The sequence below is a fragment of the Candidatus Bathyarchaeota archaeon genome, assembly GCA_030739585.1.
In the GTDB taxonomy this organism is placed as follows: Archaea; Thermoproteota; Bathyarchaeia; order TCS64; family TCS64.
Window position 1 is genome coordinate 115344 of record JASLYX010000003.1, and the last position, 57671, is coordinate 173014.

Here is a 57671-nt window from a genome sequence, read left to right on the forward strand (position 1 = left end):
ATCCCGTCCCCCAAGATCTCGACGTTATCGATCTCCCCTAGACCCCTCTCGTGGGCCATCATAATGTGGTCGATTTCATGGGGGTTGATTCCCATCAACCTAGACGTTGTGGCGTCTACCGCAACGACGTCACTCCCAGCAACGATCGTCTCCATCTGGACGGGTGTTCCTCTTACAGGTCCCCGGCCCTCCATCGCCACGAACCCGTCGACCACAGTCAGATGAGGTTTGATAACGGTGTTAATGTCGGCCACGACTTTATGCATGTCCTTTATATGGTATTTTCCTTTGAACTTGTCGGGAAGAAGGCCAAAGAGATTCTTCATCCCTAAGGTTACCCCCGTATCGATATGGGTCTTCATCTTGGCGGCGCTCACGATCCCTGACTCAGCAACAATCCGTGGAACGACGATCTTCTTCAACGCCGCCCCATTCGGGATGGGGAGCGCCACCCGATCCTTTTCATGCCTTAAATTGATCCATTTGATCCCGTTCCTCTCGCACATCTTAGCCATTCCGGTGGCGTGGAAGGCCTTGGTGGCGTTGGTGGTCGTCGCGTCGGACTCAACAACAATGACTTCCAGGGGGAGGTCCTGGAGCCTCTGGAAGATTGCCTCGACTACCAGAGGGTCAGTAGTGGCACCGGTATCCCAAGTCTTCGTTGTGATAAAATTAACCTTTATGAGCACTCTGTCCCAGCCCTTCAGGGCGTCCTTATAGTCAATCAAATTCAGAGCCTTGTGGACGGGCGCGCGCGCTCTAGAGCCCTTTACGACCGAAACCCGTGAAAAGGTCATCCCAATCTCAGCATGAAAGATCTATCCTATAAGTTATTCCTGAAACGCTCTGACACGAGGACAATTTTTAAGTGAATATTCGAAACAATTTGTCTGAGAACTTCATTGAGTCCCATAAATTTTTCAGAGGACGAAGTCACTCGGATGCACGATGAGGCGGATAAGTACCTCGTCCAGAGATGGGAGCGCCGCCCTGGATATAAGCCCTTGATACTAACTCATGGAGATGGAGGGCACTTCTGGGACGCTAAAGGGAAGAAATATCTTGATTTTATGTCCCAGCTCTACAATGCCCACATCGGGCTCAACAACCGAGAGGTTATAGAGGCCGCTAAGAAGCAGCTCGATGAGATGGCCTACGCCTCCCCGAGCTATTCTAACGTCCCCCAGATCCAACTCGCCAAGAAGCTCGCTCAAATCACCCCCGGTGATCTCTGCAAAACATTCTTTGGAAACAGTGGCACCGAAGCCAACGAGGTAGCCATTAAGATTGCCCAACTCTATAGGGGTGCCTCGAAGGTAATCAGCTACTGGGACGCCTACCATGGCTCCACATACGCGATGGTGAGCGTCGGTGGCAGCAGCAGGAACCGCCAGTTCCCCGGCCTCAGCATCTTCGAGGAGTTCAAGCATGTCCCGTCGCCCTATTGTTACAGGTGCTTCTTCAAGAAGGAGTATCCTGAGTGCGACCTCCTCTGTGCCGAGTTCGTTAGGTACACCATCGAGAAAGAGGGGGAGAAATCTGTGGCCGCTTTTATGGCAGAGCCCATCTGCAGCTGGGCAGGCCAGGTGGTCCCCCCGGACGGCTACTGGAAGAAGATCCGCGAGATCTGCAACGAGACCGGAGTTCTCATGATCTTCGACGAGGTAATGACCGGCTTTGCCCGTACCGGCAAGATGTTCGCATGTGAGCACTGGAACATTGTTCCAGATATTGAAACCTACGCCAAGGGGATAACATCCGGCTACGTCCCCCTCGGGGCCACTATAGTGAATAAGAAGATCGGAGACCACTTTGATGAGAAGGGCTTCCCCCACGGCTACACCTACAGCGGCCACGCCCTTGCATGCGCCACCAGTCTTGCCGTCATCAATATCTACTATAAGGAGGACCTCACAAACCGGGCGGCAAAGATGGGAGAATATATGATGAACGAGCTCAGGGGGATGATGGACCGCCAACCTGTCATTGGGGACATAAGGGGTCTCGGCCTCTTCATGGGGGTCGAGCTGGTAGCGAACAGGGAGACCAAGGAAGAGTTCCAACCAAAGAACCTCACCCCTGAGCAGAAAAAAGACCCAGCCCACAATCCTATGGTCTACCTTAGCGACAGAGCAAAGGAAAAGGGCCTTATTATTGGCTCTGCCCCAGGCACTGGGATCATACGATTGATGCCCTACCTCCTCATCACCCAGGAGCAGGTGGACAAAGGGCTTAAGCTATTGGAGGAGACCATTGCGGAGACGACAAACAAGTTCGGCTACCCCAAAGCGCGCAAATAGAACTACTAACCTATGTAATTAGATGCTATGAAAAAAAATAACCTCATACTTCACGCGTGTGCACACTGATCAGGATAGTTTTTATTTTTTCGGAGTTAATCTCTGACTATATCGTCGCGCGCGATATTTTTGAGTGGCACAAGAGGTTATCTTATAGATTCTCTTCTCTGGGCGTATCACGCGCGCGTCTCATGCCACTCAGAGTTCTTTGATGGGAGTGAAGTGAAAAAAAAGATTAGAGCAAAGTTATTTTACAAGAACTAGTCGAAGGGGCATAGGCGTACGTGTTGCTAGAGGGTTATAGCCTAACCCATAAAGCTAATCATAATCTCTAGAAGATTGTTATTAGGTGTATTGTACTTGACGGTATTATGATTGAGTCCAGTACCACTCATCGGTCCAGGACTTTGACAGTGTGAAAAACAAATATTTCCCACTTCCTTTCATTTGACCATAATAGTGGTAGGTTGGAGTGATAAATTGCTGTACAAGCTCCATATCTCCAGCTCCAGTTGTATAGAAAGAACGAATTGTCACAAACTCGTTCGCAGGAACAGAAACGTCAAATTCTAAAGTTGAAATGTATTCATCTTCGATAAAGATATCTGCGTAATAGGATAATTCTACATCTATATTTGTAGGATTTCTCAGTCCAACAATATACGTGAACTTTCCGGATAGGGGATGAAGGGAGGTTATTTCTACAGAATAATCTAAATATTCTACAGAGTGGTAAACGTGATTTATTGCATCTGTGACTTGACCGTCCGCATAGAAATACAAAGCACCAATTCCAATAACTATGGAAATTAAAACAAGACTGATTTTTACGCTTTTATTCATATTAATACAAGATATAGATATTATTTTAGATTGCTTATGACTTTTTACGGTAAATAAGAGGTATGCAAACGAACCCTGCGTGCAGTTAAAATCAGGTGATTGTATCAGTATTTTACCAATATAACTGCTTCAATGCCCTCTTGTTACGCGCCCGCGTTACTTTTTTAAAGATTCAATAATGGTTATCCGATGCTTCGCGAAAACCCCTTTTTTGTACGTTATAGAAAAGGAATTGATCCAAACATCATCGCCTTCTACTAATCCACCTAATCCAGAGTGTGGATTACTTAATACGAAGAAAAAAGTGTCATCCTTTTTTACTTCATATTCAAAGATACCAGAATGAACGTCTTCCATCTTTCTATTAGGTGTAACTCCATGGAGCGAGAGTTGCGCGCGTTCAAAAACGAAATACTCGTTTGGAGTCATGATGTAAAGGTTAACAGTATTACTAGCTGATACTGACAACGTGACTTTCGTATCAACCTCAAAAGTGAAATTAAAAAAAGTATAGTTGTTTACCTCAAGGAGAAAACCTACGTCCAGTCCTATTTCCCTCTGCTCAATATCTGGGTAATACTCAGTGATAATAGGGACCGTGTAAACGAAAGCCAAGACACCACCTATAATTATTACAACTAACAAAATCACAAAAGTTCGATTTGAAATGCTCATTGGTTTCAATAGGAATTCAACTAAAAAACTATAAGTTTTATGCGCGCGCTTAGGATTGATCAGATCAATAGGGATATGAAGAAGCTGGCTCGCGCGCGCATCCATCTCTGCTATGAGACCATTAAAACGTTCAGGGTCATCTAACCTGCATCCGACTTCCAATATCTTTAGGGCTTTCCTCAAAAAGCTATCGTGTATTCTGAGTAGCCCTGCTTCTTCAGGTGCCATAAGACACCGAATACCCAGTTTTGGGGGATATCCGGTATAGGTTGGTCGGTGTGCCGGCCGTAACCCACCTTCTGTTCTAAGCGGCATTCAGCTATACGGGCTACCCGGGTCCTACCGCAGGAGGTCGTCGGACCCCTATTCGCCCTTTCACCCCGCTGGGTCAGCCGTCTCACCCAAACCCGTAGCGTCCTCGGCCTCCAAGGCGTCAAAGCATGCCACGGGAGGTATCGTTTCTGTCCGTTGCCAGGGGTCTCCCCCTACGCCTCACAGCGTCGCGGTCCTGCACGGTGGATGGAGTTTCCTCAGGCCATTGGCCCGGCAGCCGCTCACCGGCTCACCGACCAAGAAGGAAAAACCTGGACCCATCTAAATATGTTGCGCGACCCTGCAAAACCCCTAATAGCATCCTGAATAAGAATAACCCCATGAAAGAGCCCATAAAGATCTTCATCACATTTCGTCTCGCCCCTGAGCTCATCAAAAAAGTAAAGACGGCAGACCCTCGGGTGGAGATCATCTACGAGCCCGAGATCCTGGGCAAGCTCCGATATCCCAACGACCAGCACGGTGCTCACATAGAACGCACCCCCAAGCAGGAGCTGCGATGGTTGGAAAACCTATCCAACGCTGAGATTATATTTGGATATCTCAATCGCCAGTACGCTAGCATTATAAAGGAACTCGCCCCTAAGCTCAGATGGATCCAGTCCCCTAGCGCCGGGATTGGTCAATCAGCAAAGCGCACTGGGCTCACGGGGACAGACATCATCCTCACCACATCAAGTGGGATGCACGCAACCCCCCTTGCCGAGTTTTGCCTTATGGCAATGCTGATGCATATCAAGGACTATGCCTATATGGCCCGAGAAAAGGCGGCCCATCACTGGGCGCGCACTAGCACCACTGAGCTCCGCACCAAGACGCTAGCCGTGGTTGGACTGGGCAGGGTCGGGAGGGAAGTAGCCCGTCTAGGGCAGTGCTTAGGGATGAGAGTCATAGGGACTAAACGCCATATAGAAGGAGTCGCCCCTGCCTCCGTCAATGTTGAGAAGCTCCATCCCTGGACAAACCTCCACCCTATGTTAGGTGAGGCTGATTACGTAGTCCTTATCTGCCCTCACACAGAGGAGACACAGGGGCTCATCGGAGAAGCTGAGCTCATTGCAATGAAGGAGGGCTCCATGCTCATCAATATTGCTCGGGGCTCCGTCGTAGACGAGCCTGCCCTCATTCGAGCCCTCCAATCGGGCCACCTTGGGGGCCTCGCATCCGACGTCTTCTGGAAAGAGCCCCTTCCCCCCGAGAGTCCCTTCTGGGACATGCCCAACGTCATAATCAGCCCCCACTCCGCTAGCACCGCGGACACTGAGAACTCGAAGCTCACCGAGATCTTTGTGGATAATATCCACCGCTACATCGATGGAAAACCTATGCAAAACCTCCTTGACAAAGATGCCCTCTACTAATCGGGGGCAAAACTAATCCCATATACCTCCAACATATCGAAAACTCGCGAAGGCATTCCAAAATCGGCTTCATAAAAGAGCTGAGAATGAAGAACTGGTGCGACGTATGGCCTGCAAAGACCAGGTGAAAAGGCTTCGGGGAGCCTGTATTGGCCCCTAAGGCATATTTCCCATAGATTGCCTCGTCCTACTAAAAACTACAGAGACGCAAATCCCAAGGGGTTACAAGGAGGCGAGATGCTATTCCATCTTCCTCTGCATAAAGGCGTTGCCCTGATGACTCCACATCTGCCATATATTTAAGTCCCTTAAAGCCGAAATCAACCGGATGAAAGTCCTCCCCGCCACTGAAGAGCATATTAAGATAGCAACTGCTCTCGTCCGCACAGGGGGCATTGTCGTCTACCCCACTGAGACAGTTTACGGCCTAGGATGCGCCCCTCAGATCAATGACGCCGCAAGGCGGATCTGCGAGATCAAGGGGAGGGGAAAAAAGCCCCTCCCCCTCGCCTGCAGCAGCGTCACGGTGGCTAGAAAAGTAGTGGAGTTTAACCCCATAGCAGAGCGCCTCGCTGAGAGATTCTGGCCGGGGCCCCTTATGCTAGTCCTCCCTGCGGTCATGGAGTATGGCATGTACGTCACCCATGGGGCCAAGACCCTGGGAGTCAGGGTCCCCGATCACGAGGTCTCCAGGAGCCTCGCGAGGCAAAGCGGGGGGGTCATCGTGAGCACCAGCGCCAACAAGACCGGTATTGCTCCGCCTACCACCGTAGAGGGGGCTATCCAGCAGATAGGAGAGGAGGTTGATCTCGTCCTCGACGCAGGTCCCACCCCAGGAGCGATCCCCTCCACTGTCCTCAATTTAAGCGGGGAGCAAATCTGGGTGATCAGAAGAGGGCCCATTACGCAGTCCCAAATAAATACAGCACTTGACGCCTAGAGACTCCAACCCTGGGACACGAGCTTTGCGACATTCTCCCTGAGAGGGACCCCAACTGAGGTTGCCACAGGATCACATTTAGCCCTGAAAATGAATAGCGTTGGGCAGGGGGCCCTATACTCGGTTAAAGTCTCCCAGTTGGCCATTCCTTTGGCAAGGATCACGTCCGTTGAACCATAGACATCCAAGAACTCAGGAGAGACCTCAGAGAGATTGATCCCCACCGCATCGGTGCCTGTTGAGATAACTAGGTCTGCCTCGCCCACCATTCCCACAGCCTCGGCATCCTCCATCAGAGCATCATTGAGGCTGGGCCCCCCCTTTACAGCCACGGCTACCCAGCACCCCAGACGCCTAAGCTCCCGGACCACTAGTTTGTCGAAGACGATCTCACCTGCGTTGTCAGTGAGATAAAGCAAGTTGGTGCGGGGCCCCAAGAGCTCTCTGAATTGATCCAGATTGTCTATGGTGAAAGCCTCGTTGCAAATGTTCTTAAAGGCGGCGTTGACGTCAGAGCTGTGCCCCGGGACGTCGTACTCAATGATGTTTCCAAGGCAGGAGATGAGAGCAGCCTTCCTTAGTCTTTCCTCTTGTGGCTGGCTAGCCACGAGGGCCTCGAAGGAGGGGAGGGTCTCAAGAGCCGACTGGTTAGCCTGCCTCTTGAGCTCTGCGTAGGAATCGAGGCACCCGGTGACTTCGTGGACGCGCCTGTCTCTCGAGGCTCCAATAAGGGCGGGAACCGCATCGGATCCATACATGTCGGCTATGAGATGGAGGATGACCTCCATGGTCTTCCTGCGTACCTTTTCGTCGTCGGTGGATCTAAGTATCTGCTGGTATCCTCTGTGGAGGAGACAGTAGCCGCAACGCGCACCCACCTTCATCTTGAAACCTCAGACGCATGGAGGGGCATTGATATAAAAAAGGTAGGGTCATCTGTATAACCGCCTTGATCAATGACCCCGATCTCCTCGCCACATCAGATATATGGAGCATGAGCGCCGCGTGTAGCGAGCTCTGGATGCTCCTCAGGGCGGTGGGAGACAAGACCCCCAGGGTTTACAAGACCAGGGTGAAGGGGCTCATCGCTGCGGAGACCATCATCGGTCCCCTAGACGCCATCCGAGGGATAAGGGGGGAGATCCGAGAGAGACCTGAGAGTTTCAAAAACCTCCTCAGGGTCATCCCAGTTGAGGCCACGGTTCCCACGGAGATAGGTGAGATCGTGGAGAAGGCTCGGGGGCTCGCGGAGAAAATCCCCAGGGACGAGTCCTTCAGGGTGACCTTGGAGAAGAGGAGAACGAAACTGCGGAGCAGGGAGGTCATTGACACCGTCGCTGAAAGGATCGACCGAAGAGTGGACCTAGGTGAGCCCGACTGGGTGGTTTTGGTGGAGATCGTGGGGAAGAGGACTGGTGTAGCGGTGATCCCCAGGGACGGGATACTCAGCGTTCAGAAAGAGCGGGCGGAACTAGCGTCTCAGGGGAAGTAGCGCACCTTTCTCGACCAGGAGGCTCGTGAGAGCACTATAGCGTTCACCGCCCACTGCCTTGAGCTCATTTTCTAAGACCCCAAAAACTTGGGTAATTTCACGGAACTTTTTTTCATCCAGAGCAAGGACGGAATCGTCGGCTTTTCCCAGGATATCAAATGCTTTCCTGAAAGCCGCTTCGCTGAGACTGTCTCCCACCACGATCAGGGCTAATTGCTTAGTATCCGGGCCTATCCCAACCAAGTCCAAGGCCTTAGAGATTTGGTCTTGGCATGACACATAGAGCAGTACCTCGATACTAAGCCCCCGGGAAATTGCCGATCCCGCCTCAATGGCGCCTACCGCGTTCACTGCAGCCATGTAAAGGTGCCTCCACCCTGCGATCCTAGCGGCATTGAATACCTGGAAGCCGGCCGGGCCGATGGCATCTTTGAGGTTTCTCAGAAGCTCGTCTACATCATTCACGGTAACACCATTGAATCCACCGATGGAAACTGCCTTAGTAGAACCCTTTATGGTGGCTATTTTGACCATCTCACTCTACTCTTAAAGTTTAGCTCAGTGCGCGGGTAACCTCTGCTTTGGTTTCCCGGTGAGCGTTGAAGGCGACTTGGAGGAGGCTCAGAGTGTTCCTTCCCTTCCAAGGGAAGGCATAGACTCCCAAGACTTTGGGTAACATCCCGATCAGATGAGAGGAACGATTGATGATAAAGGTCTTCCCAGTTAGGATATGGAGGATAAAACAGTCTCCTTAAAAAAAACCTAAAAAAAGGGGGTTTAGATGGGTCTGGCTAGTTCATGTTTTTCTTTAGCCTTTGGCTGACAACCCTTGCGAGTGATAATTTAAGTCATGGACTTTTTCTTTGGATAAAATTAGTGCGCGAATTGAAGGCACTGGAAATAAATTTCTTCTATTGAAAAAGTTAAAAGGGTTTGGATTACAATTCTCCTAGTAATGATGAAAGCTACTAAAACAATACTAGCGTTGGTAATTATCGTGTTTTCAGTGACATCAGGTTTTACAATTGTTTGGATCGCTAATGCTCAGCCTGCAGATGAGTCGAAGGAGGAAAGTTTTGAGGGTGAATCCCCATATACTTTCCGACTTGAGGGTTTAATAAGTGAAAGTGGAGAGGAGATATCCAACTGGGATGTAACAGTAGTTGCTCAAATTCAGTCAATTGGATCATTCGATCCCTTACTTCCTGGTGGTGTCGGGAAGAATGTTGCCGGAAAAAATGTTAGCATGCCGGGAGATATCATTGAAATCGTCTTGTATGATTTAACCGACGATAAAAAAGTAGAGTATATCATTGGACAAGGCGCAAAGGCAGTAGCCACTCTTGTAGAACTAGATTTAGAACTGGATCATGAATATGAGGTTCGAATAACTACAATTCCGGAAGGAAGACTCTTAGCGGGAACAATAAAAAATGAGTGGATTGAAACGAAAAAAAGTTCCGGTATTCCGGGATTTGGTACAGAGTCGATTATCCTTGGCTTACTTTCGGGTACAATAACGCTTTGGGTATTGAAGAAGAATCAATAGATGCTTGAAAAACTAAGAATAAATTTTATCCAGTAGTAAACTGAGAGCTTAGATTTTTGCATTAATGACTTTACCGGTTATTAAGAAAAAATAATTAATGAGCACGCAAAAAAAATATAATATAAAAAGAGGGGTAATTAGTAAAACTCTAATTCTTTAATTCCACCTTCCGGAGTTTGGTAACGTACGCTTTTCGGAAGGTCGTAAGTTACATAGACAGCTTGTGTTAATTTCTTGGTCCAGTTTGCTAGAGCAGCCTCTCTTCCATTTCGACTTAGATAGTCCGCGACTTCTCTTGTACCTAATCTCTGCCCGGTAATACCAGAACCATCTTGAAGAGCCAAGAAAACCCAAGCTTCCTGGAAAGCTTCAACCAAAGATTCATCGTCGGCGTATCTTTCTTGCATCTCATCGGGCATCGCTGAGGCTTCTGCGAGCGTCAGTTCAGTGGGTTTCAATCGTTTTCCGGGGGGAGAAGCCACGTTTAGAGAATTCACCGCAATGTTGTATTGCTTTAACTCCATTGCTAAACATTGAGTTAATCCTTCGATAGCATACTTAGTTGGGCAATAGCCTATTTCAGCAACAAATCCTACTTCGGCTGATCGTGACGTGATGTTTAAAATGCTGCCACCGCCTTGGTTCTTCATGGTTTCAAAAAATGCTTTTGATAAAATGAATTGCGATCTGATATTAACGTTGAAAGTGAGGTCCCAGTCTTTTACGGTCATCTGATCAAATGTTTTCCATAGGCTGGTTGCGGCATTGTTAACAAGGCAATCGAGTCTTCCATACTTATCTAGAATATCATCTCTCATTTCATAAATTTCTTTCTCGTTAGAGAGATCCATGGGATAAATTGTTACCTCGCCTCCATGAGAGCGGATGGTCTGCGCCATACTTTCCAACTCGGAACTTGTACGGGAGCAGCCTGCGACCTTAGCCCCAGCACGAGCATAAGCGACCGCCATTCCCCGACCAAACCCCCTTCCAGAGCCCGTGACTAAAACTACTTTATCTTTCATTTCATTCAATCTGAAACCCATTGCTATCAACAGTTAACTAATATAAATAATCTTTTTGTATATCAGAAAAGCTCTAACTTAGAATCAATTTAATCATTAGAAACAATATTTTAATTTTTTTATATTATTATTAATACATCTTGGTCATTATTTGCAGGAAAAAGGGAAAAGTTGATGTTAATTGCTTCTTCTCAGGATCTTTCCAGGCCTCTCTCCGGTTAGTTTTCCACCTTTTACTGCCGGAATGCCATTGGTGAAAACATATTCTATTCCTTGCGCATATGTTCTGGGCTCTAACTCCGTTCCGGTTATTCTGAGATTCTTCAAGTCCAATAGTACAATGTCGGCGTATGCACCCTCCCTAAGGATACCACGACCTTGAAGGTTGTGTACTCGGGCTGCGGTCCTAGAGATTCTCTGGACGGCTTCATCAAGTGTGAAAAGATTACCATCTCTAACGTATTTGATGAGGAATAAAGGAAATGCACTGTAGGAATTGATTCCTCGTCGTGTATACGGTGGATTCGGGGAGGAGTATTTACTATCTATTGCCCATGTGTCGAGTCCAACGCTTCCTAAGGGATGGATATAGAATAGGTTATGACTTTCTCGTTCCCAAGCCTTTCTTCCAGATGTATCGGGATACATCAAAGTCTCGTGATCCTCAGTGATTATATCGAAAAAGGTCTCAAGTTGATCGGCTTCTCTATCGGCGGCTATTTCAGCAATGGTCTTTCCATCTATTCCGGGGCTCCTACTTTTTATGATGTAAATGGTCTCTGCCCATTTAGGATTGAAATTTGGGCTACAGTATATCACCCAGCTCCAGGAGCCACTCATGATGACATCTTTAATCTCTGCCCTGAAATCCTTGGACTTTAGCCATTTGCTAAGGTTCTCTCTGCTCCCTAGAGTCCGGAGCCAAGGCTCGAGGAGGGAGGCAAGATAGGGGCCGATCCATGTAAAGCCTCCCCGTATCATAGTGGGTATTGTATCCCAAGTTATATCAAGCTCGTTCTCGGATTCTCGGGCAATTGTATCGAGGGTAACCTTAATGTTCGCTCTTTCTAATTCTTCTGGTGGCGTTGGAATAATGGTCCAACCTGATCTGAGATGAGCTAGATGGAGTCTAACCCCCGTTTCTTTATGAATTTCGATGCTTTCAAGTATCCCTCTAATAGGCTCTGAGGGTTTTCGTCCACTAGTAACGCCGGTCCTGAGACCTGTTTTCCTCCAGTGGGGGCAATAAATCCCATTATATGGTTTTAATGCAGAAACCCCATCAACCAGTTCCTCGGTTGTTGCATAGACATCTGGATCGTAATCTAAGCCTGCACTCATCCCGATGCATCCGTCCTCCATAGCACCCACAATAAGGTCTTTCATTTCCCCCATCTCCTTCTTTGTGGAGGCGCGCTTCGAGTCAAGTCCCATAACGTGTCGGCGTATTGTGGCGTGCCCGACGAGAGGTGCATAATTCATTGATATTCCGATCTCCTCTACTTTATTGAGAAAGCCTTTCATGGTACTCCAGGTTATTTTCCATCCAAAGACCTTGTCCATCCATTCATTCACTTGATCAATTGAATAGAAACGCTTGTTTGGATGGTATTTGTAGGGGTCAAGTTCGGAGAGATAGTCGCTGAGCATCACGGGCATCATTCCTTGGTCACTAACAGGGGCCATGGATTGCCCACATTGACCACCAATGAAGGTCGTAATTCCCTGCATAATGCCATTCTCACAATCAGGATACCATAGAACCGTTTGGTCAAAATGGCTGTGAGCGTCTATAAATCCGGGGAGTGCTGTCAATCCCCTGGCATCCACCACCGTTTTAGCGTCCCCAGTTACATCGCCTAGGGCAACCACTTTATCCCCATTTACGCCGATAGACCCCTTATAGGGGTCTTTCCCCATTCCCTCTACAATTAAGGCGTTATTGATGAGAAAATCAAATTCATCCAAAAAAATTCACTGACAGAAATATAGGTCAAACCTATAAAAAATATTTTAAGTTTTTTGTTGTGGAAATCAAAATCCGATTCATATTATCCAATAAAATGAGTGAAATGAACTATTGGGTAAGATACGGTTATTTAAGATGATTTTTTTTCACTTATTATGATTTCTACCACCCTAATGCAAAGAAACAATATTCGCGCGCATAAATAAGGATAAACGTAATAAGAGACAATTGGGGAGTTGTGGGAGTAATGATGAACCCAAGATCTTTATTTTTCGGTACAGCTCTTGGTATCATATTAATATTTATTGGGTTATCTGGTCCCTGGTTATCATATTCGGCTAAGTGGAGTTATTATGCAAATGAAACAGATAGATATCACGGCGAGACCTTAGCTGAAGCTTCACCATTTTTAATTAAATACACATTGAATGTAACTTCGAGCACTTCACGTCCTGGGCTCATCCGAGAAATAGTCCCACTTAAAATATATTTAGGCGCGAATAACAAATTTTTCTATGATCCCATGGCATCACTATTAGGGTTATTCTGTACAGTTGGTGCAGTCATAAGTTTATCTAGTCAATTTTGGAAAAAACAGGATATTTCGTTCTTCGGAGGGCTTTTAAGTCTCTTAGCTACTATCTCCTTTTTCATTACACTCCCTAGAAATATCAACGTTATTTATTTAACCACGATGCCTCATTGGGTCTACACTTCAATAGGAGCAATTGTCGTAATGGTGTCCGCGATATCTGATTCAATAGAATCCTTTATCCGGGCTATTTTGAACACGACTCTACTTGTTACATAAAACGTATTGAATTAAAGTTGTAGACATGATTAAAGCTTACCATTTGAGTAAAAACGAATATTTGTACATACCGCGTCAGGAGCTTTGTAGTTAATAGGTATACATTGACTTTGCGTATAATAGATAATCCAGAAAGAACTATAGTTTCAAGTACTTTCTTCTTGGATCTATTATATCCCTTAATGTCTCTCCTATTGTATTGAACGAGAAAGCCACCAGAAAAATAGCTAAGCCCGGGACTACGGCGGCCCATGGTGCGTAGACCAAATATGCTCTTGATTGTTGCATGAGGACTCCCCAGTCAGGAGTTGGAGGACTTGGACCAAGTCCCAGAAAGCTGAGACCGGCTACGCTCAAAAGAGTTCCAGGCATACTAAAGGTCATTTGTACAATGATTGGCGTTAGAATATTTGGGAAGATATGACGGACCATAATGCGGTTCCTACTTGAGCCTAAAGCCCTGGCGTATTCTATATATCCGGTCTCTTTAACCGAGAAGGTTAGACTTCTCGATAATCGCGTGTAACCGCTGATTCTCCCTATCGTCACTGACCACATAGCGTTCCAGAGTCCAGGACCTAATACATTGATAATAGCTAATGCAAGAAGCAACCCTGGAAAGCTCATTAGAATGTCTACTCCTCTCATAACTGCATCATCAACATAGCCCCCAACATATCCAGATATTATTCCAAGTGCTATGCCGATCGTTGCGGAAATGAGGGTTGGGATAACAGTCACCATTAAGGCAACTCTGCTCCCCCAGATGATTAGAGATAAAATATCTCGCCCAACAAAATCTGATCCAAGAAAATATTTCGGACCTGGGGGTACAAGTCTATTTGCTAGATCTACCCGCTCGTACCCTGTGGGAGCAAGAAATTGAGGAAATGCAGCAAAAAGGATTAACGTGAAAACGATACTTAACGCGAAAATGATAGTGGGTTCTCCTTTTGCAGCTTTGAATAGTTCACCTATAATGTTCCGCCTTTCCATTTATATTCCCCTCTCATAACGGATCCTAGGGTCTAAATATACATATAACACATCTACAACTAGGTTTGTTAAACTGTAAATAATGGCGATAAACAGGATACATCCCTGAACAACAGGGTAATCTCTCATTGATACGCTTTGGGTTGTTAGAAACCCAAGGCCAGGATAGGAAAAGATTGTTTCGACAATGAATGACCCGCTTAGGGCCCATCCAAAGGACATACCCAGGACGGTAACTATAGGTAATAGAGCATTTCGGAGAATATGTGAAATTAAAATTCTTCTGTTTTTTAGACCTTTTGCTCTTGCAGTTTTTACAAAGTCCTGACCTGCAACTTCCAGTAAACTACCTCGGGTAATTCGGCTGATATAACTTATACCACCTACTGAGGTAGCTAAAGCCGGTAAAACAAGGTGCCTTAATTCCCCCGCGCCAAATGCGGGAAACAATTTAATCTTCAATGCAAAAAGATAAATTAGAACTATTCCAACGAGGAAAGACGGAAGGGACCAACCGAAAATTACCATGAATCTTATGAATTTATCAATCCGTGAACCAGCTTTATAGGCTGAGATGACTCCGAGAAATAATCCACCTGCAGTTACCAAAGACATGGAAAAAATAGCTAGGTTTATCGTGTAGCGAAATCTATTGCGTAATAAATACGTTGTAGAAACGTTTGATATTAATGATTTGCCCCAATTCCCTGTTAGTAAATTTTTTAGCCATATAATATATTGAACGTAGATAGGCCGGTCTAAGCCCATTTGACGTCGTATAATAACGATAACATCTTCAGTAGCCCGTTGCCCAAGAATTATTTCTGCCGGGTCACCGGGGATTAATCTGACGAGGGTAAAAACGATTAGGCTAATTCCAAGAAGTGTCGGGATTAGGTATAGACCACGTTTTAGAATATATTTCCACATATAACCATTCAATAACGGTTTGTGATTCTTATAAGATTTTTGTCAGTTTAAATATAAAGTTTTTATCATAATTTCTATATTATGTAGGTTCTAAATTGTTCATCAAAATTCAAAATGTTAGTCAAATAGAGTATGATTATATTACTATCTAGAGAGTGAAAAGGAGTAAAAATACTTTAAAAATATTCATTTCTAATAGTATATAATTAATAACTTATAGAGGTCATAGGAGAGGTGTTTATTTAATGTCCCTACTTTCTCAATATTACTGCACTAGGTGGCATGCTGCAAGGTGTCCCTGTTTCTCTACTAATTCAGGTTCAACGGTTCTACAGATTTCAGGATTGCCTTGATCCTCTGTTAATACACATCTCGGATGGAATCTACATCCTGAAGGAGTGTCGATTTGATCAGATATTTCGCCTTTAATTTTGATTTCCTGAACTTTTATTTTTGGATTTGGCGAGCGCACAGCTGAAAATAATGCTTGAGCGTACGGATGCAACGGGGTATTAATTATTTCATCGGTTAATCCGGTTTCAACTATTTTTCCAAGATACATAACCGCTATGCGATCTGAAACATATCTTGCAACGGCCAAGTCGTGTGTGATAAAAAGCATAGAAAGATTGAGTTTATCACGAACTGAGAGTAGAAAATTTAGAATATTAGCTTGAATCGAAGCATCCAGCATTGATACAGGTTCATCGCAAATTAGGAGTTTTGGATTTAGAACCAAAGCTCTTGCAATTGAAACACGTTGCATTTGGCCCCCGCTCAGCTCGTTTGGATATTTAGTAATTATATCATCAACAGGAACCAAATTTACAGTTTCCATACTTTTGATGATGAGATTATTTTTTTCCTCTTTAGTTTTTGCGAGTTTGTGAACATGTATGGATTCACCAATAATATCATAGACTCGCATTCGAGGATCCAAGGATCCAAAAGGATCCTGTAAGATTATTTGAATCTCGCGTCTAAACTTTAGTTCATCCCGCTGGGAAGAGTCAAGATCAATGCCATTAACGAAAACCTTACCGCCGGTCTTGGGGGTCAAATTTAGGATTACTCGTCCTATCGTGGTCTTGCCGCATCCACTTTCGCCTACCAGGGCTAAAACTTCTCCTTCTTTAATAGTAAAATCTACGCCATCAACGGCTTTAACGTAAGTTTTTTTTCCTCTCAAAATGTCTAGGAATCCGCCTCTTAGAACGAACCATTTTTCAAGGTCTTTGACTTCCACAATATTTTTTGCCATAGGCATATCATTCCGCCAGGTGACAAGCAACTGGATGTTTTTGTTTCTCAGTCAAAACCGGGTCAATGGTCCTGCAGATTTCTGGGGTTCCTTTTGAGTTATACAATGAACATCTTGGGTGGAATCTACAGCCATTTGGAGGGTTCATCATATCGGGAGGATCCCCTGAAATACCATCTATTTTTTTTGTAGACCGGATGTCTGGAAAAGCATTGACCAACGCTTGAGTGTAAGGATGAATTGCGTCATTAAAAATTGTATTCACTTGACCCGTTTCAACTACTTTACCAGCATACATTATGGTACATCTATCTGCCATCTGAGCAATCACAGAGAGGTCATGACTAATCAATAAAACTGAAAGACTCATACGTTCTTGGATATTACGCATAACTTGTAACACATTTCTCTGGGCGATTAGGTCGAGTGCAGTTGTGGGCTCGTCAGCGATTAAAAATGAAGGGTCACAACCAAGTGCCATAGCTATCATGACTCTTTGCTTCATCCCTCCGCTTAATTCATGTGGAAAACTTTGGGAAAATCTCTCTGAAATTCCAACTTCTGAAAGTAAGTTAATAGATCTTCCGTTAGCTTCTTCTTTTCCAATTTCTTCATGTGCCCTAATAGCTTCTGATATTTGATCGGTTATAGTCATACAAGGATTGAGTGCGTTCATTGCCCCCTGGAAGATGATGGAGAGCTCTGTCCATCTAACTCTTCTAAATTCTTCGTCTGTTAAGTTAATGAGATTTTTTCCATTTAGCTGAATTTCCCCTTGTGTAACATGACCATTCGCAGGTAATAGTCGAAGTATAGAATATGCAAGCGTTGATTTACCGCAAGCTGATTCACCTGCTAGTCCCATGACCTCCCCTTCCTTAATTTGGAGGTCCACACCTTCAACTGCTTTTAATGATCTTTTCTCAACAGTATATTCTGTAACTAGGTCTTTAATAAAAATAGAAAAAGGAGAGGTGGCCATTTGCTTTCAGCCGAGCTAGTCTTCGAAGTAAGAATCGGCGAACCACACGTAAACGTTTGGTTCAGTATAGATGTTCTCAAGCTCTGGAACAGTTGTATAGATATAAGGTGCAGCATACAACATGACTCCGTAAGCATTTTCCATCCATATTACCTGTGCTTCTTCACTAGCCGTGACTCTTTCTGCGTATGGTGCTGTGGAAATGGCTAAGTCCAGTAGAGCATCAAGCTCTGGATTTTCGTTATACCATCGGTTATTGCTTTGTTCACTGTAGTACAGTGAGAACAGATCGTCTCCTGCCCAAAGCGTGTCAGCATGCCAACCTCTGAAGTTTAGATGGAACTGGAACTCTGGAGTCTTTCCTTCTAAGTAGTCGGCACGTGCTCCTCTAGTAAGGGCGTTCATGGCCGCTCTTTCCGCCAGTATAAGGTTTGCAGTGATTCCAACATCCGCTAGATAAGTTTTTATTGCGGTTGCAGCCTCAAGGTGCTTTTCTCTTCCTGATGTAACATAGAAGTCAACCTCTAACCCATCAGCATAGCCGGCATCTGCAAGCAGCGCCTTTGCTTTCGCAGGATCGTAGTCATACACCTTATGACTCTTGTATCCAGACGTACCCACAGGTGCAGGAGAGTCAATAACTGAAGCGTATTTACCCCAGATAACAGGCACCAGTTCCTCACGATTTATGGCGTGGGTAATGGCCTTCCTTACTCGGATATCATCAGTAGGAGGATAAGCACTGTTCATTTGTATTTGCTGCATGATTGGAGTCGGCTTTATCCATAGCTTGTAACCAGCATCCTCAAGTGATTCAACTGCCTCGATTGGTGTTGGGAAGATGAAGTCGAATGAACCGGCTTCGAAAGCCATCACACGGGCAGTATCATCTACGGCCGCGTAAATTTCGATCTCATCAATTCGGGGTTTGTTTCCTCTCCAGTGCGGGTTGAGATCCATTTTTGCATAAACCATTGGCTCTATATCATACCATTTCCAAGGACCGGTTCCAGGGGGAATTCCAACCATTGGATAATTGTTTATGTTATCGGTCTCAACAACCCAGTCATAGGAGACGATATTTGTCCACCCTTGACAAAGCCACGCAAAGAGGTTGTTCATGGGGACTTTAGTCACCATGCGTATTGTCCAGTCATCGATGATCTCGTAGGACTCAATTCTTGCGTCTAATGACCAGATCATGTTGCCTGGTCTTGGGTCGTCCCTTGAAAGGCTCCAGTAGACGTCCTGGATGTCTAGTTCCGTTCCGTCACTGAACTTGAGTCCTTCCCGGATTTTAAAGTCCCAGGTCAATTCATCTACCTGTTCATATGATTCAGCTATAATAGGCTTGAAGATAATCTCTCCACTAGGTCCCCACCACATCCTGAATAGAGGTTCATGGACCAACTGGTCTATACCATTCAGGAAGTCATTTCCATAGTGAGGGGGGTCAAAGTCTCGAGGAGCGGAATTGTACCCGATTCTCAATACCACTTTGTCCTCATCTGCGGTAGCAGGGCTAGGTGCAGGAGCTGGCGCAGGAGTTATGGAAGGTGTGGGAACTGGACGGTCACTGAGCTCTTCTATAGCAGCGCTTAAAGCGTCAATAGAGGAGGCTAAGGTTCCTACATCGCCACTTATTGAAGTACTCAGCGTCTCCAAGTCAGCGACTTGTTGCTTTATGCCTCCAATGGCATTATAGGAAACTAGAGATAGAAGTACGGCGACAACGATCAATGCAATTGATACTGTTTGAAGTGTTTTATCTTGATTCGACATTTTGATCAAGGTTGAGTACCTGCTTTCTTATTTAATACTTTCGAGAAATGGAAAAATTGAGTGATTTAATTAAATAAGGAGTTATTGTATGATATTTAAGGAAATATTTGTTAAAATTATTCAAAGGAAAAATAGTTGTAGATGTTTAAAGATAATTTATGTGAGATGGATAGTATAAATGTTTATTTTGAGAGTTTAAAATAATTATTAAATGCTAGTTTGAAATTAACTGGGTTATGAGAGATTTTTTTTATCAAAGAGTAAATAACTATACCTGAAGCAGGAATAAGTATGGGATAAATGAAGAATATATTATGATTTAAGTTCCAGAGAGAATGTGAGATAATTGTAGGTCCAATACCTACACTTAGATAAATTAGCCCATAAATAATACCTAGTTGTATAAGAGTTAATGTTTGTACTGGATTATAAACAGTATGAGAAAATGCAAATAAAATACTATTAATTAGTAATACTATCCAAAGAGATATGGGGGAATTAAAAGATAGGTATTTTTTACATATTCCCAACATACATAAACGAAAAAATCCTTCTTCTAATGTCGCTTGATAAATTATAGGAGATATGTTTCCACCAATAATTTTAGGAATAAAAAAAACTATAATAATTATAAAATATAAAGCACTAAACATACAAAAAATTATATTATCTATATTTACTATAGGTAAGTCATCAACATACAATATATAATAAATAAGTGGGATAATATAAATCACCAATAGGGGAAAGTGTATATTAAAATCAACGTTAAATCTCATTACCCAGAAAATCAAGTAAAAAACTAATGAAAGAATTTGTCTAAAATAAAGATTATCTTTCATGGTTTTACATAAAATCGATGACCTTTAAACCTTCTTACTTGCATTAGTCAATATAATTTGATCAAGTTTTTTTGGTGAAAAATTAACCTTACAAAAAAAAGATGAAATGAAACGACCAGAACAAATATGGGGATATCTCAAAAAGGACTTAATTAAATCTTAAAAATGAGGTCATGTACCATCATGGGAGCAAAAACAAAATCTCGATTTATTTTACTCACAAAAGAACCCATTAACCACATAAGATAAATAGTGAGAAATGCCTCACGCGTATCGATCCCCGGATCATCCCCTAGGAGTTAGAACGGAACAATGTACTTCTATGGTGAAGATTGCATATACAATTATAATCGCTAATTCTTCCGGTTTTTATCGCACGGTTTAATTAAGCTAAATGAAATGGAGTCTCAGTTCGAAACTAAGGATCGAGGGCTACGAGGGGTTCCAGTGGCGAATACCAGCATCTGTCTCATCAAAGGGGAACTGGGAAAACTTTTCTATAGGGGCTACGACATCCAAGACCTCGCCACAAGGTCAACCTTCGAAGAGGTCTCCTACCTTCTCTTGTTTGATAAGATGCCTTCTAACAAAGAGCTCGAGGAGTTCACTGCGATCCTTGCTAGTAAAAGGAAGCTCCCCAATACTGTCCTAGACCATATGAAGCGCTTACCTCAGCAGACATCATCCATGGATGTCTTAATATGTATAATAGCAATGCTCGCAGGTTATGACCCCGGACTTAGGGACGATTCAAAGGAGATAAACTCCCAAAGGGCAGCAGGTCTCGTCGCTAAAACAGCCACTATTGTTGCCACATGGGGAAGGATAAGGGAGGGCCTACCCATAATCGAGCCCAGAGTGGACCTTTCTCACGCAGCCAATTTCCTTTACATGTTAAGCGGGGAGGAGCCCGACCCAGCGACAGCAAGGGATTTTGATATTTGCCTCATACTCCACGCAGAACACAGCTTCAATGCCTCCACCTTCGCAGCAAGGGTTGTAGCCTCTTCTAGGGCTCACATCTATGCTGCAGTATCAGCCGCCCTTGGCTCACTTTCAGGAGAGCTCCACGGGGGCGCGAACACCAGAGTCATGGAGTCTTTACTTGAGATCATGGAGCCAAAGGAGGCTGAATCGTGGGTAAAGAAAAAGCTTGACCGTGGGGAACGAATTATGGGGATGGGGCATGCGGTTTATACGACCATGGATCCACGGGCAGAGATCCTGCGCCTAATGTCTGAGAGACTAGCCCAAAGAACCGAGGAGTCAAGGTGGTTCACGCTTACACAGGGGATCGAGAAGGCCTCAAGGAGAGAGTTCATTCAGAGAAAGGGCCGAGATCTAATCCCCAATGTTGATCTTTATAGCGCCTCTATTTACTACGTAATGGGGATCCCCCCCGATCTTTACACCTCGATCTTCGCGGTCTCGAGGATAATGGGGTGGTGTGCCCACGTCCTTGAGGAAAAGTTCCCCAATCCCCCGGTGAAGCCCATGCTCTACCGGCCCTCCTCGGATTATACCGGGAAGTTTTGTGGCCTCGTCGGGTGCAAGTACGTTCCTTTAGAGGAACGCCAAGAAGGCCTCAATGTGTATAGTTCGATTTTAAATGATGGAGCAAGAAGTTAGCACCGAGAGATAAACGGGGCATATCCCAAAGGCTGGTTGTATTTGATCAGAGTCTAAAGCTCCAAGTTTCTCTCTCACGTTCCGCACTTGATGAAGTAACTTTTTCGATCCACGTTAAAAATATCATTTGGTTTTATCTTCTGCGAAAATTAATGGCACTAGGGCTCCAAGTCTGGCAGGAGAATAGGATCAGAATGAGCACACACGTGACTCAGGCATCTTTAACAAAGAAGCTAGCATCATGGCTCATAACGGTAACTCAGATGAACCGTATCCGCTGGCTCTAGTGTTCATCAGAAAAGATGAGCGAAGCTGAACGCCCCAGCAGCCGTTCAGTTTGGTAAAGACCCAGAGGGTGTCAAACGCATTATATTCTGTATCATCCACGTGCCGCCTAGATTGACGTATTGCTAGATGGACCTTGTCATCCCCTTTTTGTACCGGATCGATCGAAATGGTGGCCGTGCGATACCATCCCTCCTCTTCAAGTCGCCGGGTGACCTCCTCCTGGGCCGCAGTGAAGTCATCAGAGGTATTCCACCATTGAAACCTGTTTCCCGCCAGTCGGAGATGTGGAAAATGCATCTCAGCCAGTTGGGCATCGGTGTCACGGGCGTTGAAGGCTGCGCTCCAACGGCGAAATGAGGCAACCGCTTCCTTGATTGAATCCGCCATGGGTGGATCCCTCAATAATGGGGCACCTCTTTTTTAATTATGACGGGTGCAACTATCACTACAGAGAGATTGACTGGAGGGTCGAAAGCAGAGCTCTGAGGTAGCCAAAAGAGAAGGCCCAGGCGACGGTTCTATGATGGGTTTTCCCATCGAGAACTGCATCGTGATCGGTGTTCGGGAAGCCGTTTTAGCCCAGGCGATCCCAAGCCTTCACGACAGCCTGCATGTCCGTGTCACCTTCTTCCAGTATCACCTAGTCGTAACCTCTGTCCCTTGGGCAGACCCCCGCAGGTTTCTGAAGTAGCGTGGAAGATCCAAGAATCAAACATCTCGATCTGTTTGAAGATTTCCACTCCTGACTCTCATACCTAATCCAAATGCAAAAGGGGATCATTAAATAGGCACTTGGACGACCTCAGGGAGTTCCATGATCTGCCCGGGGGTAATGAATGCTGGGAAGAGACCCTCGGAGTCGGGAACTAGCGGATCGTCGGTGTGGGTCTTAAGGCGAACCCAAGAGTCTTCGAGGATGGGAACTAACTTCTCGTAGATGTAGACTAGACGCTCTGGATAGACCTTGGGTGTAAGACTGGTTGAAGTGGTGGGTATATCTAGATTTCAGGTCCCTCTTTGCGAGCACCTCTCGCATTCGGCTGAGCCGGAAGGCATCCATCTTGTAGTCCCCAGAGCTGCGTTTTCTCGATCCGCCCGAGGGAGAGCCTTAAGATATTTTTAATCGAAGTTCTGGTAGCTGGGAACAAGGTTGGGATTGTGGACATCGACGCACTTGACGCTAATTTGCCTTGTGGATTTCAGCTCCTCATTGAAAAGGCGTACTGAGATTTTCATAGAGGATAGCTCCGCAACCTGAGTCTATGAGTCAATCCTCGACTGATCTCCTTTTTTCTTGGGAGAAGATGATAATTTTTTTGATTTAGGGTTCTGTAAGAAGGACGGAGCGGGGATTACGGATAATAATATTTTCTGCTAAAGGTGAAGTTCGATGACCGCCCAGAGGAAGAACGAAGGCGTGGATCTCTCTAGGAGAAGACGCAGGATCAGGCAATCCAATCAGCCTCTAAAATCTTCGCAGTGATGAGGAATGCGAGGAGGACACTCGAGGTGGTGACCCAGGACTGAGCAAGAGAGAGGGTCAAAAGTAGTCGCCAAGGACATAGGGAATGAGCTGCAGGATGTAGCGAATAGGATAAAGGGTCAAGGTAAGAAAGAGGGTTTCCAATGCCTCTCTAATAGCCCGAAAAAGGCCTAAAAGCAAAGTTCTGCTTTGAGTACGGAAAAGCGCCAGAATAAAGAAGACTCACCGACTGGTGGGGACGCCCGGATTTGAACCGGGGACCTCGCGGACCCGAGCCGCGAATCTTAGACCAAGCTAGACCACGACCCCATGGACAGATCGATCTCGACTATCGCTACCCTAAAAAAGATTCCCACTAGCTCACCAGATCACATCACGGATGGTCAGGTTCAGCACCACCTCAGCAATGTCAGCCCCGTACTCGGCGGTCCTCATCACGCTCTCTACAATCAATCTTAACGAAGGTACATCACCCGGTGATGCATTCTTGATGATCTTTTGAACCACCGCCGCCTCCTCTCCCCGGATCCTCTCCGCTCTCCCAATGACCGCCTCCGCAGAGGCGTAGCTCCAGTCGAAGAGTGATTCTATGGAGCCCTCAAAAACCCTCACAGCCTCATCACTTAGAGGCCCAAGACCCCCTATAAGATCGTCTTCCAACCCAGATAATTTCAGAGTCAGGCTGTTCTGGGCTATATTCACTGCATGATCCGCCATCCTCTCTACCGACTTGGTGATCAATCTGTACCCAAGCCCCTCTCGGGCCGACTTAAGCCCGATTTCCTGGATCGAGTAAGGATCCACTGCTGTCTCCTTCAGGAGCCTGATGATATATAGTCCAAACCTGTCCACCTCGTCGTCCATACCCATGATCTCCCTCGCAAGGCGGGTATCATCGGCCCCTAAGGCGCTCACCGCCTCCCGGTGCATAGACGCCGCTATGACACTCATTCTCCTCAGGGCATCAGTCACTGAAAGCTCAGACCGGCCCAGCAGCACTTGCAACGTCAACTCCCTGGGGAGATCTGAGACGATCTCTGTTCCGATGAGCTTTTTCCTCGTAAAATCCTTGACAGCTAGCTTATGGGCCAGATCGATCCGCTTAAGGGGGTTCCTAATATGGATAAAGTTGTATCCAATGAGATACGCTGAGACCACTCGCCTCACCACGTTCTCTGGAGTGATCTCATCGGAGACTACGATTACCGCCTTCCGGAGCTCCTCCTCAATCCCCGCCCCCTTGGGCATTAGGTTCAGGGTCATATCTTCCATCTGAGTAATACTCAAGTTGCTCCCCTTCCCCAGCCCCATCATCTTTACCCATCCCTTCGGCAGGGAAACAATATAGGTAGAACCCCCGGTAAGCTGCAGCTTACGGACCCACTCCTGTGCGCCCCTCCTGCTCATGATACAATCAACCCCGAGATGAATATAGGTCTAAATAAAAAAAGACAGCGCCTATATAGATGCCCTACACCAAGGAAGGAATTTAAGCACCAGGAAAACAGTTAATTCTCATAAGGTGAAGATCATGCACGACCTCGATAAATTGAGAGCCCACTCGAAACCAGTGGAAGAGTATCTAGAGGCCCCCAGCAACGCCACTGAGGCCTTCACCCAGCGCCTTCAAAAATACAAGCTGAACCCTCTGGTCACGGAGAAGCTTAAGACCTACGCAAAGATGGCTCATATATTTGTCTTCTCGGCGGAATGGTGTATTGACTGCAGAAGGAACGTTCCTGTCCTCAAGCTTATCCAGGACGCCACAGGAATCCCGGTCAGGGTCTTGGGACATATTATGAGAGATGCCAAGAACCCCCGCCCGAGCACGGCTGACGAGAAATGGAAGTTCCCCCCATCACCCCCCGAACTCAAGGAGTTTAACGTGTTTAACATCCCATACATCGCCGTCCTCAACTCCCGCGGAGACGAGGTGGGGGCAGTCATCGAAAACCCACCCAAAGGCAAGACACTTGAGGAGACTCTCCTGGATATTCTTGAGATCTTACACGCGAATGCCTACTGAACATATATTGAATTATACTCTTACTTGATTAGATTTATGCGTGGAAACAGAAAATTAGATGAAGTAATTCAGGAAATCAGTAACAAACAGGAAAAAATGTTAAACATTTTCTCAATCTTGGAAAAAATAGATAGTTCGCGCGTGGATAGGGTGACTCTTAAAAGGCATATCAAGAAGGCATGAGAGGGTATAATTTAGACTAGGTGAAGACCCTCCTTTGAAGGGGAACGAGAGGGAAAGCATTTAAAACCAGAAATACGGGCCTTTAGTAACTTTATGGCAAGAATTCTATACCTCTTCACCCATCAGACTAGCAGTTGGGACGCACTGGAAAAGGGTGAGAGTGAATGTCTGATAAAGAAGAGGAGATGGTGGTTACCCCCTGGAAAGTCGAGGGACGGGTCGACTATGAAAGGCTCATTGAGAAGTTCGGGACGAAACACGTGACCCAAAGGCTCCGGGCACGATTCAAGGAACATGCAGGTTATCTGCACACCCAGCTGAGACGGGAAATCTTCTTCTCCCATAGAGACCTAGACTGGTGGCTCGACGTCTACCAGCGGGGGGACCCAGTGGGGCTCTACACGGGTAGGGGACCCTCGGGACCCGTCCACTTAGGGCACCTGCTCCCTTGGTTCTTCACTCAGCATATGCAAGAGGTCTTCGGCGCCCATCTCTATTTCCAGATGACTGACGACGAAAAGTTCCTTCTCAACGACAACCTTGAGCTAGACACCACCATCGGATATACCTACAGCAACGCTCTGGACTTAATTGCGACAGGCCTAGATCCGAAGAAGACCCATATTTTTTCCGACACAAATGACATTAGCCATATCTATAGGCTCAGTCTCGAGGTAGCGAAGAGGATTACCTTCAGCACTATCCGGGGGCTATTCGGTCTCCAGGACAGCGACAACATCGGCATGATCTTCTTCCCCGCGATACAGGCGGTTCCATGCTTCATGCAGTCAGCCCGGGAGGATCGGAAGGTAGCGGTGATCATCCCCGCCGCGATAGACCAGGATCCCTACTGGAGAATGACAAGAGACATCGCCGAGAAAATAGGATACTACAAGCCGGCACAGATACACTCTAAGTTCCTACCAGGACTCGGGCCTGGGGGTAAAATGTCTGCCTCAATGCCAGAAACCGCTATTTTTACCATCGACCCTCCAGAGATCGCCACGAAAAAAATTATGGGGGCCTTTACGGGAGGGCAGCCCACGGTTAGGGAGCAGAAGGAGAAGGGGGGCAATCCCGGGATCTGTAGCATCTACTCCTACTATTTCCATCTCTTCGAAGAGGACGACTCCAAACTTATCACCCTAGAGAATAAATGTCGGTCTGGAGCTTTGACCTGTGGAGACTGCAAGGCGAGACTCGCCGAGGTAATCGGGCGCTTCCTCTTGGACTTCCAAGCGAAGCGAGAGAAAGCGAAGGACAACCTCCAGGACTTTTTCATTAAATAATCGGAATACAATCCACTCTATCGCGCGCAAATCATCTCCACGGTTAGTCGTTGAAATATAATGGAGCGAGAGCTGTGCTCCTCGCAAGGTCATTGATGAGGTTCTCGGCTACAGCCATAAGGTTCAGGGACCTGTAAGCTTCCGGGCTTCAATAGAATCCATGGCCACTAAAGTTATACCCCCTGCTGCTCCAAGAGCTTCTTGATGACCACCTCTACATGGTCGATCACCCTCACCCTCTTCCAGACGTGGGCGATACGCCCTTCGGGATCGATGATAAATGTGCTCCTGACAACGCCGTAGTATTCCCGGCCGTAACTTTTCTTGAGCTGCCAAACCCCATAAGCCTCTAGGACCCCATGCCCAGGATCGCTGAGCAGGGTAAGGGTAAGACCTTGCTTATTGCGAAATCCCTGGTGGCTCTTCACTGAGTCGGGGCTCACCCCGAGCACAGTGGTCCCCATTTCCTCTATCCGATCTTTGTTCAGGGTAAAGTCGAGGGCCTCGCGGGTGCAGCCCTTGGTGTTGTCCTTGGGATAAAAGTAGAGGATGATCCATCTCCCTCTGAGGCTCTTGAGGCAGACTTCCTCCCCGTCCTGGTTAGGGAGGCAGAACCCCGGAGCCGCGGTGCCGATCTCAATGATCTTCAATGGAAAATCAATCCAAGAGGGAAGAGGTAAGGACAAAATATAAACAGGAATAAACCTGGAGGCTCAGTGGTCATCTTAGGCCTCCACGTTACTCTCCCTCAGGGGGATATAGGAAGCCCTCTTGGCCTATAGCGGTAGATATCGTTTGTAGGGCCTTTTATTACCCTTGGATCTTGGAATAAGGCTAATAAGATACAATTAGAAGAGCCCGAGGTATTCACGCAATCTCTCCGGAATAGTGGTGGTCCAGAAATCCTCAACTGCTGCTCTGTAAAGCTAATACTAATTTTAGGATACAAAAGCCTATTCCAGCTTCTCTACGCCGTACTTGTCGTAGTAGTCCAGCCATAGCTCCCTTATGTCCTTGTCTAGACTGTCCTTGATGAGAGAGTAAATGGTCTTAATGTTCTGGATCGAGAACACATTGAGGCCCAGCACGTCCTCCAGGTACTGGACTGCACTCAACTCTTCAACGTTCTCGGTGTCCCCCATTCTCTCATGCCGGTCTACCGCGAGGATGATCCCTGCTACCTCATGGTCCCCTAGGAGCTTCAGTTTCTCGATACTCTCCACCTTTGTGGTCCCTGTGGTCATAGTGTCGTCCACCACTAGAATGCGTTGCCCCTGTTGGAAGTAGCTGGCGCCCACAATGACCTTGTCGGCGGAAATGTCCCCGTAGTCCTTCGCCTCTTTCCTGTCGTACATATACCTCTTGTCCATACCATAGAGCTCGTTCAGTCCCTCGCAGGTAAGGGCGGCAAGGCCGATGCCCTTGTAGCTGGGCCCGAAGACATAGTCGAAGTCTCCGAGTGACCCCTGCTCCATGAGGAGGACGATGTAGCTTGCGAAGGCCCACTTCACGGCTGCGAGACTCTCGCCGTCTGTGAGGGCCCCCAGGTTCACGAAATAGGGGGAGGGTCGCCCGCTCTTGAGGATAAAGGGCTCGTCGGGGCTTGGGAGGAGCCTCAAGGCTCCTTTTCTCACAAGGATATCAAGGAAAACCTGCTCAATCCTCTCTTTGGAGACAAGCCCCCCGCCCTCAAGGATAAAGTCTTGACCCTTGAGGTCCTCGAGGATGGAGCCGTAGTAGAGGATGGATCCACAATAGGAACAGTACAGCTTTATGGATTCCACATCACCGTTCCCCTCTACCTTGAACCTGGTGCGGGGTGGGGTGTACTGAGCATTGGTAAGGCATAACGGATTGGGGCACTTGAATATTCCCTCGATATGCTCTGGCCGATGGACTCGCCTCTTTTCCTTGACTGTCCAGTCCTCGATGATGTTTATCGACGCTTTGGGAGCAACGAACGCGATGAGATCCACCTCTCTGGAGGTTAGGTAGGATCCCTCGATCTTGATGAAATCCTTGGTCCCTTGGCTCCGGCTCTCCACGTTTTGTGCGATGAGGGCGCGAACACTCGGATCCACCTTGAGCAACTTTAAAACCAGAAAAGCTTTACCAGCTGGAATGTGGTCGATAACGATCCCATTCTCGATCTTGCTTACCAGGAGCTGTCTATCTGACACTCTCCAATCTCCCCATGACCTCTACTTTGGTTCTTGAAAAGGATTGTCACGATCAAAATGCTTAGGCGCTTGGATTTGCGAGGAACAGGCTATTTAGGGATTGAAGCATCATATAACCTGGACCGATTAAGATCCTTAGAGGAATCAAAGTGACAGGAAAGGACGTGCCCCCGGATCCCGAGGAAAAAGGGAGCATTGTAAAGAGCCTATTCGATATGGAGCAGGGGATCAAGAGGGCCTCCCCTAAGTTTAAGATTATACTTCGGGAGCTCTTGGATCAGATAATCGAAAAGAGACTAGAGTATTACATTCCCCTTGAGGATGAGGACATCGAAGACACTTTAAGGGAGGTCTCCTGAAGCGCAAATGGAAGATCTACTCTATTTTCATATTCGATCGATAAAGAAGGCATTCATTCTGGGAACTGTTTAAGTCCCGGCGATACTTAGGAACTGCAGAATCCAGATGAAAAGAATAGGCAACTCATATAACAGTCATAGGAGCTTCGGAGACTCTTCCGAGATCTCGGGTATCCTCGTGCGCAGATCCGGCTTAATCGCTACAATAGTTATCATTATCATCGCCGCAGGGGCGATCTACACACAAAGCTTTGTGAGGGTCCCAGCAGGTTATCGAGGGGTCCTGTTAACCTGGGGTAAACCGGAGGAAAAGATTCTGGGAGAAGGTCTCAACTACGTGCTCCCTTTCGTCCAGAATGTCGAGCTGATGAATGTCCAGGTCCAAAAGGCCGAGTCCACCGAGTCGGCTGCTACCAATGACCTCCAGCAAGTCACCACTACAGTCGCAGTCAACTTTAGGCTCAATCCGAAAGCGGTCAACCAGATCTACCGTGAGCTGAGACAGGACTACGTCTCTAGGGTGATCAAGCCTAACATTGAGGAGTCCATCAAGGCGGCTACGTCTCAGTTCAAGGCTGAGGAACTCATTACCAACAGGGCCACCGTAAAGTCGGCCTTCGACGACATCCTCGAGGCTCGTCTAAGGGTTTTCGATATAGAGGTCATCGCTGTATCTCTAACAGACTTTCAGTTTAGCCCTGCCTTTGCCGCGGCCATAGAGGCTAAGGTAACCGCAGAGCAGTCCGCTTTGGAGGCTAAGAACAAGCTAGAGCAAATCCGTCATGAGGCTCAACAGCAGGTCATCCAAGCAGAGGCTGAGAAGAACGCAACTGTCGCTCTGGCGCTGGGTAAGGCTGATGCGGTTGTCATTGACTCAGAGGCTACAACAAAAGCCATAGAGATGATCACCGGTCAGATGACTGCCGAATACGCTCAGTACCTCTGGCTCTCAAAATGGGACGGCAAGCTTCCCCTTTTTGTGGGGGAGGGGACAGGATTTATCATCGACGTAAACTCCCTCCTCAACAAGACGACCCCCGGCGGCTGAGAACCCCCCTAGTCCTTTATTTTTTAATTTTTCTCTTGCCTCAGCTCTCACCCAAATGAAGATTGAAATACCATTTCGGTGTAGTTTACTTCTATGTCTAAAGAAAGACTGGAAGAATTCCTCAAGGTTGGGAACGACTGGGAAAAGCTTAAGACCTCGATACCAGGGGTCTCCGTCCAAAAACTGCCTCCATATCGATCATCCCCAAGCCGATTGGCCATCGAGGTGAACCCTGTAGACGCATCGGGAAACCCTACCAAAAGGCGGGGGCTTTTGATCCGATTTCCAGATGAGTTTGACACATTTAAGATGATATTGAACGACGAAAAATTTCCCAAGCTTCTAAAAATGCTGGAAAGGGTCAATCCAGGATCCGGGAGAAGAACTACAACACTTGACGGTGACATTTTAGAGCTCTAAGCCCATGAACAGTTACACTCATTAACGGTTCAAGGATGATCCATAAGTTGGAACAGGCTTTACACACGAGATCTTGGGAAAAATGAGACTAAGCCCTCTGGATCCTCAACTCGCTCAAATTCCCAGCCCCTCCAACTTTTCGGAGATAGGGAATCTTTTAGATTCACGGTCGTCGCCCTCCTACGATGTGGTCTCAGGGTGCAATGAATGACTCAGATCCGGGCGGGGTATTGGATCCCGAGGCACATCACTTCGATATATAACATCACTGTGCCCAAAGTTCTATTTCGATGAGACCCATAGGGCTTAGCCTTTTATCCCAGGCCTGTTGAGGAACCTTCTGGGAAGATCTGAACTGTGACTACTTCATTAACGACCAAAAGAATGGAGATGGTTGGACCATCGCAGACGAAGGTTCCAGGTATTTCTCTGTAAACGGGATAATCTCGGCGTATATGATTGATAATAGCCCCCATCTCCTCTAAGAAGGCCAGTAAAGAAGTAATGGTTTACAAGTGATAACTAAGGGAGAAAGAAAATTTCGGTTATCCTGCAGATTCACAATATTCTTGTTTAAACTTCGCTTTCGCGTGGGGCTGGAAAGTCTCATGGATGAAAAAGAATAGCAGCCCCGTGGTGAATCTGAGGATAGCCGAGATCATGAGGCCAGAGTTTATGCCCTGTAATATTCCCCCGGTGATGAGAAAGTTGTATGTGATATAACCCCCCAAGAGATTTCCGATGAAAGAAGAGAGGCCGAATGCAGCTGTGTTGACAGCTAGATATGTAGCTCTCATTTCCACAGGGGCTAGGTCGATAATATATGTAGGGCCTGAACTCATCCAAGCTCCCATCCCGAGACCCAGCAGAATCTCCGCAGCAGCAATGTGGGTCCAATTCGTAGCAACGATATAGATAATTGGCCCTAAGGTCAGGATCATCCTGCTAAAGACCACGATGGGGCGACGTCCAATTTTATCCATTAGACTCCCGACATATCGTTGGGTGAACATCGAAGTAGCCGCGGAGAAGAACGAGTATGCGGCAATATGCCAGATCTTGAGGCTGAGCCTATCAACGATCACGAAGGGAAACAAGGGCCATGCAAACGCCAACCCTGTGCCATAAAGGAGGTTTGTCAGAAGATATCTCCTGAACCTTGTATCTCGGAGGACGGTCCAGAGGTCTAGGTCCATATTGTCTCGGTTCGATGGTTTCTCTCGGATGAACAGACTCATTAAGCCTGATGCTATGCTCATCCCGGATGATAAAGCCAATATCAACTTGAACGACTCATAGGTCGTTTGCCCAACCTGATTGAAGGACAGGATGAACGCGATGAACATTGCTGCTAGGCTCCCGATCTGGCTGAGGGCATTGATCTTCCCGATAACGGTCCCCCGGGTGAAATAGGTCGTATAGTCGCCCATCAGGCTACTCCACGCCGGTCTCACAATGCTCCCACATATTGCAGAACCAATAATGAGAGCCATTACCCAAGCCGGTGCCTGGACGAAGATGAGCATGCCTAAGATGGCTCCATTCAGAAACCTGCCGAGAGCAATGAAAACACGTTTCCCCTTGCGGTCCACAAGTTGGCCCCAGTAGAGCTGGAGCATATGACCGCTCACGCCCTCAGCCGCCCTTAGATAGCTCATCTGGGTCACTGAGATCCCTACACTCACGGCGAGGAAGCTCAGATATTTACGGATAAGGCTATCAGCGAACATCCCCGTCACCCCTGTACCGTAAAGAGCTCTGCTGGGGATCAGTGCGAGATCTTCGGACTCCTCACTCAATAAATCACGGCCGGGTATTCACAATGAAGTAGTTAAAGATAACTAAAACATTAAGGTCTAACTCCGCCTTGAGGAGCATGACGGCGGAGGCCATGAATGTGAGGTGATCGCGTTGCCCACTCGCGCGCGTCATCATACATTAAGAAACCTTCGAAAAAACCTCTTAAACATAATTTTTTTGTGATTTACTGTGCTGTAAGCTTCGACTATTCGCGCGCGAGTCATCGTTGCCGGTAAGCCTTAGCTGCCGTCAGGAGGTGTGCCGGTGAAAACATTGGCGTTCGGCGTGGAGTTGCCCGCAAGCCTCCTGAAGGAGTTGATCTGACCCACGTGGGTGAAGGCGTCTGAGATGGGACCGTTGAGGATATACCAGAAGGGTCTCCCCTTGATGGTCACTCCCTTCAGGTCCTCATCGCTCATAAGGATCAAGGTCCCTCTCAGGGCATAGATCATTTCCAAAACGCGCCTCCGAGTGATGGATATATGGTCTCCTTGCTTGAAGCCGCCGACACCAGATGATAGGCACATCCAGTTTACGAGAGTCCAAATATGCCTTACAAGCTCCTCGATGCTCATGCAGTCGGGGGCCGGTCTAAAGCCGTAATCCTCATCGCTGAGACCTTCTGTCGACCAACGGAGGCGGAACCCTAGTCCGTCAAGGAGGCGGACAAGTATTGTGGTTCCAGACAAGGCATTGGGATACGGAGGAATTTGATGGTAAAGGTCCATGTAGTTCAGATTCCAATTCGAGAACCTCGGTCTAAAGCACTTTCGGTCGTTCTATAGTGCAAGAAGGTTAGGGATGGATAATAAGCGCGCAGCTTAATTTCTACATACCTGAGGGATAGATGAAGGCTATCCTTTCCCGCGCGCGCTCAAAAAGAAGAAACGAGATGTCTAATTTAGTCCTGGGAAGGGGATTTAAAAACGATCACGGGTCCAACAGCATCTTCTTCAGCAGGTCTTCAGCGCGGGCTGTGTTAAAGACTGCGCACTCGCAGGATTTGCCCATGATCTTGGCGGCCTCTGCAGGGGTGAGCCTGCGCATCTTGATGTAGTCGATCATCTTACGAATGAAGTTAAAGGAGACAAGTCCATGGCCGCAGAGAGTGTTTATGGTGAGCACGTCCCTCTCAGGGAGGCGGTCTTTGGCCCCCCAGAACCCGAGGGATTGCTCGACACTGTGCCGGTCTTTTCCCCTGGTTCTGCAGCACTCTTGGACTTCATCAAGGAGCCCGCTGACATTAATTGATATTCCGAGATCAGCCTCGATAAGTTCGGCGATGACATTTTTTAGGGAATCAAGGCTAGTGAAGACTGCGGCTGATGTGGCGCCATCTCCAAGGCTAGAAATCAGCTCATCAATATTAATGTCATCTTTGAAGATGTTTCCTTTCTTACTGCTCCCAGTGTTTACAGGATCGTATTTTTGGCAAATGCGGAGGAACTCCCGGATCTTAGCCCCGGAGCCCTTCCTGTTGATCCCCTTTGCCGTAGTAGTGAAGATTACATAGTCCTTCTTGAGCTCCTCGACCGTTCCCTGCCTGTGAAGCGTGTTGGTCACGTCAATACATCCCTGTGCAGTGGACGGCCTAGCCCTAGATTGGTCTTCCCGTTGGGAGAGAGAGAGTATCCCGCCTCCGCCACCCATCTCTGGTGGGGGACTGAGCCGTCGGGGAGGCACCGGGATGCAACGGCAACGCTAAAGACGGTGTAGATCTCGCTCTGGACGGCCTGGAGGGCACTGAGGTAATCAGGGATCCTCTCTAGGATGGTCTTCGCCTCAATAATCGCAGATATAACCTTCTCATCAAGGACCTCCCCCCTTAACTTCCCTGTAACAAGGTCTTCCATGAGCTGGGTCACCGGGTTGTTGGGCTCAAACTCGGGCGCCAGGGGAGCAAGGGCCATAGCGACCGTCTGGACATCCCGAAAGTAGGCGCCAGTCCCGGGGCGCCCTAGCTCTACCACGATGCCCGCCTCCCCGGGTCCCAGTCGACCTGTGACGTCGTTGGTCTTAATTTCCTCGGTGCCCCGGCCGCCTATCCCGGTCTCTGGGTGGACCACAGTGGGGTCGCTAAACGTGGCCCGGAGGTTCCTGGGATACTCGAGCTTGGGGGGCTCTAGGGCTCCAGTGGGGCAGACGTCCACTGGAGCCATGTACTGGAGGTGGAAGAGGGATAGAACGCTACGCACGGCTCTCATAAGAGAGGTAGTATACCCCTCATCCTTCAGGGTCCGGTAGCAGGTGGAGCACTCAACACAGTTGTCCTGATTGACAACAGATTTCCCGTTGAGGTTTAATGAGATAGCCCCCATGACGCAAACGGCGTGGCAATTGCCACATCCCACACACTTTTTCTCATTGATATTCAAATCGACATTCCCCTGGTTCAGTTACAAGTGATTCGGACGCTGTTCTTTTCCAGAGAGGTTCAGGAGATGTAAAAGAATTTGCTTGTAATGCCCAATGGAGTGAAAATTGTCAAAGGGGTGATAAAATCAAAGAGAACGGAATCAAATACTACTTTTACGCGTATGCGCGGGCAATATTAAGTTAAAAATGATTGCTGATGAATATATCTCATCGCGCGCAGCCCCCTTCAAGAACTAAGGAGTAATCTAAGAATATTGATCTTGATCCAATTTTTTCTGAATCTTAAAGACAAAATTCATTACTAGAAAAATCCCAGCCCGTGAAAGCGGTTCTAAAATAAATCTAAGGGAAATAGGTTCTCGTCACTAATACGCGCTATCCCCTTGTCAGATTAGCCTTATTTGGCGTGATTACTGTGCAAAAAACGGAACGTGGGGTTATTAATGAGGAACTATGGTCACCCCTTTAAAGGTGAGTTGGGTAGCTCATGCAAAAGGTACGCATACTATTGCTTCAGAGCTAGGTTCATGCAAACCCTAAATGCATAGAGGATATCAATTATAGGGGGGGAAAATCATCACCAGAGCATCTATGGGAAAGATGGGACCAAAGCCCGTGGTGCGGAACAAAAGTGTAGTTTGCAGTAGCTCTCATGCCAGTGTTACCAATACAATGTTACAAGTGATGAAAGACGGCGGCAATGCTGTGGACGCCACTATCGCCGGCAGCATGATACAAGCCGTGGTGGAGCCTCACATGACAAATCATACGGGCAGCGTCTCATTTCTATATTGGGAGGCTGACTCCGGCCGTACATATCAGCTAAACGGTTCAGGCACACTCGTCCCCGGGTTGCCTCCCTTCCGGCCTGTTCCAGGTCTACCCGGATCTCATCTATCGGGGCCTGGCCACAATCCATGCGCGTGTATTCCCGGTTTCATGCCTTCAATGGCAGCGTTACATGAACGCTTTAGCAGCAAATCGTGGGATTATTTATGCCAGCCTGCGATTAAAGCAGCAAAAAAGGGTCATATTATGTCATCTTTTGAGTATGCCGCGCTAAAGGCTGATCTCCGTCTCTACACGTATTTTCCATCTGGCCGTTCGCTATACACACCGAACGGATTCCTTCCGGATGTGGGTGAATATTTCCGAAATCCAGATTTGGCTGAAACGTTGCAACGATTGGCGGTTGAGGGACCGACCTATTTCACAGAAGGGAAATGGGCGAAACATTTCGTGGCGGCCGCCAATAATCTTGGATGGCCAATTAACTTGGCCCAAATGACGGAGATCCCGCCGGAATGGGTCGATCCACTTCGCTACGATCATCGCGGGCATGAGGTAATTCAATATTATCCCCCTCAGCGAACCGGAGTTTTCACTGCAATCGTGCTTGGTATTCTGAAGCAATTCGATCTTGAATCATTAGGTCATTATACAGAGTCGGCTGAGGCACTCTATGTAATGGCCCACGCACTGCGCTACGCCCATTGGGAACTGGGTATGCTACGTGATCCAGCAGTATTCGAGGTGCCGATAGACAGGTGGTTATCGCCTGAATTCCATGCAATGATAGCCGACATTATATGGAACAGCAGACCCAAAAAGGACCTGAGAGAACATGTACGAATCATCGCGGGGGACGCCGGTCTAGCCGCAGGTGGCATCAGCCCTGTCGCGACAAACGCCCAGAATCAACCCTCCGGAAGTTGCGAGTTAAGCGTTGTCGACTTGGAGGGCAACTGGGCTCAGTCGATGAACACAGGGCAAGCCGGAGGTATACCGGGCGTAGTAGTGGGCGGCGTGCCTATGATCGGTAGCCACGCTAAAACCACCATGGCTGCGCCCATGGAGGGGTGGTTCGCAGGGGGAGGCAGGATGAGATCAATGATTGGCAGCACCATTGTAATGCTAGATGGCCAACCTTGGCTGGGGCTTGGAACCCCAGGTTATGTTTATGCAACAATTCCGCAGGTGTTAACTAGCATCCTTGATTACGGCATGGATCCTTATGAGGCATCAGTGATGCCGCGCATGTTCCCCCTCTATGACGACTACGTACTGGAGATCGAAAGCCGAATTCCGAAGAAGGTCTCAACTGACCTTGCTAGAATGGGGATCCTACTGCGACCACTGGAACCATATAATACAAGCATGGGTTCATTCCAAATCAATTGGCGTGACCTAGAAACCGGCTTGCTCAACAGCAGCGCCGACCCACGCCGTATGGGGACAGCGGCAGGTTTTTAGTAAATCTACTAGACTACGAAAACAGAGAAAACCTTCAGTAAAATAATAAAGATCGCGCGCGCGACTCTGTCGGACTATATCTCCACTGTTGATCTGCATTCACCATGGACGCTCAATAATAAGGCTGACATCGAGTTCGCCACCGTGGGTGGAGTGGAAAGTGCCGGGGATGGGATTTGAACCCACGCTCTCTATCCGGCCTGGGCGCTGGTGCCGCAGTCCTCTGGATCATGAGTCCAGCGCATTAGCCAAGCTATGCTACCCCGGCTCCTGCAATGAGAGACCGTCCCTGAGATTTAAATCAGTCCCTGGGGACCCCACAGGTCATCAGACTTCCCCTGCATAAGTTGGTACCACAACTATTTTTAGGCATAGATGGCATTGGCTAGTATCGGGCTAGTAACAACGCCTTCGATCTCGGATCTGGGGGTTAAAGAATCAAGTCTTACCTCGGGGTATCCATCAAACAAACATATATAACTAGAAAAGAAAATCCGGGGGTAGAGTCATCTTCTTGATCCGGGTCCCGGTGAGAGCCTCAATGCGAGCCAACTCAATTTCCTCCTCATAGGTGACTAGGGTGATCGCAGTACCTGCTTTCCCAGCCCTCGCGGTGCGCCCTATCCTGTGAAAGTACATGAAGGGGTCGTCCGGGATATCGTGGTTGATGATGAAAGGGACGTCTACAATATCGAGACCTCGGGCAGCAACCTCGGTTGCTACTAGAATGCTTACCTTGGCCTCTCTGAATCTGCCAAGCACCCCCTCTCGCCTTGCCTGGCTTAGTTGGCCGTGTATGGATTCCGCGTCGTAACCGGCCCTCTTGAGCAGCCCTGTAACCCGGTCCACCGTAGTTCTCCTGCGGCAAAAGATGAGAGCCCTATCAATTTTTAGGAGGTCTATAACTCGGGTCATTATGTCGAATTTCTCGTGGACGGCTACCCTCATGAATCGCTGGTCGATGCTCTCTACGGCGATTTCATCCTTGCTTGCTATAACCATCTGGGCCTCTGGGATATACCTCCTCGAGAGCCGCCGGGTCCGGTCGTCTATTGTGGCGGACCAGAGGCTCGCCTGTTTGTCATCCGGGGTTCGCCTCAAAATCCACTCGATGTCGTCAATGAAGCCCATATCCAGCATCCTGTCCGCTTCGTCCATGACCAGCGATCTAATTTTCCCGAGCTCCAAGGTGCCTCTCCTCATATGGTCCATGAGTCTCCCTGGAGTCCCTACCACGATATGGACACCCCTTCTGAGCTCATTGATTTGCCTCTCGATGGAAACCCCGCCATAGATGGTGAGCACCCGAAGAGGTGTGTATTTGCCATAGCTGGCGAGGTCGTCAGCGATCTGCACTGCTAACTCCCGAGTCGGGGCCAAGATGAGTCCCTGAACCCCCCGTGCATCCCAGTCCAGTCTCTCAATTGTAGGTACACCAAAGGAGGCTGTCTTCCCGGTCCCTGTTTGCGCCTGTCCGATAAGGTTCACTCCTTTAAGCATCAGAGGGATTGCCTGCTCTTGGATGGGGAACATCTCCTTAAACCCCCTGTCAGCGAGGCCACGTTTTAAATCAGAGCTAATATCAAGTTCGGTGAAATTCATCGTAATTAATCATTCTCCTTTTTAACTATTGAGACAACGTGCATTGCAGGTCTATTAAAGATTTAGTCCTTGGAAATAGGAGTACGCTTGTATGCGCTATGATAAGCATCTTAGCAGTTAATTATCTTCAAGACTCTCTAGTAGAGCGAAGTAAGCTTCTTGGTTAGGTTGAACGGGGAACAATAGAGTAGCTAGGGACATTATGCTATTTCTTTGAGGTCATTCTTTACAGCCTTGATACCCGGCCTATTGTTAAAACCGATGAAGACGTTGTAGGCTGCGATAGGAAATTGCGTGCACAGCGTCCTAGAAAAAGACTCATCCTAAAGGTGACTATCCAGGGATTTTATCCGGGGCGATACTCCTTTTGACGGAATATTTTTCTGCACAGCCAAGCATTTGGGTGACCTCATCCTCTGAGAGATAAAGGGGACTCATAGAAGTTTCTCTGATTATCTTTAGTTTAGTTAACAATTAGTAGAGGTAAGGAAAAGGAGAGTTTTTCTCTAGAGATAGAAATAAACTCACCGGATAATCTAAATTTCTCAGTTTACCTCAAGACTAGTTAAAGATGCAGAACGTCATCCGCCCCGTTTGGGCTAAGATAGACATGGACTCCCTAGCCCACAATATTGGAGAGGTTAGAACGATCACAAATCCTTCCGCAGAGATTATAGCGGTCGTAAAGGCAAACGCCTATGGCCACGGCGCAGTCCAATGCTCCAGAATCTTCCTTGAAAACGGCGCTAAATCCCTCGCGGTTGCAACTCTAAATGAGGCTATCGAGCTCAGAGTAGCGGGTATTGAAGCCCCTATTCTTATTCTCGGATATACTCCTGTTGAGCATTTCGAGACGATATTAAAATGGGGTATAACTTCAACCGTTTATACTGTCGAGGGAGCTAGGGCACTTGAAGAGGCAGCTGAATCAGTCGGGAAGGTCGCTAAGGCACATGTAAAAGTTGATACCGGCCTTGGGAGAATAGGGTTTCTCCCCACCAAAGAGGCGCTGAATGCAATAGAAGACATCGCTCAACTCCCCTTATTTGAGATTGAGGGTATTTTCACTCACTTTGCCATCGCTGATGCGGAGGATAAGAAGTACACAAGGAGGCAGTTCGAAGATTTCTTAGGCTTCACGGAACAACTCGAGGTCCGGGGAATAAGCCCCCTAAAGAGGCATGCAGCTAACAGTGCAGCGATCATTGACATTCCCGAGTACGCCCTAGACGCGGTGAGGCCGGGCTGCATGCTCTACGGACTCTATCCCTCAGAGGAGGTGGATATGGGTAGAGTTGACCTCTGGCCCTCGATGACCTTGAGGACAAGGCTCTCCAACGTGAAGGTCGTCCCCCCGGGGACAGGAATAAGCTATGGCCTTACCTACACCACGGGTGCAGAGAGCATTATCGGGAGTCTCCCAGTGGGATACGCTGACGGCTACAGTAGAGCCCTCTCGAACCGGGCAAAAGTCCTAGTGAAGGGAAAAAGGGTCTCGGTCGTGGGGCGGGTATGCATGGACCAATGTATGGTCGATCTTAGTGGAGTGGAGGGAGCGGGGATCGGTGACGAAGTCATCCTTTTTGGTAGCAGGAGGAGAGGGGCGCCAACTGTGAACGAGATAGCAAGATGGAGGGGGTCTATCGCTGAAGAGGTGGTTAGCACTATTTCTAGGAGGGTGCCCCGGGTCTATTCAAAAGGCGGGAAGATCGTCGAGATTGTGGACTATGTTCGGGATGGGGCTGAGAAGCGCTAGGGTTTTTTCTTCACTCTTTTAGGAGGCAAGGTGTATTAGTTTCGAGAAGACCGTAGCGGGTCAATATAGCGGCCATGTACGTGATAGATACTGGTGATAGTCTCCATTCATTTTTGCTCTCAGAGAAATTGAGGAATAAATAAATATTGTGCTTACCTCATTTGAAACATGGAAGTTACTCGTGAGAATTCTATGAATATTTACCGTCATCTTATTGACAATCCCCCTCGGGGGCCTGAGGCCCCTTACAAACCACTCCGGAAGGGCCTCTATTCTGTTGATGGTAAAAGCGTTGTATCTCTAGTTCGCACTGACGATCGGAGAAAAGGAATAAACGAGGCTTTTAGATTAATCGGAGGAAGTCCCCTTCTCTTTAAGGATGTGAAGGGCAATATCGTGATTAAACCGAATTTAAACACGGATGATCCATTCCCTCGTAACACACATCCGGATACCATTCGCTTCATATCGGAGAGCCTCATCAACGCTGGCTTTCCAGCAGGCCAAATTATAGTGGGAGAATCCTCTGGCAGAGCCCGCGGGCTCCCCACACGTCACACAATGGAGAATATGGGGATAAAAGCCATAGCGGATGACCTAGGAATACAATTGAGTTGTTTTGAAGAAGAGGAATATGTAACGGTCAGACCTCCAAAAAGCCGGTGGTGGCCTGATGGTATAAAAATCCCACGTAAAGTCTATGAGGCTGAAAGAGTAATCATTGCGCCGGTTATGGACCTTCATAGAGGTCCAGTTTCTTTCACTTTAGGACTTAAGATTGGGGTTGGTCTTTTGGACTCCATCGGACGAGAATGGTTACATAACGGACCGGATTATCCCGAACCTGATTTCCTGGAAAAAGCTATGGAGATAAACTTGGCTTATTCTGCCGACCTAGTTGTAATGGATGGTATGATGTTCCGCCGGGAAAGATCTACAAGTCCTACGGCTATAGCTAAGCCAGGCATAATAATTGTTAGTAACGATAGAGTGGCCGCTGATGCAGTGGCAGCTACTGTAATGAAACATTACAAAACTGAAAAGATGATTGGAAAGCCCATCTTGGAGTATCCAACACTGCAAATGAGCAAAGCCAACGGTATAGGGACACCAACGATGAAGGAAATGATACTAAAAACTTCGAACTTGACGGCAGATAATGACTTTGAGGATATTATACAAGAAGTTCATAACGAGTTGAATTGAGCCTGCTTTTGGCTCCTTTCAAATCTTAACTTAAAACAACTCTTCAGGTATAAACAGGCAAATCATAAAGGGCATTACATCAAATGCTTTCCTAAGTCATTAATCAGGACTATCCCGCGCTATTATTTATGGACATAGAATCAATGAAAGAGTTGAACACCGCTCTACATTTCACGGTGTCTTTCCTGTTTGGCCTGTTCTTTATATAATTATGCACATTCATCATCACATCACCTTTAACTGTAACAGCTAGCTTTTCCCCGATTTTGATTGCTCTAACCTCAATTCGTATCCGTGAGGGAAGGAAAGAGTTTCCAACAAAAAAACCCATCACGTCTTCCATCATACCTGACTTTAGGGTCTGATCGAATATCTCAAACACATGAACAGCCCCCTCATCGCGTTCGTATATTAAATAATCCCTTTTTTCACTAAATTCGCGGATCTTTTGGAATAAATGTTCTTTTGTTCTATTCTCAAGGAGAAGTTTCTTTCTCAACATCCGAGAATCAAACGACCTCGAAGTATTTACTCATTTTGTAAATCTGAACAGGTTATAACAACTGATTAGGCTTGGAGAATTCTGGTATTTTTATGGAATTTTAATTTGATGGATTGTCGGAAATTAGAGGTATGATTTATCACAACTACATGTGTGCGACTTTTTATTATCCTAAATTAATACTTAGATATGAAAAGCTACATCAAGATCTTTGGCCCACCTGTTTTAGAAGCGATAAGAGAACTTGAAAAAATAGCTGTAGGGCTACCCCAGGTCCGCATATGGGATACAGTGTTTGCAAGAGGTATACCAAAAAACCTGTCAAGAGATGTAGGGGGGCAACATTTTCAAAATAATAGGTTGGATTGGATCGGTTCATATTTTGAGAAACAGGGAGTATCAATTTCAAGGGAACGAATTAAAAACATTGTTAGCTCCTCAGGTTCTTCAATTGGAAATTATGATTTTTTCTTTGAGTGGCTGGAGGGTCCAACCTTCGAAAATTTAACGATGTTGATTGAAAAAATTGATAATGCCCTAGCGCCACTAGGATGTCGGTACACAATTACTACTCTTAAATAAATCTGAATATAACATTTTTATTATAGGTCGCTGCATTGGAAGAGAGACGAACATAAAAGAGAATTGGTTTTTTACGATCTCGTTTTTTACTGAAAGATATTATATACTTCAGGAAAGCAATTTCATTTGATCAAAATGCACGTTATAGCGACAGAAGTTAATCCGATTAATACTAAGCAAGGAGTTGAAATCAGGACACTACTTAAACACGAAAATAGTCAGTCAGGAGTCTTGAGTGTATCCCACATAACTCTTCAGCCAGGCAGTGAAATAGTATTCAATGATCCCATGACAGAGTATATGCACTACGTTATACAGGGGTGCATAGGCTTTGGAGGGCTTAGTGGAGATCTGCTACCTAGTAACACAGCCATCTTTATACCATGCACCAAAACTGGCACTGAACCATATATAGCAAAGCACACAATCGCCCAGACGGGTGAGGCTGAAACTAGGTTATTGACCGTTGCCTGCAAGGTTTCCAAGCCAGCATTCAGCTGGTCCCGAAGGCTCGATCGGAACCTATACCATATACCCCAATACCATTCCGGAAAACAGATCACAGGTCAGACAAAAGTGTTGAACGAGCAAGAACTCATAGGTCTAGGCGCCTCAAGGATTCATTGTGTAAAAGTCCAATCTCAAGCAACCGGAACCGAAATTCCACCTTACTGTGGTCCAGAGCGGATAATGTATCAACTTAGTAGCACAGGGGAGCTGGACTCCGATGGGGATAAAGTGAGGACTCGTCCTGGGTCCTTTATTTATACACCTGAGGGAGAGATGCACAGCGTTAATAACACACATGAAAAATTCCCTATGCAATACGTACTGGTAGAGTTTGTTGATCACGAACAAGTCCGGAGGGGTGAGTAATATGCATATAAATATCGAAGATGTTGAACCAGTTGAGATAAGTGATGGAGTCTTTGAACGGGTGCTAATGAAGCCTGAGGACAGCCGGCCAGGGGGCCTTGGCGCCAGACACTATGTTGTAAAAGAGGATTCTACAGTCACCTTCGAGGAACCCTTAACAGAGTTTCAGCACTACATTATTTCAGGCGTCGGTTTCTATGGGGCCAACCTCGTTCACGGGGATACGACCATTTTCGCGCCAGCAGGAACACATGGCCCCACAAGCCAGCGGAAAGGCTTGAGGAGGCACAGCATCGCCAATGTAGGTGAAGGGGAACTACGGATGTTCACAATAGCCTACAAAGTTCCAAGACCCGCTTTCAGATGGGCCAAGTCCCGAGTAAGAAATCTACATCAAGTACCTACTCCTCACCAAACAAGGTACGGATATACACAGATAATAACAGAGGAAGAACACGCCATTATGGGAGCTCTGAAGATGCATGCAATTGACATACAGACACATCCGGGAGGATATGGCAGAGGAAAAATAGATCCAAAAACAGGGAAAAAGATCGGAGGCAGGAATCCCGAGGAGATACTGTACTGTCTTAGAGGTCTCGGAGAGTTCATGGGAGGCTTAGAAGGCGGTGAGGTAAGCACTGCAAAGCCGGGATCGTTTGGTTATGTCACAGAGGGAGCCCTCCATGGAATATGGCACTCAACTAGCGATGTTCTCCAATATGTATGCATGGAGTTTATAGAACACGACAAGAGCTGGACAGAAAGAGGCTATCAAGGCGAAGTAAGCCCCGCAGATTGGAAGTAAAAAAACACAATCTCTATTTTTTTTCTTATTTTTTTACGAGGGATCAATTCTAACAAAAACATATCTGGAGTCAGATAAATTACGCATGTTTTACTTTCCTCCGAATAAAATCAACAAATTATATAAGGAGCATAATTATTCCTGAAAATATTACAAGCCTTAAGCGAGTTAAATCTGATAGGCCACAAATGTGGCCTCGTGGATAGCCTCAAGAATTCGACTAGGTCTGACACAGTCACCTATTTTATACAGTTCGTTAACCTGACCCTCCAAGCTATCGTATAACTCATCACAAGAACGAGAGCCTACGGCTATCACAACAGTGCCCGCTTTGAAAACATGCTTTTTCGAGTTTGCCCCAGTCGCTTCCAAGCTGTCAGATGATATCTTGTTGACCTTCATTGAGGTGAAAACCCTAACCCCCATCTCTTGAAACCTTTCAAGCAGGAAAACTTTGCTGAAAGGCTCCATGTCTATCCCGACATCAGAGAGCATCTCTATTACAGCTACGGTCTTACCCTTCTCTGCAAGGTATTCAGCAGTCTCTAGTCCTACCATTCCTCCGCCCACGACGAACACATTATCTTTTGCTTTGAATTCACCGGCCAAGACCTCCCAAGCACTGACCACGTTAGGACCATCTACTCCAGGAATTCTGGGGATAATCTGTACGGACCCAGTTGCAACTACAACTGCATCTGGTGTTTCATTTTGAACTAGTTCCCTTGTAACCTCTTTCCTGAGGACAATATTTACACCTGATTTGGCAGCTTGATTCACTAGATAATCAGTATAATAATTGATTTCTTCTTTTAGGGGTGGTGTGCCTGCCAGTATAAGCTGTCCACCTAGCATTCCCTGCTTTTCGTAAAGAGTTACATCGTGACCTCTTTGCGCTGCAACAGTCGCAGCAGTCATACCAGCAGGACCGCCTCCTATTACAAGTACTCGTTTCTGTTGTTTAGCCAGGGATAAAGGATAATTTTGAATTCGACCCAAATTCGGGTTAACTGTGCAATGTACCCGTATGTTTCTAGAAGTAGCCATCTCGCAACGGAGGCATGCGAAACAAGGCGTAATATCGTCAAATTTCCCCCTTCTCGCCTTAATCGGGAGCTCCGGGTCAGCAAAAAGCGCTCTCCCCATGGCGACTAGGTCTGCCTTTCCCTCCACTAATATTTGCTCAGCCAATCTGGGATCGTTTATCCTACCGACAGCGATAACGGGAATATCGACAGTCTCCTTAATACCCTGAGCAAGATGGACATAAGCCGCCCTAGGGATGCACATAGGGGGCATTGCCTTATGATAGGACTCTACGATGCCCATGGTGACATCTATGCAAGATACGCCTGCGTCTGCTAGGTTTTTTGCGATGAACTTGTTGTCCTCAAGGGTGAGCCCCCCCTCTATGAATTCATCCCCGCTTATCCGCACCATTTGAGGGAAATCTTTACCTACTTTTTCCCTAGTCCTCTCGATGATTTCTAAGAGAAAGGTCAATCTCTTCTGAGGGGTCCCCCCATATGCATCGGTCCGCTTGTTGACGAAAGGAGAGAGAAATTGGGAGATCAGATACCCACTAGCACCATGGTATTCTATTGCGTCGAAGCCGGCCTCTTTAGCTCTGAACGATGCTTTGGCGAAGGCTTCAACCAAATAGTCTATTTCGTCCAAAGTTAGAGCTCTTGCGGTTGTCCCGTATGGCGCGCAGAATGCCTTTGAAGGCGCTATTGGTACTTCGCCTACAGCTTCCGATGAAGAGATTGCTCTTCCTCCAAGGCTTAGCTGAATCGCTATCTTAGCCTTATGGATATGGACCGCTTCAACGATGTCGTTAAGGCCACGTATATGCTCGTCAGTATCTATCCTCAGACGACCCGTCTTTTTTTCAAACGTAGTATCCACAAGGACCCAAGGGACTATAAGCAGGCCAGTTCCACCCTGTGCCCTGGTGAAATAATGATTAATGTGATAGCTGGTCGCTTCGCCTGAGACACTAGCGAAGCGGGTTCCCATAGGAGGCATCACTATCCTGTTTTTTACCTCCATAGTCCCTATTCGAATTGGTTCAAATAGTCGAGTAAGAGCGGTCATGCTTTCAATACCTCACAGGGAGCTATTTTAAAATTTTCCGACAGCCTCTTATTTGAAATAAATGCGAGTCATTGATTGAAACAAAAGAAATAAAAAGGAAGAGAACCCTGCAAGAAGGTCCTCTTTAAGTTTCAAATATCATTAGAGGTTGTAGGCCGCTATATAGGGAGCCCGCCAGTTTATGTACCAACCAAGGGTCTTGCATCCGGTGTCAGTTACTATGACGGTATCCTTAGAACGCCAGATCTCTCCATCTGGGCCGGATATAACTGGGTCTAGGACCAAAATCATTCCTGGCTTCAACTCTGTGTCATCGGTAGCGGTAAGATAGGGTGGCTCGTGGGATGTTACTCCTATTCCGTGGCCAACTCCAAGACCGTTTAGTAGCTTGATACCATCGTTTCCCGCCTTCTCTAATACAGAGTTATAGACCTTACTGCATTTCACCCCAGGTTTGATAGTATCCATCGCCTTTTTCCTTAGCGATATTAGATCATTGAAAGTTTTGCTCTGCTCTGCGGTTGGTTCACCATTGATCACCGTTCTAGTCGCATCAGACCAATAACCATCATAAGAGCTAACCATACCCAAACGCACAAGCTCCCCATTCTGTAACACCTTCTCCCAGCCAATCGCATATCGATCAACTAAGGGCCACATTTTTTTCGCGCTTATGCCAGATGCAGCTTGGGCCATAGAGTGATGTCCAACAGTATCGAGGCCTCGCTCCATGCAGTGAACCCTGGTGTCCTCTGCCAATGCCATCTCGGTCTTGGGATGTGTAACAATGATGTGATGAGCGGAACCGACGATTCCGTGGTCAGTCCGATAAGCTACATCCTCAAGGAGCTCCGCTTCTTCGGATGTCTTGGTCATCCTGAGTGTTTTTATCCAATCACTGCAATCCACAATCTCTAGTCCAGAGAGAGCATTCTCAATATTATTGAATAGAGCGTTGGACACCCGATTCAGGTCAAGTCCGATCTTTCCCCCGTTATCAACTAACCCTTTGAGCTCCTCGGCTAGGGTTTTACTAGCGGGTTTAATGCTATCCTCTCCCTCCGTGTAGGGTGAGACTTTCTCAAGCCAACTCATGTTGCGAAGTGTCGATTCCCACTCAACGGGGCATATACAGATTCTAATCCCATTTTTTGGCCATATTACTATCACGGGTCGGTCAGGGTAGCTATAGAGGAAAGGCATTGAGGCGCCACTAAGATATAGAACGTTATCCGAACCTACAGCTACTATTGCGTCATATTCAGAATTTTCTATTGCATTACAAACCTTTTCTTTTATACCGAGTTTCTTCATTTTTTTCATCTCCTAATGTGTCGACCTGAATCCTATCACAGAATATAGCTTGTCCCATGTCTTATACCAGCTAAGAAGAGTTGGAGAACTCTCCGTGATTTTGTAGATATCTTTAGAGTGGATTAGCTCTTTTTCTGGACCATAAGTATAAACATCAAGTGCTATGACCATACCAGGTCTAAGGACGGTTTCATCCAAGGAGTTCAAGAAGGGGGCTTCTCTGTGGCTGACACCAACGCCATGACCAATCCCAGCCTCCTCAAAGAACGGTATCCCAAGCTCATAGGCTTTCTTTTTCACCTCGGCGAAAGCTTCGTTGCATTTGGTGCCAGACTTGAGAGTCGCGAGGGCCACAGATTTTATCCTGAGGTTGTTCTCAAAAGCAGCTGACTGCTCATGAGTCGGATTTCCGATCACAGCCATACGACCTGCATTTGACCAGTATCCTTTGAGGTGATTTGTTATATCTATCCGGGCAAGGTCCCCCTCCTTAATCCATCCTCTCTGAGCAGTGTAAAACATCTGGGCAGCAGCTCCCACCTGAGTTGCCATGTGCTCTACGCCAGTGCCTCCGAATTCAAAGACATGAACTCTCACTCTCTCCGTAAACTCATTGATAGTATATCCAGGGACAGCGACGGTCCCCTCTAAATGCATTAAAGCAGTGATGATTCCCAGCTCAGATTGATATGCTGCAGACTCGATTAATTTCACCTCCTGGGGAGTTTTTAATAAGCGAAGATCTCTGAGCACACTATCAAAAGGTATCCATTCAACATCAGAGATAATCTGTTTTAAATTATCTATAAATTGTTTTGATGCTCGGGTTTCGTCAATCCCGATTTTAGCTTTTTCAAGACCGAGTCGCGCCATTAGGACCTTGATTGTCCCGATGAGTGCCTTTGGGGGTAGGTCTTTGTTTTCGTCATAAGCTACCAGCTCCCCATTCCAGCCTTGGTCTCTTACTGCTTCCTCCCAGTCAATGGGACATGCAATACCACCTAGTCCCTCCTTGGTATGAAGCACTACAGCCTGCCTGTCCGGGTAATTGGAAGCAAAGGGGAGGATTAGATGACTCACATAGGTGAAGTTATCCACACCTATTACCAATAATGCATCCAGATCCTCGGTTGCTATGGCAGTATTAATTTTCTTATCGATCTCAATCATTTATTCATTCTTCCTTCCTGTTTTACGGAGATTACCATTCCAAATACGATATGCGGAATTAAACGTTTTCGAGAGTGAACCGGTGTTCTTAAATAAACTTGGATATCGCTTTCCTTATTATGTCAGGAGACAGTTTTAACCCTTTAGAAGTCAAAAAGGGAGAAAAAAAATTCGGATACGTGCCTATTGTAGATACGGTAGCAGCGAAGTTTGATATGCCCGTGGGCGTCGTTAATGGTGTTAATGATGGTCCCACCCTCGCAGTGACCGGAGGACTGTATCCCACTGAGTACTGTGGCGTCGAGGCAGCCTCCAGATTATACCAGCTCTTGGACCCCGAGAAACTATCGGGGCGGTTTATCACCATCCCCGTGATGAACATGAACGCGCTCCAGTTCCGAGTACCCGGACTAAACCTAACATCCTCCTCCACGACCCCCGTCGACAGGGGGAGAATAAACAGCTCATTCCCAGGGGACCCCGAGGGGAGACCCACCCAGATTCTCGCCCACAAGACGTTCAATATCCTCTCTAAAGCGAATTACCACGTCGACTTCAGGGGAGGAGACCTGAACGAGTCCCATCTCGTTCACACTATCGTGCTGAGGGCCGGAAAAGACACCGATGAGACAGGTGAAACCATGGCGAAAGTCGTCGGATACGAGTATGTGCTACCCAGCACCCCGGAGATAGGACACACGAGACCCGGCACGATGGTCTACGAACTGAACAACGCCGGTGTTGCCTCCATCATCACCGAGAGCGGCCTTGGATACAGAGAGCAACCTCTCGAGGAGTTTGTCGAGTTGCACATCAGTGGCACATTGAACCTCTTGAAGCACTTCGGCATGAGCGAGGGTGAACCGACGAAGCCCAAGAATCAGAGATACCTGAACAGCAAATGGAATAGGGCGCCTGCCCCGGTTTCAGGCATCTGGACCGCCACCGCCGACTATGGAGACATCTTCGAGAAAGGGGACGTTCTCGGCAGGATCACCGACCTCGACGGCTCCACGCTGGCAGAAGTGAACGCTCCGATCAGCGGTATCGTTCACACCATGTTCCCGAAGCGGGTAGTCCACAAGAACGACCCGCTGTTCCTGCTCCTTGAGATCGAGGGCAAAACAGGGTACTAGCAAGAGAGATTTTCCGAGGGACATTCATTCCCTCACTTTTTCTACTTATTTTGGTTCCATTTATTTTTTGTACCAAAGCAATTTTGTTTATAATGATCTATCCAAAAGTAAATTTGAATTCCATTTTTTAAATGAAAAAATAGTTATATAGGACAAATCTAATCTTTTTGGAATATGACAAAGTATCTTTTAGCAGATATGACTTCTGCCGAAGCTGCGAAGATAGTGAAAGAAAGGAAGATCGTTGTTGTGCCGGTGGGGGCGATACATAAGCATGGCGATGGTCCACTTGGAACAGATATGTTCTCCTGTACAGAGCTCGCTAGAAGGCTTGGCGAGGCAATTCCAGATAAAGTGATAGTTGTCCCGACACTCCCCTACGGAGTATCAGGCAGCGCTACTCTACCTGGGACTATAAAAACTTCACAAGAACCTGTAAGGCAAATAATCAAGGAGATCTCGATGTCATTCGTCAAATTCGGTATCAAACACTTCTTATTTCTCACCGGCCACGGTGGGAATGACGGTGCATACCTGAGCGTAGCAAGAGAGCTCAATAAATTGGGAGTGTTATGTGCCTACGTCAGGTGGTGGGATCTTATGATCCAGCTGGAGGGGGACAAGAATCCAAACTTTAGAAACGTCAACCTCTTGGAACAAAGCGTTGACGCTGCATGCGGTAAAAATGACCCCTCGGTCTTGAGAGACGGCGAAGGCAGAACAGGGGCTTTCCAGCAACGTCTCCGAAAAGACGTGCTTAACGATAAGTTCAGTTCACCCGTGAAAATTGATGGGACCCTTATTTGTGCGGGCTCTGATCCCAAACTCACGAGTGTCCCTCATGGAGTGGTATACAATAAGGGGACAATTCAGATGCCGCTCCCTAGAGCAAAGGTGGATATAGATGATCCTGAGCCAGGCGAATGGGTGAGCATCTCCGACAAAGTTAGTGCAGAACAAGGCGATTACATACTGAACACTTGCAGAGACTGGCTTGTTGAGTTCTTAGCAGACTTTGAAACCCTCGAGATCCCGGAAAAATACCTATAAAAAACAAATACCAGTAACCCTTTTTTTTCTTTTTACCATTTTTTCTTTGAACTCCATTATTTGTATCTATATGTTGAGGTAGATATCATATTTTCACTTTCTGAAAACGCTTAATACTAATCAACAATACTCTGAAGATTACTATGGGAAAAAGATGGATATCAAAAAACCTGAAAAAAATGGAGCCCGACCCGTTTGGTGAATTAAGAGAAAAGATCCGCCACATGTCTAACGTAATCAATCTTAGTAGCGGAGATCCAGACTTCCCGACCCCGTCCCATATCGTTGAAGCGGCGTATAGGGCTCTCCAAGATGGATATACACACTACACGCTCACCAGTGGTCTTCCCGAGCTCAAAGAGGAGATCGCTCAATACCAAAGGAAATTCCATATGAATCTGGATCCAGAAGGAGAAATATTGGTTACACCGGGAAGTCAACAAGCCTTGTTCCTGACACTCACCAGCATACTAAATAATGCAGATGAAGTTTTAATACCCGACCCGAGCTACACGGTTTATTCTCCAATCATTAAATATCTCGGAGCAAAGCCGATCATCTTTCCCTTGAACAGGGAAAATAACTTCCATATCGATCTACCAACCTTGGAAAAGAAAATTTCTCCCAAAACCAAGGCGCTAATAATTTGTTCTCCAAATAATCCCACAGGAACTGTCTTCTCAGATGCTGACTTAGAGACAGTTGCAGCTATTGCCATAGAGAATGAGCTCCTTGTGATATCAGACGAGATTTACAGCGAGTTTGTCTGGAAAGGGAAACACAAATCGATCGCAACCTATCCAGGAATGAAAAATAGAACAGTGGTTATCGTAAGCTTTTCCAAGACCTTTTCCATGACCGGCTGGAGATTGGGTTACTTAATTGCAAACCAAGAGCTTACACAGATGATGGGGGGCCTTCAGGCTAATATGGTCATTTGCCCTGCTGGATTCGTTCAGAGAGCGGGGCTGGCCGCCCTTCAGGGGTCATGGGAGCCAGTGACTTTAATGGCTCAAGAGTACGAGAAAAGGGTAGATTATGTAGTCCAGCGCCTTAACGCATTAAAGGGTATATCCTGCCGCAAACCTGAAGGCGCCTTCTACGTCTGGGTTGATGTCTCGGCGCTTTGCCCCTCCAGCATTGACTTTTGCAACGACCTCCTCGAAAAGAAAGCACTCATAACAATGGCTGGAAAGTATTTCGGTCAACAAGGCGAGGGTTTCGTCAGATTAGCTCTGGTCAAACCCATGGATGTTTTAACTGAAGCTTTGGATAGAATGGACTCATACATCAACGGATTGGATATCTGAGATATTCGTCTCCCGTGTGTTCAACATTGCACATATCTTCAATGCATTTGTTTGTTTAATAATCACTTAAATCAAAGAGATTCAACGCACTAAATAGAAAAATAAGATACCCTCAATCGGGGGGTACATTGTATCAAATGAAGCTGCTGAAAAAAATCAAGGAGAGCCATCATCTATTAGTTTGTATCCTGTCCAAAAATTGTCTCCACTATTCAGGTATTTGTCAAGTGAGTATCCTAGACTCTCGAAACGTTGGAAAGCAAGCTCTATCTCAGCACGGGCAAACCTCACAACTTCTGATTCATCAACGGTTTTCACTATTCTGTTCTCCATCAGAATCTTCCCGCGTACCATCGCAGTTGTGACATCGTGACCCGAACCGAAATATACCAAAAGTTGAGGAATATCCCTCAGCGGCGTATAGTGCGGACGATTTGAATTTATCAGTATGATATCAGCCTGTTTCCCCACCTCAATGGAACCTATCTCTTTTTCGAGTCCAAGAACACGGGCTGCATCTATAGTTACCATTCTAAGAGCTTTCCCAGCGGGTAAATAACTCGGGTTTTGTTCGTGATATCTCTGGATCAGGATCTCGTTCCTCATACTAAGGAAAAGGTCATAGGACATGTGTGGCGCTGCTCCGTCAGTTGAGGTTGCGACACAAACACCACTTTTAATAAGATCAGGAACGGGACACCGTCCGTGCCTGGTGGGTTCCGTTGCGGAAGGAGCCGTGGCGATCTTTGTATCAGTCTGGGAAATGATCTCAATCTCTTTCGCAGTAAGCCCGTTGCAATGAGCAAGAACAACGTCGGGACCGAACAGTTTGAAGATATTTTCTTTCCCGAACTTTTCAAGGCCGAACTCAAGTGCATCACCATAGAGGTGAGTGTGAATTTGAACCCCATATTTGTCCGCGAGCCGCCTCATCTCCATGGCTTTTTCCAGGAGGACAGGGATGTCTTCGTCTCTATAGTTATAGGTAGCATCGTGTTTGGAGTGAGACGGCAGTCTCCCGCAAAGATACGGGAAAGAAAGGCAAACATATATCCTGCCATCCGCTTCCATGTGCCATTTTTCTATAACTTTTTTAGTATTTTCAATTGTCTCGTCATAGGTGTAGATATGTTTTGAAGGCTTTCCATCCGCCCATATCGTTGACTCTAGACGGTTCTGTCCTGGAAGGAAGGGATCGGGAGGACCCACACCAATAACGGCCCTAATTCCCACCTCTTTTACGGCTTTAGCATTATTGTCAGCCCAAGCGGGAGAGTCAAGTCGTGCTGGAGTCGCGCCAATAATAGAGACACCAGTTGTTGTTCCGGATTTTAACCGGTCTACAGCCGCGAGTAAACCATCGGCATACCAGAACTCCTCTGTGGATGCATTGAAGTAAAGATCGCTAGAGGGCCAACCTTTGAATGGGTTCCAGATACCTTTTATCATCGCGTGGCCTGCATGGGCATAGGTGTCAATTAGTCCGGGCAGAATGACAGAGTTTGAAGCGTCAATTACTCTGTCTGGATTGTATTTAGCCCCTAATTCTCCATGGGCTCCGATGTCTACGATTATCCCATTTTTGACTGCAATGGCTCCCTTTGTTATGATGTCATTTCGGGGGTTCATTGTGAGAATAGTCCCATTCTCAATGAGTAGATCTAGATCATACATCTGGAACTCCCCCCTTTTTTCATTAGGGCTTGCTTATGTTTATGGGGGGGAGATGGAGATCAGACGTCCCCCCTCCTCTATTGGACCATAGGTTCTGATGAAAATAACTAGCCCATCTATTGGTGCTTTGATCTCTTCAATCCCTTTTGGTATAGAGTGGACCTCGGCGAGCAACTGTCCCTTTTTGACAGAATCTCCGTTATCTACAACAGGATTGAATATTCCGCCGTTGACCGTTCTAACCGTTTTGGTGCCATCCTCTAAAGGATCCACTACAATCCTCTCTCCTTGATCAACGATCTCTCCGTCCAACATTTCCATGGCTTTCATCACGTTGAGGACTCCGGTAATGAAATATTCCACGTATTCGTCTTCAGGTAAGCCAGAGCCGCCTTGTCCTGCTTCGGGATAGATTCCAGCTCTACCCTCCCTCACGGCGACAAAAGGCATTGCCAATTGGACAGGCCATCCATAGTCCTCCTCATTATCTCCTTGGATGATGCGGTCTCCCCCAAAGGCAATTGATAGTTCAAGTGATCGTTTTCCTGCTCCGTTCCCAATTTCAGGGGGGGTATAGGCCATGGGGTTATTAGACCCGCCCCGGCCTGCAGTATGCATATCGATTACACAGTCAGCCTCTGAGGCCAGCGTATTCAAGATATACTTCATTCTCTTGGAATAGGACCCTGTGGGTGATCCTGGGTGGACCCAATCGGGATCGATGGGGTCGTAGGGATTGGACCTTGATCTGAACACGTATCCTGCGGGATTCTGAACAGGTACGAGGATTAGTTCACCTTTCACATCATTAAAGTCGATTTGGTCTTGCAGCCTTAGGATAGCCTCGACTCCATTAATCTCGTCGCCATGAATTCCACCGCCGACATATAACTTAGGGCCGGCTTGTTTTCCTATGATCCGAATGACATCAATATCCACCTCTACTCCACTTTTCATCTTTGTAGAAAAAGGAGGTACGGTATTATGGGTGCCAACAGGTGGGATAGTATGTTTCTCGTAATATTTTCCGGGCTTTAAATTTTTGGAGTTCATCGTTAATTAAATAATATAATTGCTTTTAAAAATAACTATGTCTAGATCAAATATAGTTAGACACAATTAAAAAAAGAAAGAAGATTTTGGGGTCACTCTATCTCTCGAATATCTTTACCTATCTCGTAGGTCACATCGCCTTCCCAAACTGCAGGTGAGGTGATCATATGGATGACACCGTCTGTTGGTACCACAATTTCTTCCAAGATCTTGCCATTCAGGTTCCGAATCTCCCCTAGAACGTCCCCCTTTGTAACCAAGTCACCCCCCTTAACGTTTGAGATAAAGAATCCGCCATGTTCTGCGTACATATGATAGGGATTAAAGACATTAGCCTTTTTTGGAATTTCCGGCTTTCCATCCATCATGTTTAGATGTTTGAGAGTATTTTGACAGCCTTTGACGACCATCTCTACTATATCTGATGTGCAGCGACCCATTCCTCCCGCTTCAGTTCCCACGGTCATTGGCATATATCGCCTCTTTCTCGGAGGCGATCCTGGGCGAGGCTTCCTGATCCCTTCCCTGATCCACTTCCAGCCGAAGTTTCTGGCCATCGCCAGGTTCTCGTCATCTCTTTGTTGGTCTCCGTATCTACCGTACATGACACCGGTCAGCACGTCTTCCTCGAGATCTCCTCCGTGGAGGTTTAGTCTAAACTGGCTCTGGGCCAAGACCTCTTTATAGAAGGTCATTGCTAGCTGGTAGCTGTGCTTAGGGACTCCAGATCCTCCTCTTGGGATTTTGTCAACATAACACCCACCTATATCCCGATAATCTATGGGGTTCCCATGCATCCACCGTGACTCGAATGCGAGCGTGTTCACCACGGGTACAAGGATTATTTTTCCATTAATGTTGTCAGGATTTATATCCTCAATCAGCTTGAGACACCCAGCAGGGCCATTGTATTCTGATCCATGCTCACCACCGTTTATACACAGAGTGGGGCCGTCCCCAGCCCCATTCACTAGAGTAATTGGAACTTGATGTTTATACGCGGGCCGTTCGTGAATGTACAAATCGCCCTGTACTTTTGTTCCCTTAGACGCTTCAAGATTCTGAACTTTTAGAGTGTCAGACATATCTCAATCAGTTGAAAGTTTCACATATCGAAATATAAACCATGTCTTGTTTTATCCCAAGGTATTACGTCGAAAGGGACACCAGTCTGATGTAGAATAGGTAGCTATTCCCGTAAGATATTAAAATTGGATGTCGGCTTCATTGATCCCACGGATTGATCATGAAGGATATATTGGAGGACATCCGAGTTCTAGACCTCACCCAGTTCTGGTTTGGCCCTTACTGTACATTACTCTTAGCGGAGATGGGAGCAGAAGTTATTCGTGTTGAACCACCTTGGGGGGGCATCGATAGAATTGCCGATGGAGCCTTATTTGGCGGATCGAGTTATACTTTTCACCATCACAATCTGAACAAGAAGGGGCTCACACTGAACCTCAAGTCACTCGAAGGGATCAAACTCTTCAAATCACTTGTGAAAGCATCAGACGTTGTCGTCCAGAACTTTAGACAGGGCAGCATGGAAAAACTTGGACTTGGTTATGAGGTGCTAAAGGGATTAAATCCAAAAATCATCTATGCCGCTCTATCTGGATTTGGCCAGTACGGCCCATACGCCAAACGTGGCTCTTTCGCTATGATCGCCGAAGCTATGAGTGGACACAGTCGCCTAACAGGTGACCTAGTTGATCCAAACGGTCCACCACGTGAGATGGCTCAAGCATATGGAGATCTCGCCCCTGCAATTTTCGCAGCGATGAGCATCGTTTCCGCGATACGGTACAGGGATAAAACGCAACAGGGACAGATGATAGATGTGGCACAATTGGACTGCATGGTAGCTCTGAATACGGCCACAACAGGGTATAACCTCTCCGGACTCAAGCTCTGGGAGCTGAAGGATAAGTTTCCAATGGGACGGGGTTTCGGGGGTCTAATAAAGACTGTGGACAATGGGTGGATCCGTTATGCGAGCTTCTCACCACGGATTATTGAAAGACTGAAGAGTCATCTTGGTGTTGATGAAATCGATGAAGAGAAGATTGCAGAACAAATTGGGAAAAAAAATAGAGAGGAGGCAGTG

At 46.8% G+C, this 57671-nt stretch carries 52 protein-coding genes, 2 tRNA genes and 1 other RNA gene (2 of these 55 cut by a window edge); 22 read left to right on the forward strand and 33 right to left on the reverse strand.

The window, feature by feature from the left end:
• Positions 1-797, reverse strand: partial view of a DUF362 domain-containing protein gene (locus QGG23_04145; GenBank protein MDP6048619.1) — the 5' portion only. It extends 34 nt beyond the left edge of the window; only the first 797 of its 831 coding nucleotides appear in the window; the start codon lies at positions 795-797; its stop codon lies beyond the left edge, outside the window.
• A gap of 105 nt (positions 798-902) precedes the next feature.
• Between QGG23_04145 and QGG23_04150 the strand changes: the two genes are divergently transcribed.
• Positions 903-2300, forward strand: coding sequence for an aspartate aminotransferase family protein (locus QGG23_04150; GenBank protein ID MDP6048620.1), 1398 nt, complete (start codon positions 903-905; stop codon positions 2298-2300).
• Positions 2301-2669: 369 nt separating this feature from the next.
• On the opposite strand, the gene QGG23_04155 is transcribed toward QGG23_04150, so the two are convergent.
• From QGG23_04155 to rnpB, 3 genes are all read right to left on the reverse strand, one after another.
• Entirely contained in the window at positions 2670-3143 is a 474-nt protein-coding gene (locus QGG23_04155) for a hypothetical protein (GenBank protein MDP6048621.1), read from the reverse strand.
• Positions 3144-3299: 156 nt separating this feature from the next.
• Positions 3300-4046, reverse strand: a complete 747-nt coding sequence (locus QGG23_04160; GenBank protein ID MDP6048622.1) for a hypothetical protein — start codon at positions 4044-4046, stop codon at positions 3300-3302.
• 48 nt (positions 4047-4094) lie between these two features.
• Positions 4095-4384: RNase P RNA component (rnpB, locus tag QGG23_04165), an RNA gene on the reverse strand.
• A gap of 87 nt (positions 4385-4471) precedes the next feature.
• On the opposite strand from rnpB, the gene QGG23_04170 reads away from it, so the two are divergent.
• Both QGG23_04170 and QGG23_04175 read left to right on the forward strand, forming a co-directional pair.
• Positions 4472-5512 (forward strand): D-2-hydroxyacid dehydrogenase, encoded by a 1041-nt coding sequence (locus QGG23_04170; protein MDP6048623.1) that lies wholly within the window; start codon positions 4472-4474, stop codon positions 5510-5512.
• A 328-nt stretch (positions 5513-5840) separates the two neighbouring features.
• On the forward strand, positions 5841-6452 hold the full coding sequence (locus tag QGG23_04175; GenBank protein ID MDP6048624.1) for an L-threonylcarbamoyladenylate synthase: 612 nt from the start codon (positions 5841-5843) through the stop codon (positions 6450-6452).
• On the opposite strand, the gene QGG23_04180 is transcribed toward QGG23_04175, so the two are convergent.
• Entirely contained in the window at positions 6449-7336 is an 888-nt protein-coding gene (locus tag QGG23_04180; GenBank protein ID MDP6048625.1) for an ARMT1-like domain-containing protein, read from the reverse strand. The two genes, QGG23_04175 and QGG23_04180, sit on opposite strands and share 4 nt — an antisense overlap.
• A gap of 65 nt (positions 7337-7401) precedes the next feature.
• On the opposite strand from QGG23_04180, the gene QGG23_04185 reads away from it, so the two are divergent.
• The gene (locus QGG23_04185; protein MDP6048626.1) at positions 7402-7944 is read left to right on the forward strand and encodes a THUMP domain-containing protein; all 543 of its coding nucleotides are present in this window, start codon (positions 7402-7404) and stop codon (positions 7942-7944) included.
• Here QGG23_04185 and cgi121 read toward each other — a convergent pair.
• Together cgi121 and QGG23_04195 are read right to left on the reverse strand one after the other, a co-directional pair.
• Positions 7924-8478 carry a KEOPS complex subunit Cgi121 gene (gene cgi121, locus QGG23_04190; GenBank protein MDP6048627.1) on the reverse strand — a complete coding sequence of 185 codons (555 nt, stop codon included), beginning with the start codon at positions 8476-8478 and terminating at the stop codon, positions 7924-7926. The genes QGG23_04185 and cgi121 overlap by 21 nt on opposite strands.
• 19 nt (positions 8479-8497) lie before the next feature.
• Positions 8498-8623 (reverse strand): hypothetical protein, encoded by a 126-nt coding sequence (locus QGG23_04195; protein ID MDP6048628.1) that lies wholly within the window; start codon positions 8621-8623, stop codon positions 8498-8500.
• A 276-nt stretch (positions 8624-8899) separates the two neighbouring features.
• Here QGG23_04195 and QGG23_04200 point away from each other — a divergent pair, with 276 nt between their 5' ends.
• Positions 8900-9493 (forward strand): hypothetical protein, encoded by a 594-nt coding sequence (locus tag QGG23_04200; GenBank protein ID MDP6048629.1) that lies wholly within the window; start codon positions 8900-8902, stop codon positions 9491-9493.
• Between the two features lie 137 nt (positions 9494-9630).
• Here QGG23_04200 and QGG23_04205 read toward each other — a convergent pair whose 3' ends face one another.
• The gene (locus QGG23_04205) at positions 9631-10518 is read right to left on the reverse strand and encodes an SDR family oxidoreductase (GenBank protein ID MDP6048630.1); all 888 of its coding nucleotides are present in this window, start codon (positions 10516-10518) and stop codon (positions 9631-9633) included.
• A 177-nt stretch (positions 10519-10695) separates the two neighbouring features.
• The gene (locus QGG23_04210) at positions 10696-12486 is read right to left on the reverse strand and encodes an amidohydrolase family protein (protein ID MDP6048631.1); all 1791 of its coding nucleotides are present in this window, start codon (positions 12484-12486) and stop codon (positions 10696-10698) included.
• Between the two features lie 248 nt (positions 12487-12734).
• On the opposite strand from QGG23_04210, the gene QGG23_04215 reads away from it, so the two are divergent.
• On the forward strand, positions 12735-13298 hold the full coding sequence (locus QGG23_04215; protein MDP6048632.1) for a hypothetical protein: 564 nt from the start codon (positions 12735-12737) through the stop codon (positions 13296-13298).
• Between the two features lie 138 nt (positions 13299-13436).
• Here the strand turns inward: QGG23_04215 and QGG23_04220 are convergent, their stop codons facing one another.
• The 5 genes from QGG23_04220 to QGG23_04240 form a co-directional block, all read right to left on the reverse strand.
• Positions 13437-14294 (reverse strand): ABC transporter permease, encoded by an 858-nt coding sequence (locus QGG23_04220; protein ID MDP6048633.1) that lies wholly within the window; start codon positions 14292-14294, stop codon positions 13437-13439.
• The gene (locus tag QGG23_04225) at positions 14295-15236 is read right to left on the reverse strand and encodes an ABC transporter permease (GenBank protein MDP6048634.1); all 942 of its coding nucleotides are present in this window, start codon (positions 15234-15236) and stop codon (positions 14295-14297) included.
• A gap of 253 nt (positions 15237-15489) precedes the next feature.
• Positions 15490-16485 carry an ATP-binding cassette domain-containing protein gene (locus tag QGG23_04230; protein ID MDP6048635.1) on the reverse strand — a complete coding sequence of 332 codons (996 nt, stop codon included), beginning with the start codon at positions 16483-16485 and terminating at the stop codon, positions 15490-15492.
• A gap of 7 nt (positions 16486-16492) precedes the next feature.
• A complete protein-coding gene (locus tag QGG23_04235; GenBank protein MDP6048636.1) occupies positions 16493-17467 on the reverse strand; it encodes an ABC transporter ATP-binding protein in 975 nt (324 codons plus the stop codon).
• Positions 17468-17482: 15 nt separating this feature from the next.
• Positions 17483-19249, reverse strand: a complete 1767-nt coding sequence (locus QGG23_04240) for an ABC transporter substrate-binding protein (GenBank protein MDP6048637.1) — start codon at positions 19247-19249, stop codon at positions 17483-17485.
• Positions 19250-20490: 1241 nt separating this feature from the next.
• Between QGG23_04240 and QGG23_04245 the strand changes: the two genes are divergently transcribed.
• A complete protein-coding gene (locus QGG23_04245) occupies positions 20491-21720 on the forward strand; it encodes a citrate/2-methylcitrate synthase (GenBank protein MDP6048638.1) in 1230 nt (409 codons plus the stop codon).
• 246 nt (positions 21721-21966) lie between these two features.
• Here the strand turns inward: QGG23_04245 and QGG23_04250 are convergent, their stop codons facing one another.
• The 3 genes from QGG23_04250 to QGG23_04260 form a co-directional block, all read right to left on the reverse strand.
• Positions 21967-22395 carry a hypothetical protein gene (locus QGG23_04250; protein MDP6048639.1) on the reverse strand — a complete coding sequence of 143 codons (429 nt, stop codon included), beginning with the start codon at positions 22393-22395 and terminating at the stop codon, positions 21967-21969.
• Between the two features lie 1326 nt (positions 22396-23721).
• Positions 23722-23800, reverse strand: a tRNA-Pro gene (locus QGG23_04255).
• Positions 23801-23851: 51 nt separating this feature from the next.
• Positions 23852-24898 (reverse strand): PhoU domain-containing protein, encoded by a 1047-nt coding sequence (locus tag QGG23_04260; GenBank protein MDP6048640.1) that lies wholly within the window; start codon positions 24896-24898, stop codon positions 23852-23854.
• 124 nt (positions 24899-25022) lie between these two features.
• Between QGG23_04260 and QGG23_04265 the strand changes: the two genes are divergently transcribed.
• Together QGG23_04265 and QGG23_04270 are read left to right on the forward strand one after the other, a co-directional pair.
• Positions 25023-25517, forward strand: coding sequence for a thioredoxin family protein (locus tag QGG23_04265; protein ID MDP6048641.1), 495 nt, complete (start codon positions 25023-25025; stop codon positions 25515-25517).
• Positions 25518-25864: 347 nt separating this feature from the next.
• Entirely contained in the window at positions 25865-26989 is a 1125-nt protein-coding gene (locus tag QGG23_04270; protein MDP6048642.1) for a tryptophan--tRNA ligase, read from the forward strand.
• 173 nt (positions 26990-27162) lie between these two features.
• Here the strand turns inward: QGG23_04270 and bcp are convergent, their stop codons facing one another.
• Together bcp and pyrE are read right to left on the reverse strand one after the other, a co-directional pair.
• Entirely contained in the window at positions 27163-27633 is a 471-nt protein-coding gene (gene bcp, locus QGG23_04275; protein MDP6048643.1) for a thioredoxin-dependent thiol peroxidase, read from the reverse strand.
• 309 nt (positions 27634-27942) lie between these two features.
• Positions 27943-29169, reverse strand: coding sequence for an orotate phosphoribosyltransferase (gene pyrE / locus QGG23_04280; protein MDP6048644.1), 1227 nt, complete (start codon positions 29167-29169; stop codon positions 27943-27945).
• A 149-nt stretch (positions 29170-29318) separates the two neighbouring features.
• On the opposite strand from pyrE, the gene QGG23_04285 reads away from it, so the two are divergent.
• The 3 genes from QGG23_04285 to QGG23_04295 all read left to right on the forward strand — a co-directional run bounded on the left by QGG23_04285 (position 29319) and on the right by QGG23_04295 (position 30996).
• Positions 29319-29528, forward strand: coding sequence for a hypothetical protein (locus tag QGG23_04285; protein MDP6048645.1), 210 nt, complete (start codon positions 29319-29321; stop codon positions 29526-29528).
• A 106-nt stretch (positions 29529-29634) separates the two neighbouring features.
• Complete coding sequence (locus QGG23_04290; protein ID MDP6048646.1) at positions 29635-30576, forward strand: prohibitin family protein; 942 nt, start codon at positions 29635-29637, stop codon at positions 30574-30576.
• A 93-nt stretch (positions 30577-30669) separates the two neighbouring features.
• Positions 30670-30996: a hypothetical protein gene (locus QGG23_04295; GenBank protein ID MDP6048647.1), complete on the forward strand. Its 327-nt coding sequence runs from the start codon at positions 30670-30672 to the stop codon at positions 30994-30996.
• A gap of 545 nt (positions 30997-31541) precedes the next feature.
• On the opposite strand, the gene QGG23_04300 is transcribed toward QGG23_04295, so the two are convergent.
• From QGG23_04300 to QGG23_04320, 5 genes are all read right to left on the reverse strand, one after another.
• Positions 31542-32795, reverse strand: coding sequence for an MFS transporter (locus tag QGG23_04300; GenBank protein MDP6048648.1), 1254 nt, complete (start codon positions 32793-32795; stop codon positions 31542-31544).
• A 4-nt stretch (positions 32796-32799) separates the two neighbouring features.
• Entirely contained in the window at positions 32800-32931 is a 132-nt protein-coding gene (locus QGG23_04305; protein MDP6048649.1) for a hypothetical protein, read from the reverse strand.
• 104 nt (positions 32932-33035) lie between these two features.
• A complete protein-coding gene (locus tag QGG23_04310; protein ID MDP6048650.1) occupies positions 33036-33524 on the reverse strand; it encodes a hypothetical protein in 489 nt (162 codons plus the stop codon).
• A 202-nt stretch (positions 33525-33726) separates the two neighbouring features.
• Positions 33727-34359: a hypothetical protein gene (locus tag QGG23_04315; protein ID MDP6048651.1), complete on the reverse strand. Its 633-nt coding sequence runs from the start codon at positions 34357-34359 to the stop codon at positions 33727-33729.
• Positions 34356-35171 carry a 4Fe-4S binding protein gene (locus QGG23_04320; GenBank protein MDP6048652.1) on the reverse strand — a complete coding sequence of 272 codons (816 nt, stop codon included), beginning with the start codon at positions 35169-35171 and terminating at the stop codon, positions 34356-34358. The genes QGG23_04315 and QGG23_04320 overlap by 4 nt, the downstream gene beginning before the upstream one ends.
• 685 nt (positions 35172-35856) lie before the next feature.
• Here QGG23_04320 and QGG23_04325 point away from each other — a divergent pair.
• On the forward strand, positions 35857-37425 hold the full coding sequence (locus QGG23_04325) for a gamma-glutamyltransferase (protein ID MDP6048653.1): 1569 nt from the start codon (positions 35857-35859) through the stop codon (positions 37423-37425).
• A gap of 161 nt (positions 37426-37586) precedes the next feature.
• Here the strand turns inward: QGG23_04325 and QGG23_04330 are convergent.
• A tRNA-Met gene (locus QGG23_04330) sits at positions 37587-37693 on the reverse strand.
• A 212-nt stretch (positions 37694-37905) separates the two neighbouring features.
• A complete protein-coding gene (locus tag QGG23_04335; GenBank protein MDP6048654.1) occupies positions 37906-39027 on the reverse strand; it encodes a DEAD/DEAH box helicase in 1122 nt (373 codons plus the stop codon).
• 571 nt (positions 39028-39598) lie between these two features.
• Between QGG23_04335 and alr the strand changes: the two genes are divergently transcribed.
• Positions 39599-40783 carry an alanine racemase gene (gene alr / locus QGG23_04340; protein MDP6048655.1) on the forward strand — a complete coding sequence of 395 codons (1185 nt, stop codon included), beginning with the start codon at positions 39599-39601 and terminating at the stop codon, positions 40781-40783.
• Positions 40784-40975: 192 nt separating this feature from the next.
• Positions 40976-41989 (forward strand): DUF362 domain-containing protein, encoded by a 1014-nt coding sequence (locus tag QGG23_04345; GenBank protein MDP6048656.1) that lies wholly within the window; start codon positions 40976-40978, stop codon positions 41987-41989.
• A gap of 109 nt (positions 41990-42098) precedes the next feature.
• On the opposite strand, the gene QGG23_04350 is transcribed toward QGG23_04345, so the two are convergent.
• Positions 42099-42491: a hypothetical protein gene (locus tag QGG23_04350; protein MDP6048657.1), complete on the reverse strand. Its 393-nt coding sequence runs from the start codon at positions 42489-42491 to the stop codon at positions 42099-42101.
• 189 nt (positions 42492-42680) lie between these two features.
• On the opposite strand from QGG23_04350, the gene QGG23_04355 reads away from it, so the two are divergent.
• The 3 genes from QGG23_04355 to QGG23_04365 all read left to right on the forward strand — a co-directional run bounded on the left by QGG23_04355 (position 42681) and on the right by QGG23_04365 (position 44757).
• Positions 42681-43073 carry a hypothetical protein gene (locus tag QGG23_04355; protein MDP6048658.1) on the forward strand — a complete coding sequence of 131 codons (393 nt, stop codon included), beginning with the start codon at positions 42681-42683 and terminating at the stop codon, positions 43071-43073.
• 135 nt (positions 43074-43208) lie between these two features.
• Positions 43209-43949 (forward strand): hypothetical protein, encoded by a 741-nt coding sequence (locus tag QGG23_04360; protein MDP6048659.1) that lies wholly within the window; start codon positions 43209-43211, stop codon positions 43947-43949.
• 1 nt (position 43950) lies between these two features.
• Positions 43951-44757, forward strand: a complete 807-nt coding sequence (locus QGG23_04365; GenBank protein MDP6048660.1) for a hypothetical protein — start codon at positions 43951-43953, stop codon at positions 44755-44757.
• Positions 44758-44925: 168 nt separating this feature from the next.
• Here the strand turns inward: QGG23_04365 and QGG23_04370 are convergent, their stop codons facing one another.
• From QGG23_04370 to QGG23_04380, 3 genes are all read right to left on the reverse strand, one after another.
• Positions 44926-46854: an FAD-dependent oxidoreductase gene (locus tag QGG23_04370; protein ID MDP6048661.1), complete on the reverse strand. Its 1929-nt coding sequence runs from the start codon at positions 46852-46854 to the stop codon at positions 44926-44928.
• 141 nt (positions 46855-46995) lie between these two features.
• Positions 46996-48168 carry a M24 family metallopeptidase gene (locus QGG23_04375; protein ID MDP6048662.1) on the reverse strand — a complete coding sequence of 391 codons (1173 nt, stop codon included), beginning with the start codon at positions 48166-48168 and terminating at the stop codon, positions 46996-46998.
• Between the two features lie 12 nt (positions 48169-48180).
• The gene (locus QGG23_04380; GenBank protein ID MDP6048663.1) at positions 48181-49338 is read right to left on the reverse strand and encodes a M24 family metallopeptidase; all 1158 of its coding nucleotides are present in this window, start codon (positions 49336-49338) and stop codon (positions 48181-48183) included.
• Positions 49339-49457: 119 nt separating this feature from the next.
• Here QGG23_04380 and QGG23_04385 point away from each other — a divergent pair, with 119 nt between their 5' ends.
• From QGG23_04385 to QGG23_04395, 3 genes are all read left to right on the forward strand, one after another.
• Complete coding sequence (locus tag QGG23_04385; GenBank protein MDP6048664.1) at positions 49458-50474, forward strand: succinylglutamate desuccinylase/aspartoacylase family protein; 1017 nt, start codon at positions 49458-49460, stop codon at positions 50472-50474.
• 198 nt (positions 50475-50672) lie between these two features.
• Complete coding sequence (locus QGG23_04390) at positions 50673-51524, forward strand: creatininase family protein (protein MDP6048665.1); 852 nt, start codon at positions 50673-50675, stop codon at positions 51522-51524.
• A 143-nt stretch (positions 51525-51667) separates the two neighbouring features.
• Positions 51668-52834: a pyridoxal phosphate-dependent aminotransferase gene (locus QGG23_04395; GenBank protein MDP6048666.1), complete on the forward strand. Its 1167-nt coding sequence runs from the start codon at positions 51668-51670 to the stop codon at positions 52832-52834.
• 156 nt (positions 52835-52990) lie between these two features.
• Here the strand turns inward: QGG23_04395 and QGG23_04400 are convergent, their stop codons facing one another.
• The 3 genes from QGG23_04400 to QGG23_04410 all read right to left on the reverse strand — a co-directional run bounded on the left by QGG23_04400 (position 52991) and on the right by QGG23_04410 (position 56646).
• A complete protein-coding gene (locus QGG23_04400; protein ID MDP6048667.1) occupies positions 52991-54508 on the reverse strand; it encodes an amidohydrolase family protein in 1518 nt (505 codons plus the stop codon).
• Between the two features lie 39 nt (positions 54509-54547).
• Positions 54548-55561: a succinylglutamate desuccinylase/aspartoacylase family protein gene (locus tag QGG23_04405; GenBank protein ID MDP6048668.1), complete on the reverse strand. Its 1014-nt coding sequence runs from the start codon at positions 55559-55561 to the stop codon at positions 54548-54550.
• Positions 55562-55653: 92 nt separating this feature from the next.
• On the reverse strand, positions 55654-56646 hold the full coding sequence (locus QGG23_04410; protein ID MDP6048669.1) for a succinylglutamate desuccinylase/aspartoacylase family protein: 993 nt from the start codon (positions 56644-56646) through the stop codon (positions 55654-55656).
• Positions 56647-56807: 161 nt separating this feature from the next.
• On the opposite strand from QGG23_04410, the gene QGG23_04415 reads away from it, so the two are divergent.
• Positions 56808-57671, forward strand: the 5' portion of a protein-coding gene (locus QGG23_04415) for a CaiB/BaiF CoA-transferase family protein (GenBank protein ID MDP6048670.1). It continues 288 nt past the right edge of the window; 864 of the gene's 1152 nt are visible here — the first part of the coding sequence; the start codon lies at positions 56808-56810; the stop codon falls past the right edge of the window.

Coding starts and splice junctions, on each gene's coding strand:
- QGG23_04155 (MDP6048621.1), bottom strand. CDS start 3,143: ATGAATAAAAGCGTAAAAATCAGTCTTGTTTTAATTTCCATAGTTATT.
- QGG23_04160 (MDP6048622.1), bottom strand. CDS start 4,046: ATGGCACCTGAAGAAGCAGGGCTACTCAGAATACACGATAGCTTTTTG.
- QGG23_04170 (MDP6048623.1), top strand. CDS start 4,472: ATGAAAGAGCCCATAAAGATCTTCATCACATTTCGTCTCGCCCCTGAG.
- QGG23_04175 (MDP6048624.1), top strand. CDS start 5,841: ATGAAAGTCCTCCCCGCCACTGAAGAGCATATTAAGATAGCAACTGCT.
- QGG23_04180 (MDP6048625.1), bottom strand. CDS start 7,336: ATGAAGGTGGGTGCGCGTTGCGGCTACTGTCTCCTCCACAGAGGATAC.
- cgi121 (MDP6048627.1), bottom strand. CDS start 8,478: ATGGTCAAAATAGCCACCATAAAGGGTTCTACTAAGGCAGTTTCCATC.
- QGG23_04195 (MDP6048628.1), bottom strand. CDS start 8,623: ATGTTACCCAAAGTCTTGGGAGTCTATGCCTTCCCTTGGAAGGGAAGG.
- QGG23_04200 (MDP6048629.1), top strand. CDS start 8,900: ATGATGAAAGCTACTAAAACAATACTAGCGTTGGTAATTATCGTGTTT.
- QGG23_04205 (MDP6048630.1), bottom strand. CDS start 10,518: ATGAAAGATAAAGTAGTTTTAGTCACGGGCTCTGGAAGGGGGTTTGGT.
- QGG23_04215 (MDP6048632.1), top strand. CDS start 12,735: ATGATGAACCCAAGATCTTTATTTTTCGGTACAGCTCTTGGTATCATA.
- QGG23_04220 (MDP6048633.1), bottom strand. CDS start 14,294: ATGGAAAGGCGGAACATTATAGGTGAACTATTCAAAGCTGCAAAAGGA.
- QGG23_04230 (MDP6048635.1), bottom strand. CDS start 16,485: ATGGCAAAAAATATTGTGGAAGTCAAAGACCTTGAAAAATGGTTCGTT.
- QGG23_04235 (MDP6048636.1), bottom strand. CDS start 17,467: ATGGCCACCTCTCCTTTTTCTATTTTTATTAAAGACCTAGTTACAGAA.
- QGG23_04240 (MDP6048637.1), bottom strand. CDS start 19,249: ATGTCGAATCAAGATAAAACACTTCAAACAGTATCAATTGCATTGATC.
- QGG23_04245 (MDP6048638.1), top strand. CDS start 20,491: ATGGAGTCTCAGTTCGAAACTAAGGATCGAGGGCTACGAGGGGTTCCA.
- QGG23_04250 (MDP6048639.1), bottom strand. CDS start 22,395: ATGGCGGATTCAATCAAGGAAGCGGTTGCCTCATTTCGCCGTTGGAGC.
- QGG23_04260 (MDP6048640.1), bottom strand. CDS start 24,898: ATGAGCAGGAGGGGCGCACAGGAGTGGGTCCGTAAGCTGCAGCTTACC.
- QGG23_04265 (MDP6048641.1), top strand. CDS start 25,023: ATGCACGACCTCGATAAATTGAGAGCCCACTCGAAACCAGTGGAAGAG.
- QGG23_04270 (MDP6048642.1), top strand. CDS start 25,865: ATGTCTGATAAAGAAGAGGAGATGGTGGTTACCCCCTGGAAAGTCGAG.
- QGG23_04290 (MDP6048646.1), top strand. CDS start 29,635: ATGAAAAGAATAGGCAACTCATATAACAGTCATAGGAGCTTCGGAGAC.
- QGG23_04295 (MDP6048647.1), top strand. CDS start 30,670: ATGTCTAAAGAAAGACTGGAAGAATTCCTCAAGGTTGGGAACGACTGG.
- QGG23_04305 (MDP6048649.1), bottom strand. CDS start 32,931: ATGATGACGCGCGCGAGTGGGCAACGCGATCACCTCACATTCATGGCC.
- QGG23_04310 (MDP6048650.1), bottom strand. CDS start 33,524: ATGGACCTTTACCATCAAATTCCTCCGTATCCCAATGCCTTGTCTGGA.
- QGG23_04325 (MDP6048653.1), top strand. CDS start 35,857: ATGAAAGACGGCGGCAATGCTGTGGACGCCACTATCGCCGGCAGCATG.
- QGG23_04335 (MDP6048654.1), bottom strand. CDS start 39,027: ATGAATTTCACCGAACTTGATATTAGCTCTGATTTAAAACGTGGCCTC.
- alr (MDP6048655.1), top strand. CDS start 39,599: ATGCAGAACGTCATCCGCCCCGTTTGGGCTAAGATAGACATGGACTCC.
- QGG23_04345 (MDP6048656.1), top strand. CDS start 40,976: ATGAATATTTACCGTCATCTTATTGACAATCCCCCTCGGGGGCCTGAG.
- QGG23_04350 (MDP6048657.1), bottom strand. CDS start 42,491: ATGTTGAGAAAGAAACTTCTCCTTGAGAATAGAACAAAAGAACATTTA.
- QGG23_04355 (MDP6048658.1), top strand. CDS start 42,681: ATGAAAAGCTACATCAAGATCTTTGGCCCACCTGTTTTAGAAGCGATA.
- QGG23_04360 (MDP6048659.1), top strand. CDS start 43,209: ATGCACGTTATAGCGACAGAAGTTAATCCGATTAATACTAAGCAAGGA.
- QGG23_04365 (MDP6048660.1), top strand. CDS start 43,951: ATGCATATAAATATCGAAGATGTTGAACCAGTTGAGATAAGTGATGGA.
- QGG23_04370 (MDP6048661.1), bottom strand. CDS start 46,854: ATGACCGCTCTTACTCGACTATTTGAACCAATTCGAATAGGGACTATG.
- QGG23_04375 (MDP6048662.1), bottom strand. CDS start 48,168: ATGAAGAAACTCGGTATAAAAGAAAAGGTTTGTAATGCAATAGAAAAT.
- QGG23_04380 (MDP6048663.1), bottom strand. CDS start 49,338: ATGATTGAGATCGATAAGAAAATTAATACTGCCATAGCAACCGAGGAT.
- QGG23_04385 (MDP6048664.1), top strand. CDS start 49,458: ATGTCAGGAGACAGTTTTAACCCTTTAGAAGTCAAAAAGGGAGAAAAA.
- QGG23_04390 (MDP6048665.1), top strand. CDS start 50,673: ATGACTTCTGCCGAAGCTGCGAAGATAGTGAAAGAAAGGAAGATCGTT.
- QGG23_04395 (MDP6048666.1), top strand. CDS start 51,668: ATGGGAAAAAGATGGATATCAAAAAACCTGAAAAAAATGGAGCCCGAC.
- QGG23_04400 (MDP6048667.1), bottom strand. CDS start 54,508: ATGTATGATCTAGATCTACTCATTGAGAATGGGACTATTCTCACAATG.
- QGG23_04405 (MDP6048668.1), bottom strand. CDS start 55,561: ATGAACTCCAAAAATTTAAAGCCCGGAAAATATTACGAGAAACATACT.
- QGG23_04410 (MDP6048669.1), bottom strand. CDS start 56,646: ATGTCTGACACTCTAAAAGTTCAGAATCTTGAAGCGTCTAAGGGAACA.